The 55,342-nt window shown below is 65.9% G+C and carries 53 protein-coding genes (1 of these 53 cut by a window edge); 19 read left to right on the forward strand and 34 right to left on the reverse strand.

The window, feature by feature from the left end; all coding sequences use genetic code 11:
- The 3 genes from A8V01_RS15990 to A8V01_RS16000 all read left to right on the forward strand — a co-directional run.
- On the forward strand, window positions 1-1,151 hold a 1,151-nt coding region (locus A8V01_RS15990), incomplete at its 5' end, for an ATP-binding protein (RefSeq protein WP_245892601.1).
- An 8-nt stretch (window positions 1,152-1,159) separates the two neighbouring features.
- Window positions 1,160-2,101: an autotransporter domain-containing protein gene (locus A8V01_RS15995; protein ID WP_103096782.1), complete on the forward strand. Its 942-nt coding sequence runs from the start codon at window positions 1,160-1,162 to the stop codon at window positions 2,099-2,101.
- A gap of 116 nt (window positions 2,102-2,217) precedes the next feature.
- Window positions 2,218-3,249 carry an NAD-dependent epimerase/dehydratase family protein gene (locus A8V01_RS16000; RefSeq protein ID WP_103096879.1) on the forward strand — a complete coding sequence of 344 codons (1,032 nt, stop codon included), beginning with the start codon at window positions 2,218-2,220 and terminating at the stop codon, window positions 3,247-3,249.
- 385 nt (window positions 3,250-3,634) lie between these two features.
- On the opposite strand, the gene A8V01_RS16005 is transcribed toward A8V01_RS16000, so the two are convergent.
- The 5 genes from A8V01_RS16005 to A8V01_RS16025 form a co-directional block, all read right to left on the reverse strand.
- The gene (locus A8V01_RS16005) at window positions 3,635-4,573 is read right to left on the reverse strand and encodes an SDR family NAD(P)-dependent oxidoreductase (protein WP_103096783.1); all 939 of its coding nucleotides are present in this window, start codon (window positions 4,571-4,573) and stop codon (window positions 3,635-3,637) included.
- Window positions 4,574-4,627: 54 nt separating this feature from the next.
- Entirely contained in the window at window positions 4,628-5,854 is a 1,227-nt protein-coding gene (locus tag A8V01_RS16010; protein WP_103096784.1) for a CaiB/BaiF CoA transferase family protein, read from the reverse strand.
- A complete protein-coding gene (locus A8V01_RS16015) occupies window positions 5,851-6,864 on the reverse strand; it encodes an alpha/beta hydrolase (protein WP_245892612.1) in 1,014 nt (337 codons plus the stop codon). The genes A8V01_RS16010 and A8V01_RS16015 overlap by 4 nt, the downstream gene beginning before the upstream one ends.
- Before the next feature lie 186 nt (window positions 6,865-7,050).
- Window positions 7,051-8,193, reverse strand: a complete 1,143-nt coding sequence (locus A8V01_RS16020; RefSeq protein ID WP_103096786.1) for an FAS1-like dehydratase domain-containing protein — start codon at window positions 8,191-8,193, stop codon at window positions 7,051-7,053.
- A gap of 22 nt (window positions 8,194-8,215) precedes the next feature.
- Window positions 8,216-9,802 carry an acetate--CoA ligase gene (locus A8V01_RS16025; RefSeq protein WP_103096881.1) on the reverse strand — a complete coding sequence of 529 codons (1,587 nt, stop codon included), beginning with the start codon at window positions 9,800-9,802 and terminating at the stop codon, window positions 8,216-8,218.
- 127 nt (window positions 9,803-9,929) lie between these two features.
- Here A8V01_RS16025 and A8V01_RS16030 point away from each other — a divergent pair, with 127 nt between their 5' ends.
- Window positions 9,930-10,697: an IclR family transcriptional regulator gene (locus A8V01_RS16030; protein WP_103096787.1), complete on the forward strand. Its 768-nt coding sequence runs from the start codon at window positions 9,930-9,932 to the stop codon at window positions 10,695-10,697.
- Here A8V01_RS16030 and A8V01_RS16035 read toward each other — a convergent pair.
- Window positions 10,682-11,590 carry a LysR family transcriptional regulator gene (locus tag A8V01_RS16035; RefSeq protein WP_103096788.1) on the reverse strand — a complete coding sequence of 303 codons (909 nt, stop codon included), beginning with the start codon at window positions 11,588-11,590 and terminating at the stop codon, window positions 10,682-10,684. The genes A8V01_RS16030 and A8V01_RS16035 overlap by 16 nt on opposite strands.
- 119 nt (window positions 11,591-11,709) lie before the next feature.
- On the opposite strand from A8V01_RS16035, the gene A8V01_RS16040 reads away from it, so the two are divergent.
- Genes A8V01_RS16040 through A8V01_RS16055 form a run of 4 tightly spaced genes read left to right on the forward strand, consistent with a single transcriptional unit; the run spans window position 11,710 to window position 15,909 of the window.
- Window positions 11,710-13,311, forward strand: coding sequence for a carboxyl transferase domain-containing protein (locus A8V01_RS16040; protein WP_103096789.1), 1,602 nt, complete (start codon window positions 11,710-11,712; stop codon window positions 13,309-13,311).
- Window positions 13,311-13,622 carry a DUF3088 family protein gene (locus A8V01_RS16045; protein WP_103096790.1) on the forward strand — a complete coding sequence of 104 codons (312 nt, stop codon included), beginning with the start codon at window positions 13,311-13,313 and terminating at the stop codon, window positions 13,620-13,622. The genes A8V01_RS16040 and A8V01_RS16045 overlap by 1 nt, the downstream gene beginning before the upstream one ends.
- The gene (locus A8V01_RS16050; RefSeq protein WP_103096791.1) at window positions 13,619-15,457 is read left to right on the forward strand and encodes an acetyl/propionyl/methylcrotonyl-CoA carboxylase subunit alpha; all 1,839 of its coding nucleotides are present in this window, start codon (window positions 13,619-13,621) and stop codon (window positions 15,455-15,457) included. Before A8V01_RS16045 ends, A8V01_RS16050 begins: the two co-directional genes overlap by 4 nt.
- Window positions 15,457-15,909: a MaoC family dehydratase gene (locus tag A8V01_RS16055; RefSeq protein ID WP_103096792.1), complete on the forward strand. Its 453-nt coding sequence runs from the start codon at window positions 15,457-15,459 to the stop codon at window positions 15,907-15,909. The genes A8V01_RS16050 and A8V01_RS16055 overlap by 1 nt, the downstream gene beginning before the upstream one ends.
- 24 nt (window positions 15,910-15,933) lie before the next feature.
- Here the strand turns inward: A8V01_RS16055 and A8V01_RS16060 are convergent, their stop codons facing one another.
- From A8V01_RS16060 to A8V01_RS16070, 3 genes are read right to left on the reverse strand one after another with little or no spacing between them, the layout of a single operon-like run.
- Window positions 15,934-16,950: an LLM class flavin-dependent oxidoreductase gene (locus tag A8V01_RS16060; protein ID WP_245892603.1), complete on the reverse strand. Its 1,017-nt coding sequence runs from the start codon at window positions 16,948-16,950 to the stop codon at window positions 15,934-15,936.
- Window positions 16,947-17,450 (reverse strand): nuclear transport factor 2 family protein, encoded by a 504-nt coding sequence (locus tag A8V01_RS16065; RefSeq protein ID WP_103096793.1) that lies wholly within the window; start codon window positions 17,448-17,450, stop codon window positions 16,947-16,949. The genes A8V01_RS16060 and A8V01_RS16065 overlap by 4 nt, the downstream gene beginning before the upstream one ends.
- A gap of 4 nt (window positions 17,451-17,454) precedes the next feature.
- Window positions 17,455-18,264 (reverse strand): SDR family NAD(P)-dependent oxidoreductase, encoded by an 810-nt coding sequence (locus A8V01_RS16070; protein WP_103096885.1) that lies wholly within the window; start codon window positions 18,262-18,264, stop codon window positions 17,455-17,457.
- A gap of 74 nt (window positions 18,265-18,338) precedes the next feature.
- On the opposite strand from A8V01_RS16070, the gene A8V01_RS16075 reads away from it, so the two are divergent.
- Complete coding sequence (locus A8V01_RS16075) at window positions 18,339-18,863, forward strand: GbsR/MarR family transcriptional regulator (protein ID WP_103096794.1); 525 nt, start codon at window positions 18,339-18,341, stop codon at window positions 18,861-18,863.
- Here A8V01_RS16075 and A8V01_RS16080 read toward each other — a convergent pair.
- From A8V01_RS16080 to A8V01_RS16100, 5 genes are all read right to left on the reverse strand, one after another.
- Complete coding sequence (locus A8V01_RS16080) at window positions 18,776-22,255, reverse strand: indolepyruvate ferredoxin oxidoreductase family protein (RefSeq protein WP_103096887.1); 3,480 nt, start codon at window positions 22,253-22,255, stop codon at window positions 18,776-18,778. The two genes, A8V01_RS16075 and A8V01_RS16080, sit on opposite strands and share 88 nt — an antisense overlap.
- A 111-nt stretch (window positions 22,256-22,366) precedes the next feature.
- Window positions 22,367-23,398, reverse strand: coding sequence for a DUF2889 domain-containing protein (locus A8V01_RS16085; RefSeq protein ID WP_103096795.1), 1,032 nt, complete (start codon window positions 23,396-23,398; stop codon window positions 22,367-22,369).
- Window positions 23,399-23,431: 33 nt separating this feature from the next.
- On the reverse strand, window positions 23,432-24,457 hold the full coding sequence (locus A8V01_RS16090) for an NADP-dependent oxidoreductase (protein WP_245892605.1): 1,026 nt from the start codon (window positions 24,455-24,457) through the stop codon (window positions 23,432-23,434).
- Between the two features lie 13 nt (window positions 24,458-24,470).
- Window positions 24,471-25,286, reverse strand: coding sequence for an SDR family NAD(P)-dependent oxidoreductase (locus A8V01_RS16095; RefSeq protein WP_103096800.1), 816 nt, complete (start codon window positions 25,284-25,286; stop codon window positions 24,471-24,473).
- A 14-nt stretch (window positions 25,287-25,300) separates the two neighbouring features.
- A complete protein-coding gene (locus tag A8V01_RS16100; protein ID WP_103096803.1) occupies window positions 25,301-26,758 on the reverse strand; it encodes an aldehyde dehydrogenase family protein in 1,458 nt (485 codons plus the stop codon).
- A 210-nt stretch (window positions 26,759-26,968) separates the two neighbouring features.
- Here A8V01_RS16100 and A8V01_RS16105 point away from each other — a divergent pair, with 210 nt between their 5' ends.
- Window positions 26,969-28,420 carry an NAD-dependent succinate-semialdehyde dehydrogenase gene (locus A8V01_RS16105; RefSeq protein ID WP_103096805.1) on the forward strand — a complete coding sequence of 484 codons (1,452 nt, stop codon included), beginning with the start codon at window positions 26,969-26,971 and terminating at the stop codon, window positions 28,418-28,420.
- A 117-nt stretch (window positions 28,421-28,537) separates the two neighbouring features.
- Window positions 28,538-29,413, forward strand: a complete 876-nt coding sequence (locus A8V01_RS16110) for a fumarylacetoacetate hydrolase family protein (RefSeq protein ID WP_103096808.1) — start codon at window positions 28,538-28,540, stop codon at window positions 29,411-29,413.
- A gap of 34 nt (window positions 29,414-29,447) precedes the next feature.
- Here the strand turns inward: A8V01_RS16110 and A8V01_RS16115 are convergent, their stop codons facing one another.
- From A8V01_RS16115 to A8V01_RS16130, 4 genes are all read right to left on the reverse strand, one after another.
- The gene (locus tag A8V01_RS16115) at window positions 29,448-30,674 is read right to left on the reverse strand and encodes an NAD(P)/FAD-dependent oxidoreductase (protein ID WP_103096811.1); all 1,227 of its coding nucleotides are present in this window, start codon (window positions 30,672-30,674) and stop codon (window positions 29,448-29,450) included.
- A gap of 95 nt (window positions 30,675-30,769) precedes the next feature.
- Entirely contained in the window at window positions 30,770-31,762 is a 993-nt protein-coding gene (locus A8V01_RS16120; RefSeq protein ID WP_103096814.1) for an LLM class flavin-dependent oxidoreductase, read from the reverse strand.
- 10 nt (window positions 31,763-31,772) lie between these two features.
- Entirely contained in the window at window positions 31,773-32,654 is an 882-nt protein-coding gene (locus A8V01_RS16125; protein WP_103096817.1) for a tetratricopeptide repeat protein, read from the reverse strand.
- A 6-nt stretch (window positions 32,655-32,660) separates the two neighbouring features.
- Complete coding sequence (locus tag A8V01_RS16130; RefSeq protein WP_103096820.1) at window positions 32,661-33,437, reverse strand: alpha/beta hydrolase; 777 nt, start codon at window positions 33,435-33,437, stop codon at window positions 32,661-32,663.
- A 102-nt stretch (window positions 33,438-33,539) separates the two neighbouring features.
- On the opposite strand from A8V01_RS16130, the gene A8V01_RS16135 reads away from it, so the two are divergent.
- A complete protein-coding gene (locus A8V01_RS16135) occupies window positions 33,540-34,883 on the forward strand; it encodes a glycosyltransferase family 39 protein (protein ID WP_103096823.1) in 1,344 nt (447 codons plus the stop codon).
- A 12-nt stretch (window positions 34,884-34,895) separates the two neighbouring features.
- Here A8V01_RS16135 and A8V01_RS28660 read toward each other — a convergent pair whose 3' ends face one another.
- The 3 genes from A8V01_RS28660 to A8V01_RS16145 are packed head-to-tail and all read right to left on the reverse strand — an operon-like array spanning window position 34,896 to window position 35,694.
- A complete protein-coding gene (locus tag A8V01_RS28660) occupies window positions 34,896-35,042 on the reverse strand; it encodes a hypothetical protein (protein ID WP_170065951.1) in 147 nt (48 codons plus the stop codon).
- 50 nt (window positions 35,043-35,092) lie between these two features.
- Complete coding sequence (locus tag A8V01_RS16140; RefSeq protein ID WP_103096826.1) at window positions 35,093-35,287, reverse strand: helix-turn-helix transcriptional regulator; 195 nt, start codon at window positions 35,285-35,287, stop codon at window positions 35,093-35,095.
- Window positions 35,284-35,694: a hypothetical protein gene (locus tag A8V01_RS16145; protein WP_245892606.1), complete on the reverse strand. Its 411-nt coding sequence runs from the start codon at window positions 35,692-35,694 to the stop codon at window positions 35,284-35,286. The genes A8V01_RS16140 and A8V01_RS16145 overlap by 4 nt, the downstream gene beginning before the upstream one ends.
- 398 nt (window positions 35,695-36,092) lie before the next feature.
- Here A8V01_RS16145 and thrS point away from each other — a divergent pair, with 398 nt between their 5' ends.
- Both thrS and A8V01_RS16155 read left to right on the forward strand, forming a co-directional pair.
- Entirely contained in the window at window positions 36,093-38,102 is a 2,010-nt protein-coding gene (gene thrS, locus A8V01_RS16150; protein WP_103096889.1) for a threonine--tRNA ligase, read from the forward strand.
- The gene (locus A8V01_RS16155; RefSeq protein ID WP_103096832.1) at window positions 38,099-38,776 is read left to right on the forward strand and encodes a spermine/spermidine synthase domain-containing protein; all 678 of its coding nucleotides are present in this window, start codon (window positions 38,099-38,101) and stop codon (window positions 38,774-38,776) included. The genes thrS and A8V01_RS16155 overlap by 4 nt, the downstream gene beginning before the upstream one ends.
- A 102-nt stretch (window positions 38,777-38,878) precedes the next feature.
- Here A8V01_RS16155 and A8V01_RS16160 read toward each other — a convergent pair whose 3' ends face one another.
- The 6 genes from A8V01_RS16160 to A8V01_RS16180 all read right to left on the reverse strand — a co-directional run bounded on the left by A8V01_RS16160 (window position 38,879) and on the right by A8V01_RS16180 (window position 43,406).
- Window positions 38,879-39,136: a hypothetical protein gene (locus A8V01_RS16160; protein ID WP_103096835.1), complete on the reverse strand. Its 258-nt coding sequence runs from the start codon at window positions 39,134-39,136 to the stop codon at window positions 38,879-38,881.
- A gap of 10 nt (window positions 39,137-39,146) precedes the next feature.
- Window positions 39,147-40,034: a bestrophin family protein gene (locus tag A8V01_RS16165; RefSeq protein ID WP_103096839.1), complete on the reverse strand. Its 888-nt coding sequence runs from the start codon at window positions 40,032-40,034 to the stop codon at window positions 39,147-39,149.
- Window positions 40,031-40,273, reverse strand: coding sequence for a hypothetical protein (locus tag A8V01_RS16170; RefSeq protein WP_146037284.1), 243 nt, complete (start codon window positions 40,271-40,273; stop codon window positions 40,031-40,033). Before A8V01_RS16170 ends, A8V01_RS16165 begins: the two co-directional genes overlap by 4 nt.
- Before the next feature lie 195 nt (window positions 40,274-40,468).
- Window positions 40,469-40,594 carry a hypothetical protein gene (locus A8V01_RS29575; RefSeq protein ID WP_281256507.1) on the reverse strand — a complete coding sequence of 42 codons (126 nt, stop codon included), beginning with the start codon at window positions 40,592-40,594 and terminating at the stop codon, window positions 40,469-40,471.
- 47 nt (window positions 40,595-40,641) lie between these two features.
- Window positions 40,642-41,634, reverse strand: a complete 993-nt coding sequence (locus A8V01_RS16175) for an agmatine deiminase family protein (protein WP_103096844.1) — start codon at window positions 41,632-41,634, stop codon at window positions 40,642-40,644.
- Window positions 41,619-43,406, reverse strand: coding sequence for a M28 family metallopeptidase (locus tag A8V01_RS16180; protein ID WP_245892608.1), 1,788 nt, complete (start codon window positions 43,404-43,406; stop codon window positions 41,619-41,621). The genes A8V01_RS16175 and A8V01_RS16180 overlap by 16 nt, the downstream gene beginning before the upstream one ends.
- A 104-nt stretch (window positions 43,407-43,510) precedes the next feature.
- Between A8V01_RS16180 and A8V01_RS16185 the strand changes: the two genes are divergently transcribed.
- The 5 genes from A8V01_RS16185 to A8V01_RS16205 all read left to right on the forward strand — a co-directional run bounded on the left by A8V01_RS16185 (window position 43,511) and on the right by A8V01_RS16205 (window position 48,936).
- Window positions 43,511-46,225: a bifunctional [glutamine synthetase] adenylyltransferase/[glutamine synthetase]-adenylyl-L-tyrosine phosphorylase gene (locus tag A8V01_RS16185; protein ID WP_103096846.1), complete on the forward strand. Its 2,715-nt coding sequence runs from the start codon at window positions 43,511-43,513 to the stop codon at window positions 46,223-46,225.
- On the forward strand, window positions 46,222-46,692 hold the full coding sequence (locus A8V01_RS16190) for a peroxiredoxin (RefSeq protein ID WP_103096850.1): 471 nt from the start codon (window positions 46,222-46,224) through the stop codon (window positions 46,690-46,692). The genes A8V01_RS16185 and A8V01_RS16190 overlap by 4 nt, the downstream gene beginning before the upstream one ends.
- A gap of 29 nt (window positions 46,693-46,721) precedes the next feature.
- Window positions 46,722-47,513, forward strand: a complete 792-nt coding sequence (locus tag A8V01_RS16195; RefSeq protein WP_103096855.1) for a ferritin-like domain-containing protein — start codon at window positions 46,722-46,724, stop codon at window positions 47,511-47,513.
- A gap of 141 nt (window positions 47,514-47,654) precedes the next feature.
- Window positions 47,655-48,344, forward strand: a complete 690-nt coding sequence (locus tag A8V01_RS16200; RefSeq protein WP_103096857.1) for a M23 family metallopeptidase — start codon at window positions 47,655-47,657, stop codon at window positions 48,342-48,344.
- Between the two features lie 319 nt (window positions 48,345-48,663).
- Complete coding sequence (locus A8V01_RS16205) at window positions 48,664-48,936, forward strand: PilZ domain-containing protein (protein ID WP_103096859.1); 273 nt, start codon at window positions 48,664-48,666, stop codon at window positions 48,934-48,936.
- Window positions 48,937-48,938: 2 nt separating this feature from the next.
- Here A8V01_RS16205 and hemN read toward each other — a convergent pair whose 3' ends face one another.
- From hemN to ccoP, 7 genes are all read right to left on the reverse strand, one after another.
- Window positions 48,939-50,252 carry an oxygen-independent coproporphyrinogen III oxidase gene (gene hemN / locus A8V01_RS16210; protein ID WP_103096893.1) on the reverse strand — a complete coding sequence of 438 codons (1,314 nt, stop codon included), beginning with the start codon at window positions 50,250-50,252 and terminating at the stop codon, window positions 48,939-48,941.
- Between the two features lie 44 nt (window positions 50,253-50,296).
- Window positions 50,297-50,539 carry a hypothetical protein gene (locus tag A8V01_RS16215; protein WP_245892610.1) on the reverse strand — a complete coding sequence of 81 codons (243 nt, stop codon included), beginning with the start codon at window positions 50,537-50,539 and terminating at the stop codon, window positions 50,297-50,299.
- Entirely contained in the window at window positions 50,536-50,682 is a 147-nt protein-coding gene (ccoS, locus tag A8V01_RS16220) for a cbb3-type cytochrome oxidase assembly protein CcoS (RefSeq protein ID WP_103096861.1), read from the reverse strand. The genes A8V01_RS16215 and ccoS overlap by 4 nt, the downstream gene beginning before the upstream one ends.
- Window positions 50,679-52,874 (reverse strand): heavy metal translocating P-type ATPase, encoded by a 2,196-nt coding sequence (locus tag A8V01_RS16225; RefSeq protein WP_103096863.1) that lies wholly within the window; start codon window positions 52,872-52,874, stop codon window positions 50,679-50,681. Before A8V01_RS16225 ends, ccoS begins: the two co-directional genes overlap by 4 nt.
- Entirely contained in the window at window positions 52,871-53,344 is a 474-nt protein-coding gene (locus tag A8V01_RS16230) for a FixH family protein (RefSeq protein WP_103096865.1), read from the reverse strand. The genes A8V01_RS16225 and A8V01_RS16230 overlap by 4 nt, the downstream gene beginning before the upstream one ends.
- Complete coding sequence (gene ccoG, locus A8V01_RS16235) at window positions 53,341-54,792, reverse strand: cytochrome c oxidase accessory protein CcoG (protein ID WP_103096867.1); 1,452 nt, start codon at window positions 54,790-54,792, stop codon at window positions 53,341-53,343. The genes A8V01_RS16230 and ccoG overlap by 4 nt, the downstream gene beginning before the upstream one ends.
- A gap of 62 nt (window positions 54,793-54,854) precedes the next feature.
- Window positions 54,855-55,342, reverse strand: partial view of a cytochrome-c oxidase, cbb3-type subunit III gene (gene ccoP / locus A8V01_RS16240; protein WP_103096869.1) — the 3' portion only. 433 nt of this gene lie beyond the right edge of the window; 488 of the gene's 921 nt are visible here — the last part of the coding sequence; the start codon falls outside the window, past its right edge — the gene reads right to left on this strand; it ends in the stop codon at window positions 54,855-54,857.

Here is a 55,342-nt window from a genome sequence, read left to right on the forward strand (position 1 = left end):
CCGCCACCGCCACGCCGGCCGCCCCGGTCGCTGCGCCGCAGGTCGTGGTCGCACCGGCGGCTACGCAGACCGCGTCGGCTGAAGCGCCTGCACAAGCCGCCAGCCCGCGCGCACAGGCACCCTCGGCGGTGCAACCGATCCCGTTCCGCCGCACCGCCAATTCCCTGTTCGACTCCGGTGCTGCCCCGTTCATCGAGGGAGACTTCGTGGCCGCGGCGCGCCAGCCTGACGGTTCATGGCTGGCCGTCGCCCCCCGAGCAGAGCCATTCCCCAATGCCTGGCAAACGCGGGTGATGCTGTGGTTTGCGCTGTCACTGGCCATCGTCAGCCCGCTCGCCTGGCTGTTCGTGCGCCGGATCGTCCTGCCGCTGCGTGATTTCGCGCAGGCGGCGGAGCAACTTGGCCGCGACCCGTCGGCGACGATCCTGCCGCTTTCGGGCCCTGCAGAGATCGGCCGCGCCGCCAACGCCTTCAACCAGATGCGCCACCGCCTGCGCGCCTTCGTCGACGACCGCACCGCGATGGTAGGCGCAATCAGCCACGACCTGCGCACGCCGCTCACCCGCCTGCGGTTCCGGATCGAGGACGTTCCCGACGATCAGCGAGACGGCTTGCTCAAGGAAGTGAGCGAGATGGAAGCGATGATCAGCCAGGTCATCGCCTTCATCCGCGATGCCTCGACCCCCGGTCCGCGTCAAAGGCTGGATTTTGCCGAACTGATCGCGGGCAGCGTCGCCGACTGGCAGTTGGTTGGCGCGAAAGTTGAGATCGAGCGCAACACCCATATTCCGGTTGAAGTGGACCCGGTCGGCATCCGCCGCCTGCTTGGCAACCTTCTGGAAAACGCGGTCAAATACGGCGACAGCGCCCGTGTTCGTGTCTCACTCATGGGAAGCGAGGCGGTTGCCGAGATCGTCGATGCCGGTCCGGGCATTCCCGAAGATGAGTTCGACCGTGCTTTCGAGCCCTTCTATCGCAGCGAGACCGCGCGCAAATCAGGGTGCGCCGGCAGCGGCCTGGGCCTTGCTGTCTGCCGCTCCATCGCACGAGCACATGGGGGCGACGTCTCCTTCGCGCACGAACAGGATGGTTTCGTGGCACGCGTGACGGTGCCCGCAGCATTCGTACCCACCTTGCGCAAAGCGGCCTGAGCCGCCCCATGCGCACACGCTATCAGACCTTGGGCAAAGCCCTGGGCGCATCTTTGGCCCTGCTGCTCCTCGTCCGGCCTGCATGGGCTCAGGAAAGTGGCCGGGCAGTATCCGGTACTGCTGCTAAAAGCACGAAGGACGCCGAAACAAGCCAGCTGGCGCCGCTTCTTTGGACAGTCTCCGCCTCTGCCGGGATCAGTGCGCGCGACGATGGTCCTGACGGCAGCTGGCAGTCGCTGAGCCTCACGCGCACCGTCGGTCGCGGCTACGTGCGCGCCAGCGCCATGCGCTATCATGGCACGCTGCTGCAGGCAGACGTGGCGCTTCCGTCCAACTACTACGTCGCGACGTTGGGCGCTGGCGGCAACTTCGACAACTGGGTCGTGGACGGCTGGGCAAGCTATGGCCGCCAGGATTACGGCAGGATCAGCACATCGTTTGGAAGTCGGCCCAGTACCGGCGCCAAGGGCAGCGGTTACTACGCGATGGGCGGCGATATCGGCCACGTCCTGCCGCTGGGCCAGCGCTTTTATCTGACACCGACAGTCGCAGCCTCGTTCGCGGATGGAAAGCTGCTGCGCCCCGCACCTGACGTCCTGGGGCTGCGCGATCAGGAAACCGACGAACCGACCTGGTCGGCAAACGCCACCATGCGCATCGACTATGCCTTTGGGAAGACAGGGGAACTTTACGCCGGCCTGTCCTTCTCCCGCAACTGGACAAGCAATGGCCTTTCAGCCCTGCGAGTACGCCCCAACAACGATCCTGACGCCCAACTGCCGTTCCGGCTCGACAGCAAGCACTACGCCGACAGCTGGTTCGAAGCGGGCGCGACGGCCAACATGAAACTGTCAGACGGGCTCTATCTCGATTTGTTCGGCACGCGCAGCTTCGGAGTGAAGGCCGGCAACGTCACGTCCGCAGGCGCCACCTTGCGCCGATCATTTTGACGCAAAGGTAGCTCGCATCATAAAAAAATGCCGACCGACTAGCTTCCCGCTGTCAATTTTTCTCTAGTGCACAGATTGCAATCGGAATGAAGCGCACAGGCGGCAGGGCATATCGTATGAGCACAGCACATGTATTCGCAGCATCCGGTTCGACCGTACTCGTAACGGGTGCCGCCGGATTCATCGGCGCAGCCGTGGCAGAAGCGCTGATGGACCGGGGCCAACCCGTCATCGGTATCGACAACCTCAACGACTATTATCCGACCTCCCTCAAGCGCGCCCGGCTTGAAGGACTGGCCGCGCGGCACGGCAATCTGTTCCACTTCCAGGAACTGGACTTTTCCGACATGCCCGCGCTCGAAAAGGCGCTGGTGCCGTTCACGTTCGATTCGATCGTTCATCTGGGTGCCCAGGCGGGCGTGCGCTATTCCCTGGAGAATCCGCATGCCTACGTAGCCTCGAACCTTGCCGGCCATGTCAACATGCTGGAAATCGCCCGTGCCCGTCAGGTCGCACACATGGTCTACGCCAGCTCCAGCTCCGTCTACGGCGGCAACGCCAAACTTCCGTTTGCTGTGGAGGACCGCGCCGACCACCCCGTTTCGCTCTACGCCGCGACCAAGAAGGCGGACGAACTGATGAGCGAGACTTACGCTCATCTTTTCCGTCTGCCGCTCACCGGGCTGCGGTTCTTCACCGTTTATGGCCCCTGGGGCCGGCCCGACATGGCGATGTGGAAGTTTGCCGAACGCATCCTGAGCGGCCGCCCGATCGACGTCTACAATCACGGTGAAATGAGCCGCGATTTTACTTACATCGACGATATCGTGGGGGGTGTGCTCGCCTGCCTTGACCGGCCGCCGGCCGATGATGGAGAGGAAAAAGCCGGGGGCAGTGTAAAGCCGCACGCGCTTTACAACATCGGCAACCACAAGTCAGAGCATCTCCTGCGCCTGATCGAAGTGCTGGAGGATGCCTGCGGCCGCAAGGCACAGCGCAACCTGCTGCCGATGCAGCCGGGCGACGTCCATGCAACTTATGCCGATATCACCGCCCTTACCCGCGACACCGGATATGCGCCCAGCACCCCTATCGAGGTCGGCGTCCCCCGCTTCGTGGACTGGTTCCGCGGCTACACCGGCCTTTGACGCAAAAGCCCGGACTTCGCGCGATCTGCACCTCAACGAACTCAGCGATATCAGGATAGCCCAACAAGTGTGCGCCTGCGGCTTTGCGCATAATTGGGCCGATGGAGCTTAAATGAATGGGCAAGCAATGTAATCGCGTGTCGCACACGTCACACCGCCGCGCCGATCACCAGATCAAAGCCACACCCGCACCGATCAGGAGCCAGAGCGCTACACTTGTGCCGAGTATCGCGGGCAAATCAAAGTGCGGAACTTCAATATAGGTATTATACTTGTTGATCATGTCAGACCTGCTTATCAGCGTCGCATGTGGCAACCTCTCATGATTGAAACGGCAATCGGGCCGCGAAGTTCCTGAAATTTAATCGAAGGTTCAGCTTCGCCGCTATCTGTCGGCCGATTGCGCGACTTTCCCCCCTTCGCTGATCATCGCGAATCCGTGGCGCAAATGATCGAGTTGCCCATCGGGAACCGGCGGAAAAGCAAGCAAGTCGCCACCTTCGCGGATGGCATCGATTTGTTCGGCAACCGCTTCAAGGCTCCATTCCGGGCGATAGACGCCTGCATTCTCGGCCACCCAGGCGCGGGCAAGACGCCCGCCCATGCCAATGTACATCTCGCCCGTCGCCCTGCACTGGTCATGGCACAGGTAAGCAACCATGGGGGCGACCATTTCCGGTTCCATCGGCGGGAACCGGCTGGTGTCGATCCCTTCGGACATGCGCGTAACCGCAGCGGGGACGATCAGGTTCGAGCGCACGTTAACGTGCTGCCCCTCGATCGCGGCCGTGTTCGACAGGCCCATGAAGGCGGCCTTGCACAGCGAATATGTGACGTTGTCCGCCTTGCCGTAGAGCCCGTTGATCGAACTGGTCAGCACAATGCGCCCATATTCCTGCGCCATCATGTGCGGAAAAGCTTCGCGCACGACGTTGTATGCGCCCTTCAGATGCACATCGAGCACCGCACTGAAGTCCTCATAAGAAAGGGTCGACAGCGATCCGCGCCGAACATTTCCTGCAGAATGGATCAGGATATCGATGCGCCCGAAGGCATCCAGCGCGGTGTCGATGATCGCTTTGCCACCTTCCGGCGTAGCGACACTGTCAAGGCTGGCCACGGCCTCACCGCCGGCCGCCCGGATTTCGGCAACCAGTGACTCGGCCGGTCCTTCGGCCGTTGCATCGCCTGCCATCGACACTCCGGGATCATTGACCACAACCTTGCAGCCCCGGCTCGCCAGCAACGATGCATGGGCGCGGCCAAGGCCACGACCACCCCCGGTGATCACCGCAACGCGGCCGTCGAAACGCAGCTGTGCCATCCCCTCTTCCCTTCAACCTCTTGGCATTGCCGCCAGCTTACCCGTGCAGACCCGTCAGGCAACGATACCTGCAGCTCTAAGGACCGCGATCCGCTCGGGCGATAGATCCAGCACGTCGCCAAGGATTGCGTCGGTATGCTGGCCCAGCACCGGCGGCGCGTCAGGCACGGGCTGTTGCGCGCCGGTAAAACGGATCGGCCGGTTGACGATGGGGATCGTCCCCAGGGCGGCATGTTCGGTCTCCACCACCATGTCGCGCGCCTGCGCCTGCGGCTGTGCCAGCGCTTCGGTCACGCCCAGGATCGGCGCATGCGGCACTTCATGCTCGGTGAAGATTTCGACCAGAGCCTCGACCGTTCGGCGCGTGGTGAAGTCCGCGACGATCGCGTTGACTTCGTCGCGCGCGTCGCGCCGCTTTTCCAGCGTGTCGTAACGCGGATCCTCGCACAATTCGGGGCGGCCGATCGCGCGGCATATCCGCGCCCAGAAGCCCGCTGTCAGGCAAGCCACCACGATTGATCCTTCCTGCGCCGGAAAGATACCATAAGGCACAAGATTCGGATGCTGCGACCCGATCCGCTGCGGGTCACTGCCGGTGAAAAAGGCCAACTGTGCGATATAGCCCAGCATGCCCATCAGTCCGTCCATCAGGCTGACGTCGATATGGCGGCCAAGACCGGTCCGCTCGCGCTCGTAAAGTGCGGACAGGATGCCGATCGGCCCGTTGATGCCCCCGACGAGATCGCCAAGCGGGATACCCAGCTTGGTCGGCAGCCCGCCTGCCTCGCCGTTCATCGACAGCGCGCCGGACATCGCCTGCAGCACGATGTCGAAGCTGGGCCGATCCTTGAGCGGCCCGGTCTGTCCATAGCCGGAAATCGAACAGTAGATCAGCCGTGGATTGATCGCGTGCAGTTCATCCCATCCAAGCCCCAGCCTTTCCATTACGCCGGGCCGGTAATTCTCGACCAGAACGTCGCAGCGAGCGGCAAGGTCCTTGACCAGCGCCATCCCTTCAGGGGTCTTGAGATCGACGACGAGCGACTTCTTTCCGCGATTGACGGCCAGGTAATAGTGGCTCTCTCCATCGCGGATGGGGGGGAACGTGCGGGTTTCGTCACCCGTGCCGGGAGGCTCGATCTTGAACACTTCGGCGCCGAGGTCTGCAAGCGCAAGGCTGGCGGCAGGACCGGCAAGAACACGGGTGAAGTCGATCACGCGGACGCCGGAAAGGGGGCCGGGCCAGGCGTCCGACGACGTGCGATGCTCGCGCTGCGTCATGCGAGGTATTCCCGGAAAAACCCGATGATGGCGTCTATCGCGTCACGCCCTTCCGGCAGGCCGATCTGGTAATGGTAGCAATGGCCCATGCCCTCGCCGACGATCAGGCTGGAGCGCACGCCCGCCTTGATCAGCTGGGAATGGGTGAAAATTGCCGGGCTGAGGTCCATCGCGCGCGTGCCGGTCAAAATCAGCGCAGGCGGGAAGCGCGCCAGCACATCCAGATGCCAGCCGGGCCAGGCGCCGGGATCGCGCGCATCGCAACCCGCAAAGTAGCCTTGCGTGATATCGATGGGCGTACTGCCATCAGCCGGAGGTGGCGGAAACGAAGCATCGGTATAGCCCGCCAGATAGGCCGAATCCCCTGCGCCAAAGGGCACCGCACCTGCGCCAAGGATACCGATCGCCCCCGCCTGTGGCAGGTCATGGGCAACCAGCCAGGCCGCCGCCTGCGCGGTCAGCGCCCCGCCCGCCGATCCGCCATAGATACCGATGTGCCGCGCATCGTACTGGGCCAGCAGCGCCCTGTAGACCGCCGCGACATCCTCGACAGCTGCCGGGTGCCGGTGCTGCGGCGCCATGCGATAATCGACGCTGACGACGCGGATACGGCCAAGCGAAGCGATGGGAATCGCCTCGACCATGGCAACGCCGTCCCAGCCGACGCAGAACGCGCCGCCGTGCAGATTGATGAGCACACGCTCAGGATCGTGCCCTCCATCCGCGGGTGTGACGTCGAGCACGCCGATCCCGCCGATCTGCCGCCGCACGACGGTGACGGCGAAGTCTGCCCGCAACCGTTCGATCTGCGGAGCCATATAGGCATTGATCTGTGCACGCCGCAGGGCAATGTCGGCCTCCTGCCCCGCCGCATCGAAGGCCGGCAGGGTAGCCCGCAACCGCTGCATCGCCGCAGCTTCTTCACTGACGAGGTCGGAGACCGGCAGGGTGAAAGCCGGAACCTGAACGCTGCCATCTGGCAGAAACGCCGGCATCGCGCGGCTGGTCATATCCACGGCCTCTCCAAACTCCGCCGACGTATCGCCCTGGCGGGGGTATGTTTCGCCGAAACCTGCGTGCGACAGGCTCAGGCTGAACCATGTCGCACGCAGGTCTGGCGCACTTTTTCACATCCGATGCTTCCATCGAACCTGAATACCCAATCTACCCGCTGCGGCGGGCAAGATAAGCCCTGCTCACCCCTTGCTGGGCAATTCCGCCACGGCGGTGCCGAACGCCGAAAGTTCGCCGCGATGCGTGGTCGCCTTCTGCGCCACTTCAACGTACTTCCTGCCGTTCTCTTCGAACTTGCGGGTCACTTCACCGGTGATGACGATGGCGTCGCCGTCGGGATTGTGGCGGCGGATCTGACAGTTCGACTTGTGGAGGAAGCCATCGTCGCCGATCCAGTCGGTCATGTGGTGGGTCAGCCACGAGCAGCGTTCCGGGCCGTAGTCGTAAGCCCCCGGCGCGCCGACCTCCAGTGCGAACGCCTCGTCCCAGTGTACCCGCTCGGGGCAGTCGGGCACATTGAAGCGGTTGCGGATGCCAAGGCCGGGATGTGCCTTCTGCATCTTGTAGGCCAGCTTGTTGGCGCGGATGTAGAGGCCGCCCCAACCTTGAGCATAACAGATGAAGCCGGTGACGGTCATCGGCCCCTTCATCATCGGCGGCAGCTTGTCGCCCACGTTCACGTCCTCGAAGTAGCGGGGACGCGCGCCGCGTGCTTCTTCCTGGTCGTAGATCTCGTAGAACTCGTCGAGCTGCTCCTGCGTGAAGGGCTCCACGCGGCCGCGCGCCTCGGTGTACTTGGTGCCGCGTTCGCGGGCCTCGTCACGGTCGGTACGGAAGACCCAGCTGTCGGCACCGGCAACGTGGTCACCGTGCTGGTTGTAGAAGTCGACATGGTAGATCTGCTGGAACGATCGGCCCGCGAACTTGGTCTGATGTTCGACAAGATCCTTCAGATAGGCTTCGACCTTGATCGTGTCATTGCGCAGCACCGGCTTGTGCCAGGTCCAGTCGGCACCCGCCCACATCGCGTGAACGCCCGACAGACCACCGCAATAGCCCGAGATGATCCGGCTGGTGGTGAACAGGAACGAGGGCAGCGCGACGATCGAACCGTACTTGGTCTTCGCCGCGTATTCCGGGTCACACCACAGCGGATTGTCGTCGCCGATGCCGTGGGCGTAGTGGCGGATGGCGTCGCGGGTGGCCTCATAGTTCCACGGTTCAACGGTGTTCTCGATCTTGACGCCGATGCGCTGGCGCAAGTCGTCGAGCCCCTCCTCGGTGATCTTGGGGAACTTGTTCTTCGGTTCTGCTGTGGTGGCCATGTCTCTCACTCTCCTGAATATGTCAGCCGACCGCTTCAGCGGCCTTCGCGGCTTCACGGTCGCGCAGCATCTTGCGGTGGACCTTGCCTGCGGGGTTCTTGGGAAGTTCATCGACGAACTCGACGATGCGCGGGAATTCATGCTGGGCGAGCCGTTCGCGGGTGAAGTCCTGAAGCTCGCGAACGAAGGCGTCATCGCCCGCGCGGTTGGCGACGACGAAGGCCTTCACCACCTGCCCGCGCTTTTCGTCCGGTACGCCGATCACGCCGCATTCAAGGACGCTGTCGTGCCGCAGCATCGTGTTCTCGATCTCGACCGCGCTCATCGTCCAGCCGGCGGAGATGATGACGTCATCGGCCCGGCCGCAATGGTAGAAATAGCCGTCCGCGTCGATCTTCGCGCGGTCCTTGGTGGTCATCCACCCGCCGCCTCTCCACAGCATCAGTTCGCCGATCTCGCCGGGATCGCAGGGGGTGCCATCGGGCCGCTGGACCTCCAGCTTCTGCCCCGGCACCGCCTTGCCGAGCGAACCCGGCTTGACCGTGAAGTCATCCGCGCCGGGGTAGTTCACCAGTACCACGCCGATTTCGGTCGTGCCGTACATCGAACAGGCCGGAACCTTGAACCACTGGTCGATCCAATCCAGCGTGGCCGGATCGATCGGCTCTCCCGTGAAGGACAGCTTGTTGAAATGAAAAGCGAAGTCGGCCGCCTTTCCGCTGTTCTTCATCATCCGGTAATGCGTCGCCGCTGCCGACATGTTGGTGATGGCAAAGTCGTCCAGCGCCTTCATCAGTCGCACCGGGTCGAAGCGCCCCGCGAACGTCCCGGTCGTTACGCCCATTGCCAGCGGCGCCAGCGTACCGTGCCACAGGCCATGACCCCAGGCGGGGCTGGAAGGGCAGAAGAACTGGTCGTCGGGGCGGATGCCGGTGCCGTAGAGCGCCGCAAACATCAGCGTCACCAGTGTGCGATGCGAATGCTTCACCGCTTCAGGAAGTTCGCGCGTGGTGCCGCTGGTGTATTGGAAAACGGCCATGTCATTGGCCCGCGTCCGGGGTGTGTAACGGGTCGGAAGATCACCCAGCGAGGCAAGAAACGCATCATCCGCAACGATCACGCGCGGCTTTCCACCGACGCTTACCGACCGCGCAAGCTCCGCCTTTTCCGCATTGGTGATCAGGATCGACGGCTCGCAATCTCCCACCCGAAGCCGCAGCGCATCAGGCCCGAACAGCGTGAACAGAGGCACTGAAATGGCGCCGGTCTGCATCGCCCCGAACAGGCAGACGTAGAACGCCAGCGACGGTTCAAGCATGAACGCGATGCGTTCTCCCGGCTGCACACCCTCTGCATCCAGCCAGTGTGCGAAACGGGCAGCGCCCTGCGCGATCGTATCGAAGCTGAGCACTTCGTCGGCGCCATCGGCATGCGCGATCCGCACTGCCGGGCGGCCGGAGCCATCGGCATGTCGGGTCACGCATTCATGGGCGATGTTGAAGTAGTCCCGATCGCCGTCGAACAGATCCCACAATGCCGCGGAGGACGCATGCGCCTGCGCATCCGCATAGTTCGTATAGTCGGTCAGCCCTGAAAAAGCCTTGGCCATGAACCGCCTCATCCCTGCCTGCCCGGACGCGGCATGGAATCGCCGCCCCGGAACTGTCCTTGTGTTCAGCATCAGGTGGCACAACTGAATTGATATTGTAAATATTGAATGTTATTCTGTATATTGAATGACAGACGTTGCAGACACTGTGAAGGCCAGCAAGGCCCCGGCCATCGCGCGGGCGGCTGCCGTGCTGCGCCTGCTAGGCAAGCGCGGCGCGCCGATGGGGGTGCAGGCCATCGCACGCGAACTCGGCCTCGTGCCCAGCACCTGCCTCTATGTGCTGAGGGCACTGACCGCCGAGAATCTCGTGGCCTTCGACCCCGACACGAAGCGCTATGCCCTTGATGCGGGGGTACTGACGCTGGCGCGCGCATGGCTGCGCAAGGATCGGTTCAGCGACCTGGCCCAGCCCGCGCTGGACCGGCTGGCGCGTGATTTCGGCACGACGACGCTGGGCGTCCAGGTGTTCGACCTTGACCACATCATCGTGACGGCGATGTCGCAGTCAGGGCACAACTTCCAGCTGTCGACCCAGGTGGGCAGCCGCTTTCCCGCGCTGGTTTCCGCCACCGGCCGCTGCATCGCGGCTTTCGGCGGGCACACTCCCGAAGAGCTGAAACCCCGGTTCGATGCACTGCGCTGGGACGATCCACCCGGCTGGGATGACTGGCTGGCACAAGTTGCGCAAGCGCGCGAAAGCGGCGTGGCGGTGGACGATGGCCACTACCTTGCCGGCGTCACCGTGATCGCGGCCCCTGTCTGGAAAGGCGGTCGCCCCAGCCACGCGCTTGTTGCGATCGGCATCGGCGCGGCGCTCCGCAGCGAACTGCCGCGTTTGAAACAGGCGCTGAAAGGCGCCGCGCACACGCTCAGCGATCAGATGGACGCCTGATCGGGATCGGCCTGCCGGTAATGCCGTCTGATCAGGCCCACGAAGGGGCTATCTTTCGCTTGCGCGGCCTGCTCCTCTCCGGCGTGCAGCAGTCCGATCTCACGCGTCAGTTCGAAGTCGCGCACAGGCACGAAATGTTCCGGGCCGCTCGCAAAGCTTTCCGGCATCATGCCCACGCCCGCGCCGCTGCGGACGACAGCCAGAACGCGCTCGTCGCTGGTGGTCTTGAGCACGAAGCGCGGGCGAACGCCGCGTTCGACGAAGAAGCGGTTGATTTCGGGCAGTGCTTCGCAATGGCGACGCAGCGCCATACGATCGCGGGCAAGCTGCTCGGCCTGAACTTCGCTCTCTCCTGCCAGCGGGTGGTCGGGAGGCAGCACCATCATGTAGCGTTCCTGCGCCAGCATTTCCGGAGCAAACCGGGCGTGATGCGGGCGCACCACCGTCAGCGCGAGGTCGATCCGGCCGCGCTCCAGCCGCTCCGCAATATCCCGCTCCGACCCATCAAGGATTTCCAGCGCCTCCCCGGACCCGAGCGCGCGGTGAGTGGCAAGCCAGCCTTCGACAAGGCGGGTCGGTATCGTGTTGAGCACTCCGATGCGCAGCAGTGTGGGATCAGCAACTTCGCTCAGTTCAACCAGCGCATGCTCGTATTCGGCCGCGATCCTGCGCGCACGGACGAGGAAGCGACTGCCGGCCGGGGTAAGCGCGACGCCTCCGCCCCGCACCCGGCTGCGATCGCGGTCGAACAGGCGCGCGCCCAGTTCACGCTCAAGCTTGGCGATCCCGGCCGAGAGCGTGGGCTGAGTAACGCTCACCCGCCGCGCCGCCCGGCTGAAGTTTCCGGTCTCCGCAACGGCAAGGAAGTAGCGCAGAAGGTACTGGTCGATCATAGACACTGTCTATGACGAGGGGCGGAAACTTTCAATTTCCGCTTCCGTTGCAGGAGTCCTAGATAGATACCGCAAATCGAAGAGGCGGCCAGCGCGTCGCCCGCAAGAAAGGAAGAGGCATGAGCGCGCCGGTCCTGCAGACCAACGTGAATTGCGAAAGCCCCGAGGCAAAGGCACGCAACGCCCACAATCGGGCGCTTGCCGAAGAGTTGCGCCGCAAGGTTGCCACAGCGGCACTTGGCGGGGACACAAGGGCACGCGAACGGCACCTGAGCCGGGGCAAGCTGCTGCCGCGCGACCGTGTGGAGCGCCTGCTGGACGCCGGATCGCCCTTTCTCGAAATCGGCCAGCTTGCCGCCGACGGTCTTTACGGAAACGAAGTGCCCGGTGCCGGGATCATCGCCGGGATCGGCCGCGTATCCGGGCGGCAGTGCATGATCTTCGCCAACGATGCGACGGTGAAGGGCGGCACCTATTTCCCGCTCACCGTCAAGAAGCACATCCGCGCGCAGGAAATCGCCCAGGCGAACCGTCTGCCCTGCGTCTACCTTGTCGACAGCGGCGGCGCAAACCTGCCCAATCAGGCCGAGGTCTTCCCCGATCGCGACCACTTCGGCCGCTTCTTCTTCAATCAGGCGCAGATGAGCGCGAAAGGCATCCCGCAGATCGCCAGCGTCATGGGCAGTTGCACGGCGGGCGGTGCCTATGTTCCGGCGATGAGCGACGAGACGGTGATCGTGAAGGAACAGGGCACCATCTTCCTTGCCGGCCCGCCCTTGGTGCAGGCCGCGACCGGCGAGGTCATCAGCGCCGAAGACCTTGGCGGCGGCGACCTGCATGCGCGCAAGTCCGGCGTCACCGACCATCTGGCGCAGGATGACGAGCATGCGCTGACCATCGTGCGCGACATCGTCAGCCATCTTGGCCCGGCGCACCGTCCCGACATCGCCTTTCGCGAATCCCGGCCGCCGAAGTACGCGGCCGAGGAACTCTATTCGATCATCCCCGAGGACGTGCGCGCGCCCTACGATGTTCACGAAGTCATCGCCCGCATCGTCGACGGCAGCGAATTCCACGAATTCAAGGCGCTTTACGGCAGCACGCTGGTCTGCGGTTTCGCGCATATCCACGGGCTGCCCGTCGCCATCCTGGCCAACAACGGCGTGCTGTTTTCCGAAAGCGCGCAGAAAGGCGCGCACTTCATCGAACTGGCCTGCCAGCGCCGCATCCCGCTGCTGTTCCTTCAGAACATTTCCGGCTTCATGGTCGGCGGCAAGTACGAGGCGGAAGGCATCGCCAAGCACGGGGCCAAGCTGGTCACCGCCGTCGCCACCGCGCAAGTACCCAAGCTGACGGTGCTGATCGGCGGATCGTTCGGCGCGGGCAACTACGGCATGTGCGGGCGCGCCTATGACCCGCGCTTCCTGTTCACCTGGCCCAATGCGCGCATCTCGGTCATGGGCGGGGAGCAGGCGGCGTCGGTCCTTGCCACCGTCCACCGCGACGCCGCCACCTGGTCGCCTGAGGATGCAGAGGCGTTCAAGGCCCCGATCCGCCAGAAGTATGAGGATGAGGGCAACCCCTATTACGCTACCGCGCGGCTGTGGGACGACGGCGTGATCGATCCCGTGCAGACCCGCGACGTGCTGGGACTGGCACTGTCCGCCTGCCTCGAAGCCCCGATAGAGGAGGCGCCCCGCTTCGGGGTGTTCCGCATGTGATGACGAAGAAAGACACCCTTTTCGTGCTCGACTTCGACTGGCCCGATCCGGCCTACGAAGGCCGCCGCTTCTACTGCAAGGACTGCGTCACGGTGGAGGGCCTGCTGGCCCTGTTCCCCGAGCGCGCTACCAACATCGAAGTCGTGCGCGTCGGCTGGCCGCGCCCCCGCGCCGCCGTTGTGGCGATGCTGGGCGAGGATAACCAGAACCTGCCCGCGCTGGCCTTTGCCGAAGGTGGCTTCGTCAACGAAATCGAGCCATTGCTAACCGCCCTCCACACCCGCCACGGCTTCCCGGAGCGCCATCCATGATCACCTCACTCCTCATCGCCAATCGTGGCGAGATCGCCTGCCGGGTCATCCGCACGGCGCGGGCGATGGGCGTTCGCACCGTGGCGGTCTATTCGGACGCCGATGCCGATGCCCTGCATGTGCAGGAAGCGGACGAGGCGGTGCATATCGGCCCCTCCGCCACGCGCGAAAGCTACCTTGTCGGTGAAAAGATCCTCGCCGCCGCGAAGGCGACGGGGGCTGAGGCGATCCACCCCGGCTATGGTTTCCTGTCCGAAAACGCCGCCTTCGCACAGGCCGTGATCGACGCCGGGCTGGTCTGGGTCGGACCGAATCCATCCTCGATCACCGCGATGGGTCTCAAGGACGCGGCCAAGCAGCTGATGCAGGATGCCGGCGTGCCGGTGACGCCCGGCTACATGGGCGAGCAGCAGGACGCGGACTTCCTTGGCGCAGAGGCGGCGAAGATCGGCTATCCGGTGCTGATCAAGGCCGTGGCAGGCGGCGGCGGCAAGGGCATGCGGCTGGTGGACAGCGCCGCCGGTTTCGCCGACGCGCTCGCCTCGTGCAAGCGCGAAGCGGCATCCTCTTTCGGCAACGACCACGTGCTGATCGAAAAGTACATCGCCTCTCCCCGCCATATCGAAGTGCAGGTCTTCGGCGACAGCCACGGCAACGTCGTCCACTTGTTCGAGCGCGACTGCTCGCTCCAGCGGCGGCACCAGAAAGTTATCGAGGAGGCGCCTGCCCCCGGCATGGATGCCGCCACCCGCGAAGCGCTGTGCGCGGCGGCCGTGCGCGCCGCAAAGGCGGTGGATTACGTCGGCGCGGGCACGATCGAATTCATCGCGGACGGATCAGGCGCGCTTTCGGCGGATCGCATCTGGTTCATGGAAATGAACACCCGCCTGCAGGTTGAGCACCCGGTTACCGAGGCGATCACCGGGGTCGATCTTGTCGAATGGCAGCTGCGCGTGGCCAGCGGCGAACCGCTCCCCCTTTCGCAGCATGACCTGACGATCGACGGCTGGGCGATGGAGGCGCGGCTTTATGCCGAAGATCCCGCCAAGGGCTTCCTGCCCAGCATCGGCCGTCTGGAATTGCTGCAGTTCGGCGAGGCCGAAGGCGGCCGCATCGATACCGGCGTCTACGAAGGCGCTGAGGTTTCACCCTTCTACGACCCGATGATCGCCAAAGTCATCGCCTGGGGCGATGACCGAGATGAAGCCCGCGAACGGCTGGGCGAAATGCTGCAGGACACCGCCGTCTGGCCGGTGCGCACGAATGCATCGTTCCTTGTCAAAGCACTGCAGCATCCCGACTTCGCGGCGGGCCGGGTCGATACCGGCCTGATCGGCCGTGACGGCGAGGAGCTGGCGCAGCCCCCGGTGCCTGATGCCGATACCTTGCGCGCGGCCGCATCTTCGCTGGTCCCTGCCACTATCGCGCCGGGCCTGCGGCTCAACGCACCCCCGCGACGCACGGCATGGTTCCTGCTCGACGGTGAGCCGGTGGAAATCGAAGTGGACGGCGGCAGCGATGAGCCGTCTACCGGCGTGCTGGTGACCGAGCAGGGGCAGGCCTGGCTGCTGACCCCCTGGCGGCGCGACGGTGCCCACGGCGCGGCCGATGCCTCTGGCGCAATCCTTGCCCCGATGCCGGGCAAGGTCATCGCGGTGGATGTGGCGCAAGGGCAGACGGTGACACGCGGCCAGAAGCTGCTCACGCTTGAGGCAATGAAGATGGAACACACCCTGACCGCGCCGTTCGACGGCACGGTGGCAAGGCTGGAGGCCGCCGCCGGCCAGCAAGTGCAGGTCGATGCCCTGCTCGTCCAGATCGAGGAGGCCGCCTGATGCCCGGACGTTTCTTCGACGAATGGCAGGTCGGTGATCGCATGACGCACCAGCCCAGCCGCACTGTGACCGAAACCGACAACCTGCTGTTTTCGGCCATGACCCACAACATGCAGCCGCTGCATCTGGATGCAGAGGCTGCCAAGGCCGGCGAATTCGGCCAGATCCTGGTCAATTCAACCTTCACCTTCAGCCTTGCCGTGGGGCTGTCCATCGCGGACACCACGGTCGGCACCCTCGTCGCCAACCTGGGCTTCGACAAGGTGGTGACCCCCAAGCCTACCTTCATCGGCGATACCCTGACCTGCTCCAGCGAAGTCGTCGAGATGCGCGAAAGCAAGTCGCGGCCCGGTCAGGGCATCGTGGTGTTCCGGCACGAACTGACCAACCAGCGCGGCGAAGTGGCACTGTCCATGCTGCGCACCGTCCTGCTGCGCAAGACGGGCGCCTAGCCCCCATTCGCCAGCGCCTGTTCGCTAGCGTCCGATAGCCTCGAGCAGCGCGGGCATCGTGGCGGCCAGCAGCTTCAGGTTCTTCCACCCCTCTTCCGGCGACAAGCCGCCAAGGAGGGGCTGGAAGCCGATGTTGCCCCCTTCCACCTCGCTGACCCGATCAAGCAGCATCTGCGGCGTCCATGCCGCGAACATGCCCGCATGGCGCAGAACGGCGGGGTCGGTCAGGCCCTTGAACGGAGAACTGGACGCATCGCCCTCCGCCTCGGCCCACTTGGCGTATTCGGTAATCACGTGGACGGCGTGGGGGGCGATCGCATCCCAGCCCTCGTCCGGGTTCTCGCATAGGTGGATCGCCATTGGCATGCCCGGCCGGGGCCGGAAATAGCGGCGCGGCGCGTGGCCCAGCCGGGCGCATTCGGCCAGATAGAGGTCTACCAGATCGCCCTTCATCGGCCCGAAGCCCACCCCGAACCTTGCCGCCCGCTTGGCGGAGGCGGGCACCCCGCCGCCGACCAGCACGATGTCTTCCGGCTCCTGCACCGGCAGCGGGCGCACGAAGATGGGCCGCGCGCCGGTGCCGTCGTCATGCTCGAAGCGTTCTCCCTTCAAGGCGCGCAGGATGATCTCCAGCCCTTCGTCCATCCGCTTCGCCCTATCCTTCAGCGACTGGCGAAACATGGCGAATTCATAAGGCACATAGCCCGCGCCGAAGATCACTCCCAGCCGGCCGTCGGACATGTTGTCGAGCACCGCGATCTGCTCGGCCAGTTCCAGCGGATCGTGCAGCGGCAGGATCACCGCGCCCAGCAGGAAGCGCACGCGGCTGGTCACAGCCGCCATGCCGCCCGCCAGCACGAAGGGCTGCGGCAGGTAGCCGTCGTCGGAGCCGTGGTGCTGCATCAGCCCGATCTGATCCACGCCGATACCGTCGGCGAACGCGGCCATGTCGATCGCCGCGCGGTAAAGCTGCGGCGTCGGGCTGGCCCACTGCGGCGATCGCATGTCGAACGAAACCGATATCGTGAAATCCTTCATCATGCGTCTCCTTGCAGGGGAAAGGCCAGCGCCGCGTAGGACGGATCGCCCCGGTCGCGGCGAGCCCGGTCGTGTCGGTACATCGGCGTCACTTCACGGACACAGTCATAGTCGGTCACGGTATCGCGATGGTCGATCCGCCAGACACCGTCGCGGCGCGACCAGCGATCGCAGTAGCGCGACCAGACCTCCATCTGCATGAGCCTGCCCTCGCGCTCCATCCGCAGCGTGGCGGTGACATAGGCCTCGCTCCCCGCCCGGTCGCCCTGCACTTCGATCAGCACATTGGTGATCTGGTGCGAATGCGCGAGGAGCCCGGCGTGCGCCGCGCAGATCCAGTCGATCGCCGCGCGCCCGCCGCCACGAAAACCACGTTCGCCATAGTCGACGGTCGCGTCTTCGTGGAACACGTCATGCCCCAGCGCCACGTCGAGCCGGTCGACACTACGGCAATAGCGGTAGAGCTGCCGGGTTATCGCCCGCCTGTCGGCCAGATCGTCCATGCCGTCAGCCCCTTGCATAAGCGGCGGAGATCGCCGCGATCCGGCGGATGCGTTCGCGGCGCTGCGCGGCAGAGGATGCGGACATGACGGCCTCGTCGTCCGCCTCGCCCCAGTTGCATACCGGCCCGAAGGGCAGACGCGACAGGCCAAGGCGGGCCACGTCGTCGGCGTCAGCCAGCCCATCGGGCACCGCCATTCCGCGCGCCGCCATCAGTTCGCGATGCGCGGGCGTGTCCGTTCGGCCGAGCACGAAACTAAGCACATCGACGCCATGCGGCTCCAGCTCCGCCCAGAGCGCTTCGCATAGCACAAGGTCGAAGGCCTTGGTCGCGGCATAGACATTGATTCCGGGCAAGCCGCCGTAACAGGCACCTGAGCCCACCACCATCAGTCCGCCGCGCCCGCGTTCGCGCATCGGCCCCGCAAAGGCGTGAAGCGCGCGAGTCACCGTTCCTACGTTGCGCGCGATCAGCGCATCCCAGTTCGCCACTTCGGTATCGAGGAACATGGAGCCATTGGGGTCGGCACCTGCATTGAGGATCAGCAGGCCCACTTCGCGCCCCGCCGCCGCTTCGCACAGCCGCTCTGCCGCGTCATGGGCGGCAAGGTCGATCATGGCGGTCACGCATTCGACGCCCGCCTGCGCCCGCAATTCCTCAGCCAGCGCTTGCAGCGGCCCGCCCCGCCGCGCGACGAGGATAAGGTTGATGCCGCTGGCGGCAAGCTGGCGCGCAAAGGCCGCTCCGGTTCCTTCTGAAGCGCCTGCGATCAGCGCCCATGGCCCGTATCGCCCGGCGAACTCCGCATGTTCCATGCCGTCCTCTCCCTCAGCGGCCTTCACGCGCATTCGCGCTGGCGCCCGTGATCTAAATTCAGTAAATCCAGAATATGTCGAACATCAAGCTGTCGCAGCAGGACGAAGCCTTTCTTGACGCCATGGCGATGTTGATGGCCCCCTGGGGCTGGCCCCGGCCGGTCGGACGCATCTATGCCTACCTGCTCCTGCGCGAAGCCCCCGCCACCCTGGACGAGATCGCCGCCGACCTGGGCATGAGCAAAAGCAACGCCAGCGTGGCCGCCCGCACCCTTGAACACTGCGGCAATGCGCGGCGTCAGGGCGAACCCGGCAGCCGCCGTATCTACTATTCGGTGCCGGACGATTTCAGCGGCCCCTTCGTGGACAAGGCGCAGTTGCTTGACCGGCAGGTGCGTCTGTTCACCGCCCAGCGCGAGCGTGACATCGCCGCCCCGGTTGCCCAGCGTTTCGCGCGGATAAGCGAATTCTACACTGCCATGCGTTCAGCGATCGAAGGCGTGACAGCCGATCAGGCAGGCTCGGTTTCCCGCCCGGTCCGGGCCGGAGAGGATGCAGAGGCCAGTCGCTCCAGCAGTTCCGCCACGCGGGCACGGTAAGCCGCCACACCTGCCTCCTTCACCGGGCCGAAGCCGACCACGACGTCCGCCGCAGCGGCCAGCTCTGCGGCCAGCCCCATGGTTTCCGGCCGGGCTGCTTCGGCAACCTGCCGCATCAAGGTGCGATACTCTCCGGCAAGGGCGCGTTCCATCCGCCGCTCTGCCGTGTACCCGAACGGGTCGAGGGCCGTACCGCGCAGCCGCCTGAACCGCGCCAGCGCCGCGAAGACGGGAAATATCCACGCACCGAACGCGATCTTGCGCGGACGCCCGGTGCGTGCGTCGCGCCGCCATGCCAGCAGCGGCGGCGCAAGATGAACCCTCAGCCGCGCGCGCCCGTCGAACGCAGCCCCCAGCCCGGCGCGAAACGCGGGATCGGCGTAAAGGCGCGCCACTTCGTATTCATCCTTGTATGCCATCAACCGGGCAAGACTGCGGGCAACGGCAACAAGGAAGCCGTCACGCTCATCGATCCCCCGTGCTTTGAGCGTACCTTCGATTTCAGCCAGAAAAGCCCGATAGTGCCCCGCATAGGCAGCATCCTGATAGGCCGTGAGAAGCAGCGCCCGGTGATCGATCACTTCGCGACAGGCGCGCGGCAACGCAGGTTCGGGCGGCAGCAGTTCCCCGTCATCCTCGCCCGCCGCCGCCAGTCGCCCCAGCGCCAGCGCGGCAAGGTTAGCGCGCACGGCAACGCCGTTCAGCTCCACCGCACGCGTCAGCGCATCCAGCGAGACCGGCAAGGCCCCGTGCTGCGCGGCGAAGCCCAGCATCATCAGGTTGGTGAAGATGGTGTCGCCAAGCACCCCGCCCGCAAGCCCGCCCGCCCGCAGCGAGGCGATCCGTGAACGTTCCACCCGCCGGGCCACGGCATCGAGAAAGCGGCTGGCGGTAATGTCGAGATCGCGGTTGCGCTGGAACTCTCCGGTCGGCACCACGTCCTCGTTCGCCAGTACGCGCGTGTCGGCGCGGGCCAGCGCGAGTATTTCCGGGCTGGATGCGACGACAAGGTCGCAGGCGATCAGCACATCCGCCTGCCCTGCACCCAGCCGCGCCGAAGGGATATCCGCAGCATCGCGCCCGATCCGCACGTGGCTGGTCACTGCACCGCCCTTTTGCGCCATGCCCGTCTGGTCCAGAACTTTGGCGGCCCTGCCTTCCAGATGCGCCGCCATGGCAAGGATCGCGCCGACCGTCAGCACGCCGGTCCCGCCGATGCCGGCCACGGCAAGTGCAACCGGGCCGCCGTCAAGCCCGCGCACGGACGGCACCGGCAGCGCGGCAGCGCGCGCCATCAGCGCGGCATGATCCACCTTGCGTCTGGCCGGAACCGCGCCCGATACCTCGACGAAGCTGGGGCAGAAGCCCTTGATGCAGGAATAGTCCTTGTTGCAGGTGGACTGGTCGATCGCCCGCTTGCGGCCAAGCGCAGTCTCTACCGGCACCACCGACAGGCAGTTGGACTGCACCGAACAGTCACCGCAGCCCTCGCAGACCGCCGGGTTGATCCAGAGCCGCCGGTCAGGGTCGGGGAACGCGCCCTTCTTGCGGCGGCGACGCTTCTCGTTCGCGCATGTCTGTTCATAGACGATGGCGGAGGTGCCCGGCCTTTCGCGCAAGTCCCGCTGCACGCCATCCAGATGATCGCGATGCAGCACGCGCACGCCGCGCGGCAGGTTTGATGCAGCAAAGCGTGCGGGATCCTCGCTCACCAGCACGACCGGATCGACCCCCTCCACCACCAGTTCGCGCACGATCTGCTCTGGCGTCAGCGCGCCTTCGGCGGGCTGTCCGCCGGTCATGGCGACCGCATCGTTGTAGAGTATCTTGAAAGTGACCCGGCTTTGCGCCGCCACCGCCGCGCGGATCGTCAGCAGCCCGGAATGCGTGTAAGTCCCGTCACCCAGGTTCTGGAACATGTGCGGCGTATCGACGAAATGCTGCGCCCCGACCCACGGCATGCCTTCCTGCCCCATCGACACGGTCTGCATCGTGCGCCGTTCCGGCATGTAGTGGGCCAGACCATGGCACCCCGTCGCCCCCATCGCCGCGCTGCCATCGGGCACCAGAGTCGATGTGTTGTGCGGGCATCCGGAGCAGAAATAGGCCGGCCGGATCGCCGTGCGCTGCAGTCTGACGGCACTGTCCTCCACAGCGCGCAAGGCGGTGTCACGCCTGCGGACCTGCTCGTCGGCAAGGCCCAGAGCCGCCAGCCGGGATACCAGCGCGCGGCGCACGGTGGCAGGATCGAGCACGCCGGTCTCGCGCAGCAGCGGCGTACCGTCAGGCGCCGTCTTTCCGCTCAGCGCAGGGGCTTCGGAACGGCCGTAGAAGGCGCGGGCCAGCTGGTCCTCGATGACGGGGCGCTTCTCCTCCACCACCATGACTTCGGCGCTGCCCTGGCAGGCATCGCGCACGAAATCGGCGGAGAGCGGCCAGACAAGCCCCAGCTTCACCACCCGCAGCCCCATCGCCCGGCATCGCGCCGCATCCAGTCCAAGGTCGGTCAGCGCCTGGCACAGATCGAGCCACGCCTTGCCCGCGCTCACCACTGTCAGGCGCGGGGTGGGGGTATCGTGGCTTACCCGGTCCAGCCGGTTTAGCGTCGCGAAGCGCCCCGCCATGGGCAGGCGTCGCTCGATCACCGCCGCCTCCTGTTCCAGCGCCGACATGCCCGGCCGCAAGCCGATCGGCAGGCCCGTTGAGGCCGCGTCACCGTCAGGCATGGCGATCGCAAAGGAGTGCCCCGGCAGCGTCACCGTGGTGGTCAGGTCCAGCGTGTCGGTCACCGCCTTTACCCCCACATACAGCCCGCTCGCCCGCGACAGCGCCCAGCCGAGCTGGCCCATCGCAAGGATCTCGTCCGTCGTGGCGGGATAAAGCACCGGGACCATCGCGGTCATCAGCACATGTTCGGACTGGTGTGCCGTCAGCGAGGACTTGGCCGCATGGTCATCGCCGCACAGCAGCAGCGCACCGCCACGCGAGTGCGTTCCCTCAAGGTTCGCCGCCCTGATCGCTTCCCCCGCCCGCTCGACGCCGACGCCCTTGGCATACCACAGCGCGAAAACCCCATCGACACGGGCCCGGCCATACCAGTCCAGCTGCTGTGTTCCGCGCAGGGACGTCGCCGCCAGTTCCTCGTTCAGCCCCGGCTCGAAGCGGATGTCATGCTCGGCCAGCAAGCCTTCTGCGGCCCACAGCTGCGCATCAAGGGTGGTGATGGGCGAGCCGCGATAGCCGGTGACATAACCCGCCGTGCGCATCCCCGCCGCGCGGTCACGCCGGGCCTGCTCGAACAGCAGCCGCACCACGCCCTGAAGCGCCGAGAGCACGACCTGCCCTTCGCTCTGCGTATACTTGTCTTCGAGGGTGACGACCGTTCTGGTCACGCGCGCTCCCGGCTTGCCTTGAAGCACCGGGCTTTCCAGACGGCCGGATCAGGCGCAAGCAAGCGCGCGCGCCACCGCCGTCCCGGTCAAGCAGGGTTGCGCATGCGGCGCTCAGCGGTGTGCCGACGCCTCTATCCGCGCTGCAAGGGCGGGCACGTCGGCCAACGCGCGCAGGGCATCGTTCAGGTGCGTGCACCCATCCGGCCCGCGCAGCTGGGCCAGCACATCGCCGCGAATCTCGGCAAGGTTGCGGCCGATCAGGCGCCGGGTATTGGCGATGGCGCCGGGGCATTCCGGAAACGGCAGAATGCGCGCCTCCGGCTCCAGCGACAGCACTTCAAGCGTGGCGGCATCAACGCGCGCAGCAAGGCGATATTCGTGGATCGCAACGCGGCTGCCGTCGCGCCGCATCGCGCTGTCCTGGAAAGCGGAATCGATCGAGATCACGCCTGCTTCCTCGTCCCGCGTCACATCGATCCGGCGGGCGCGGCGAAAGCCGGGGCCGTCATGGTCGGCCAGCCTATGCCAGCCCAGCGGATCTGCGGGGTTGCGCAAGTCTCCTGCATCCGCATTGGCGACCTTTTCCGGATCGACGTCGCCCGTTACCCCGCTGTTGCCTTCCTGCAATCCCCAGCACACGTCGACACGCTGCGCCATCATCTGCGTGTGCCGTTCTTCTCCCAGCTTCTCGCGCAGCCGGTCCGCCCAGTCCGGGTGCCACTGCGACCAAGCGAAAGAACTGACCAGCGCGGTGCCAGACAGGTCATCCAGCACGATGTAAAGCGGATGCGCGGCGGCGACCATATCGGGCATGACGTCACGCAGCAGACCGCGCAAGTGACCACCTGCACGCGCGCCGACAAGACGGGCGATCGCATCGCACGCAGGATCGGCGGTGATCGCGGTGATCGTCTTGTCCTCGGTCATGCGGGCATCGAACCGGGCATCGGCAAGGACAAGGCCGTCTTCACCCGCCAGCGGCGTCCACAAGTCCCGCGCTGCGCCGATGAAGCGCCGCTGACCATCGAGTCCATCGGGCCACGACACATCGATACTGGTCGTGCGCCGGACCGATCCCGCCGCGCGAACCGGGGCAGGATTGGCCGTGCTGCGCGGCGGCGGCGGAAGGGTGGTCGTGGTCATGGCAACCAAGGCTGCACCCTCGCGCCCGGCCGATCAACCCCGGTGGGCGACGCGTACCAGCAGCTTGCCGACATGCTCATGGCCCGAAAACACGCTGGAGAAGGCGGCGGGCGCGGCCTCTATGCCATCCACGATGGACTCGGCAAAACGAATGCGCCCCTGCTTCATCCACCCGGCGATATCCTCCAGCCCCTTCTGGCCCGCCAGCATCCCGGCAAAGCCCCTGATCTCCAGCCCCTTGTTCATGATCAGACGGTAGAAGCCGGGAAGCCGGTCAGGCCCCGGTCCTTCCATTCCGACGCCGTAATAGGCGATGAACCCGCACATCGGCATGCGCGCCCCGCGCTTGAGCAGGGGCAATACGGTCATCGTCACATCGCCGCCCACGTTGTCGAGATAGACGTCCGCCCCTTCGGGCAGCGCCGCACGAAGCTGGGCCGCAAAGTCCGGCGCCTTGTAGTCCGCCACCGCATCGAAGCCGAGGTCAAGCAGCGCCGCGCACTTGGCCAGGCCACCCGCGATGCCGACCGCGCGGCCGCCCAGCACCTTGACGATCTGCCCCGCGATCGATCCCACCGCACCCGCTGCGGCGGAAATCACCACCGTTTCGCCCGCCGTGACGCGGCCGACGTTGACGATCCCCTCGTAAGCGGTCTGCCCCGGCCCGCCCAGCGCGCCCAGTGCGGTGGAGACCGGGGCCAGCGTTGTGTCCAGCTTGCGCGGAGGGCCGCGATAGTCGCTCTGGTCAGGGGCAAGCACGGCATATTCCTGCCAGCCTGAACGCCCCTCAACCACATCGCCGGCCGCGTAATCGGGATGGTTGGACGTCACGACCTCGCTCACCACGGGGCCGATCATCGGCTGGCCAAGCTCCGCCCGGCCGCCGCCGGTCAGCACCGTCTCGTCCACCGAAAAGCGCAGCAGCGGGTCGACCGCCAGATAGAGCGTCTTGAGCAGGATCTCGCCATCGCCGGGCTGCGGGATGGGAACCTCCTCGACCCGGAAATCGCCGGGCTGCGGATTGCCTTGCGCATAGGCGGCCAGCACAACCTGTTTCATCGTCTGCGCCATTTCAGCCACCGGTCTTGCGCCCGGCGGAAAGGCCGCCGTCCACCGGCAGGTTGACGCCGGTGATGTTCCCCGCAAGGTCGGAGGCCAGGAACAGCGCCGCCGATGCGGTGTCGCGCGGGTCGATCGCCTTGCCCAGCGGATGCGCCTTGCCCATCCCTTCGAGGATGCGATCGCGATGCTCGCTGTCGGGGTTCATCCCCGCATAGTGCGTGAGCATGCCCGCCGGACAAACGGCATTGACGCGGATGCCCCTGTCCGCAACCTCGATCGCCAGTGCGCGGGTAAGCTGCACCACCGCGCCCTTGGTGGCGCCGTACAGCACGCCGCCATAGCCCATCAGCCCTGCAACCGAAGCAGTGGATACGATCACGCCGCCCCGGCCCAGCCCCGCCTCACCTTGCCTGTCGAACTGCCGGATGGCCGCCTGACAGCCATAGACGACGCCGTTGATGTTGACGTCCTCCACCCGCTTCATTTCCTCGGGATCGCATTCGACCAGCGATCGCAGCCCCTTTCCCGGCACCGGGCTGATGGTGATGCCCGCGTTGTTGTAGACCACGTCCAGCCGCCCGAAGCTTTCCACCGCCTGAGCCACCGCGGCATCTACGCTGGTCGGATCGGCAACGTTGCAGGCTACCGCCACCGCCTCTCCGCCCGCCGCACGTGCAAGCGAGGCAGTTTCCTGAGCGCTGGCGCCGTCGATATCGGCCGCGATCACTTTCGCGCCATGTTCGCAAAACAGCAGCACTGCCGCGCGCCCCACGCCCGAGCCCGCGCCGGTGATGAGGGCGACCTTGCCCTGAACCAGTCCTTGCATTGCCTTCTCTCCCCTCACCCGCCCAGGTTGAACGTGGTCATCATCTGGAACTCGCGCAGGCCCTCGACCCCGCGTTCGCGGCCAAGGCCGCTCATCTTGATGCCGCCGCCGCTGGCGTAGCTGGACATGATCGCACCGTTGACGTTCACCGCGCCGCTGCGGATTTTCAGCCCCACTTCCAGCGCCTTGACCTTGTCCGCCCCGTGGACCCAGCCCGACAGGCCGAAGCGGCTGTCGTTCGCCATCTCAACCGCATGGTCGAGATCGCGGTAGCCGATCACACCCACTACCGGCCCGAAGATCTCCTCCTGCGCGGCCGGGTTGGCGTTGTCGGGCAGGTCGAGCACGGTCGGCTCCCAGTAGAACCCCTTGTCGAAGCCCTCGGGCCGCTTGCCGCCGCACACTACGCGCCCGCCGGCCTCGACCGCCGCCTGCGTGAAATGCGCGCAGCGATCGCGCTGGCCCGCGCTGATCACCGGGCCAAGCTGCGTCGCCGGATCGGCCGCCGGGCCGATCTTCACGCCCGCCAGCAGCTTCGCCATGCCTTCGAGCACTTCGGCCTTGCTCTCCTGCGGAACGAAGACCCGCGTGCCCAGTACGCAGCCCTGCCCAGCGTGCGAGGTGCAGACCGAAAAGGCCGCTGACGGCGCCCGCGCCACCGCATCGGGCAGGTAGATCTGCGCGGACTTTCCTCCCAGTTCCAGCACCAGCCGCTTGAGCGTGGGCGCCGCCTGCTCGGCCACTTTCGCCCCCACCGCGCATGAGCCGGTGAAGGAAACCATGTCGACGCGCAGATCGGTGGTCATGGCAAGGCCGCCCGCCAGACCGGGCTCGACGATCACGTTCATGACACCGGGCGGAAGGCCCGCTTCCTCGGCCGCTTCGGCGAAAATCATGGATGAGATGGGGGTCAGCGGATTGGGCCGCAGGATCACGGAATTGCCCGCCATCAGCGCGGGCACGACCTTCCAGAACGCGGTGTAGAACGGCACGTTGTACGCCGATATCGCAGAGACAACGCCCAGCGGCGACCAGCGCTTGAGGCTTTGCACCACGAAATGCGGATTGACCCGTTCGTGGATCGGCAGGGGGTTCTCCTCCTGCTCGGGCAGACGCAGGAACAGATCGATGATCTCGTCCGTCATCCGTAGCGGGGCGTGGACCTGTGCGCCCATGACGGTGGAGGAAACCGGGCACCCGGCTTCGTTCACCGCGCAATCCTTGAGGAAAACGGCGCGTTTGCGCAGGGCTTCGCCAAAGCGGGTCATCGCCGCTGCGCGCGCCTTCATGCTCAGGCCCGACCATGCACCACCATCGAACGCCTGCCGCGCTGCACCGATCGCCGCATCCGCCTGCGCGGCCGAAACGCCGACGACTTCGGCCACGATCGTTTCGTCGGAAGGGTTCTGGACCTCGAACCGCTCGCCCTCGCCACGCACGAAGGTGCCGCCGACATACCCTGCGTATTCCAAGCCCGCTCTCCCGAATATATTCGCATTTGCGAATTATTGTTCGTTAGTGAGACTAGCCGACACGTGGAGATGCGTCAATCTTGCCACCTCGCGCTTGTCGCAGGGCGCGGCCGTGCCTTGTAACCGCTAGGGCTCATCCCTAGACCATGCCGGAACCCGCGAGCGTCCGTCCGAGACACTCCACCGGCAGAACACGAGGAACCGCACGAAATGGCCTATACCGATTTCCTGAAGCAGCAGTGCTACATCGACGGCGCCTGGATCGATGCGGATTCCGGGGCCTCGTTCGAAGTCACCGACCCCGGCACCGGCAAGGTTCTGGGCACCGTGCCGAAGATGGGAGCAGACGAAACCGCCCGCGCGATCGACGCTGCCGAAGCCGCGCTTCCCGCCTGGCGCGCCAAGACTGCGGGTGAACGCGCCAAGCTCATGCGCAAGCTGTTCGAACTGATGATCCAGCACCAGGACGATCTGGGCGAACTGCTCAGCCGCGAACAGGGCAAGCCGCTGGCCGAAGGCCGGGGCGAGATCGCCTATGGCGCCAGCTTCATCGAATGGTTCGCTGAAGAGGGCAAGCGCGCCTATGGCGACACCATCCCCGGCCACGCCGCCGACCGCCGGATCGTGGTGATCAAGCAGGGCGTCGGCGTCGTCGCCGCGATTACGCCGTGGAACTTCCCCAATGCGATGATCACGCGCAAGCTTGGCCCGGCACTGGCGGCAGGCTGCACCATCGTCATCAAGCCGGCATCGGCAACGCCCTATTCCGCCCTTGCCATCGCCCAGCTTTGCGAGATGGCGGGCATTCCCAAGGGCGTCGTCAACGTCGTCACCGGCAGCGCGGGCCAGATCGGCTCGGCCCTTACCGCCAGCCCCAAGGTCGCCAAGCTGACCTTCACCGGCTCCACCGAGATCGGCCGTGATCTGCTGCGCGAATGTGCCGAGACGATCAAGAAGTGCTCGATGGAACTGGGCGGCAACGCGCCGTTCCTGGTGTTCGACGATGCCGATGTCGATGCCGCGATCGAAGGGGCGATGATCTCCAAGTTCCGCAATGGCGGCCAGACCTGCGTATGCACCAACCGGTTCTACGTGCAGGACGGCGTCTATGACGAATTCGTCGAAAAGCTGGCCGCGCGCGTCAGCACGATGAAGGTCGGCTATGGCCTGGACGAAGGCGTGCAGGTCGGCCCGCTGATCGACGAGAAGGCGGTCGAGAAGGTGGAAGAGCACCTCAAGGACGCGGTCGACGGCGGCGCGAAGGTGCTGGCGGGCGGCCAGCGGAACCCGCTCGGCGGCAGCTTCTTCAACCCCACCGTGGTTGCAGGTGTGAAGCCCGACATGAAGCTCGCGCGTGAGGAAACCTTCGGCCCGCTGGCAGGCGTGATCCGCTTTACCGATGAAGCCGACGCGATCCGCATGGCCAACGACACCGAGTTCGGCCTTGCCAGCTACTTCTACGCCAGCGACCTGTCGCGCGTGTGGCGCGTGGCCGAAGCGCTGGAAGCAGGCATGGTTGGCATCAACACCGGCCTCATTTCCACCGAAGTCGCGCCGTTCGGCGGCGTCAAGCAGTCGGGCCTCGGCCGCGAAGGTTCGCATTACGGCCTCGATGACTACATGGAAGTGAAGTACCTGTGCATGGGTATCAAGCCCGCCTGATCAGGCGGCCCTGAACATTGCCCGGACGCTCGGGCAGGCACGGCGGACAGCCGGTGCTTGCCCGAGGGCTGCCTTCCTCGCTAGCGCCCTTTTCCGGTAACGCGGAAAAGGGATGCCATGAAGATCTGCCGATACCAGACCCATGCCGATGGCCCGGTGCTTGTCGGCGTGGTACGCGGGGATCTTGTCCATGACGTCACCGCCGTTGCACAGGCGCTGCCTGCCCTGCGCTGGCCGTTCCCGCCCGGCGACCAGTTCATCGCCCACCTTGAAGGGATGCGCCCGCAGATGGACGCGCTGGCCGATGAAAGCGCAGGCGTCCCGCTGTCACGCGTGCTGCTGAAGAGCCCTGTCGCCAACCCCGGCAAGTTCGTCTGCGGCGCGGGGAATTTCGAGGAAGTGCTGGCTGCCGGTGGTCATCCGCGCCGCCTCGGCCTGCTGTTCAAGATGACCAGCGCCGCCGCAGGCCCTGCCGACGGGGTTATCCTGCGCTGGCCCGAACGCACGACGTTCCACGAAATGGAGATCGCCATCGTCATCGGCAAGGCGGGCACCGATATCCCCGCCGCGCAGGCCATGGATCATGTCGCAGGCTATTGCATCGGCCTCGACATGACGATGCAGGGCAGCGAATTTCCCAGCTTCGGCAAAAGCTTCGATACATATGGCATGATGGGCCCATGGCTTACCACGCGCGACGAGATCGCAGACCCCGATGCGCTGGACTTTCGCCTGACCGTCAATGGCAAGGACCGCCAGGTGGACAATACCCGCCGCCTCGTGCTGGGCATCGCCGATCTTGTCGAACATGCCGCTTCGGTGATGACGCTGCATCCCGGCGACGTGATCTTCTCCGGCACCCCGCCGCGCTCGGTCGGGCCGGTGGTGCCGGGTGACACCATGCATGCGTGGATGCAGGGGCTGGGCGAAATGACCGTCGCGGTTACGGGCGGCTCCGGCCGCAAGACACCGCTGGACGGCATGGAGCCCTGAATTCCTCCCCGAGCTTTCTCGGGGAGGAATGGGTTCAGACCAGTTCCTTGAGCGGCACGCCCGCGTCGGCCAGCTGCTCCACGTCCGGCGTGGCGCCGGCTTCCACCAGCTTGCGGCCCTGCACGTAGTCCTTGACCATGTTGACGCAATCGAGCGCCAGCACCTTGCCGTCCTTGAGATAGACCACCGAGAACGACCGGGCCGCAACGTCGCCGCGGATCACGGTCCTGTCGAACCCCAGGTTGATCCCGGCCGTCTGCAGTTTCAGGTCATACTGGTTCGACCAGAACCACGGGAACGCCTTGTAGGGCCTGGCGTCTCCGCAGATGCCCTTGGCCACGCAGGTCGCCATGTCGTTGGCGTTCTGCACCGATTCCACGCGCATCACCGTGCCGCCCGCATAGTCGCAGGCGAAGGCCGCGCAGTCGCCGATCGCATAGATATCGGGCAGCGAGGTGCGGCAGAACTCGTCCACGTCCACCCCGTTCGCGCCGCTCGCGCCCGCCATGATCAGCGGGCCGACTGCGGGGACGATGCCGATGCCCACGATCACCGCCTCGGCCGGGATCACCTCGCCGTCGGCCAGCTTCACGCCGGTGACGCGGTGCCCGTCGCCCTCAAGGCAATCGACCGCGACGCCGGTGCGCAGATCGACGCCGTGATCGCGGTGTTCCTGCTGGTAGAATTCGGAAAGTTCCTCTCCGGCAACGCGCGCAAGCACGCGCGGCAGGGCTTCGAGCAGAACCACATTGAGGCCCATCTTCGAAAGCACCGCCGCCGCTTCCAGCCCGATATAGCCGCCGCCGATGACGACGATGTTCTTCGTCCCCGCATCGACTTCGGCCATCAGCGTATCGCAGTCTTCGCGCGTGCGGACCGCGTGAACGCCCGCAAGCTCCGCCCCGCCGCAGGACAGCCGACGCGGATCGCCGCCCGTCGCCCAGACCAGCTTGCCGTAGCCGAAGGTGGTCCCGTTCGACAGCGTCAGTTCCTTCGCCGCCGGGTCAACCTTCGTCACCTCGGTGGAAAGCCTGAAGGTCACGTCCTTTTCGGCCCAGAACGTCGGCGGGCGGATGTAGAGCCGGTCGAAGGTCTTTTCGCGCGCGAAGTATTCCTTCGACAGCGGCGGGCGCTCGTAAGGATGCTCCGGCTCGCGCCCGATGACGGTGATGGTCCCTTCGAACCCGTTCTGGCGCAGCGCAAGCGCACACTGCGCCCCGCCATGACCCGCACCCACGATGACGACGTCTGATTGTTCCATGGAGCGTTGAGTTCCGCAATTTAACCGCGCGGTCAATGCCTCGCTGCGAAATCTAGTTACCCTGACAGGGTGTTATCGCAGTGCCGGACTAATGTTCAGCCCACCGGCGCCTTCAGCGCATCCATGGTCAGTTCCAGCGACCGGATTTGCGCTTCGGGGTCGTAAGTGGCGATGCTGACGATCAGTTCGTCCGCCTGCGTGCGCGCGATGAAATCCTCGATCCCCTGCCGCACCGTTGCCGGGCTGCCAACCGCACTGACCGAGCGGACCTGCTCCAGCATCGCGCGCGCTGCGCCGGGCAGGCCGGCACGGTAATCGCGCACCGGCGGCTTCAACCGTCCCGGATTGCCCGAACGCAGCGCCACGAAGCTCTGGTCGGTGGAGGAGGACAGATAAACCGCCTCTTCGTCCGTATCGGCGGCGACAACGTTGATCGCGGCCATGAAGTGCGGCTTCGACAGGGTTTCGGATGGCTCGAACCGCTCACGATAGACCCTTGCCGCATCGTCCAGCGCAGCAGGCGCGAAGTGCGAGGCGAAGGCATAGGGCAGGCCCAGCATCGCCGCCAGCTGCGCGCCGAACAGGCTGGAACCGAGAATCCACATCTGCACGTCCGCGCCGGATGCCTGCGGCGATGGCACGCCGCCTGCCGCCTGCCCGCCGAAACGCGCCTGCAGTTCCACCACGTCGTTAGGGAAGCGTTCCGACGCGGCGTGAATGTCCTTGCGCAGCGCATGGGCGAGCCGTCCGTCAGCACCGGGCGCGCGGCCAAGTCCAAGATCGACACGGCCGGGGAACAGCGCCGCCAGCGTGCCGAACTGCTCGGAGATCACGTAAGGCGTATGATTGGGCAGCATGATCCCGCCCGCACCGATGCGGATCGTGCGGGTGGCGTTACCGAGATGTGCCAGCACAACCGAGGTCGCCCCGCCCGCGATCCCGTCCATCCCGTGATGCTCGGCCACCCAGTACCGCTTGTACCCGGCGCGTTCGGCCGCCTGTGCGGTGCGGACCGAGATATCGAGGGCCTGGGAAACGGTGCCGCCTTCGCGGACGGTGACAAGATCGAGGACGGAAAGCGGAACCATGGGGGAAACCTTATTTTGCCGGATCAGGAGATCCGAGCTGGGAGAGGTACTGCTTCGCGGTCACTGCCGCGTCGCTGGAAGGGGATGCCGCAACCACCGAATCCCAGCTGCGCCGCGCCGCGCCCTCGTTATGCGAAAGCATGGCGATGACGCCCGCCTCCAGCCCGATTTCAGGGTCCTGCGGGGCAAGACTGGCGGCCTTTTCGATCTGGACCTGCGCCTGCGCCAGCTTGTCCTGACGGCGCGACAGGGTGGCCGAAAGCAGCCACGCCTGCGCATTGTCCGGCTGGGCGGCGCGCGCTTCGGCAAGGGCATTGGCGGCCTCGTCCGGCTGCTTTACGGCAACCAGCGCGCGGGCGCGGTCGAGCGCGATCGAGGCCGTAAGTTCCGCATCGCCGACGATCTTGGCGTCGGTTGCCGCCGGGGCCAGCAGCGATAGCGCCTGCCCCGCCTGACCGGAAGCCAGCGCGGCGTTGCCCGCCATCGCACCAAGACGGGCACGGCTGGCATGATCGGCCACGTCAGCCGCATCGCGGGCATTGGTGAAGGCCGTGCGCGCTTCGTCCCAGCGGTCAAGATCGCTGAGCGCCACGCCAAGGCACAGGCCCGCGCGGACCCTTTCGCGCCCGATCGCATCGGCCAGCGCGCCGCGGGCCAGTTCTGCGGATTTTTCCGGGTTCGCTTCGACCGCGCTCATGCAACCCGCGCTGCCACGAGCGCTGGGAAGCGCGACGTTCTGGGCTTCGCGGGCACGACGGTCGCGATCCTGCTTGTCCTTCTTCTCGATGATTTCGAGCGGCAACTGCGAGACATAGGGGCTGGCCGCGCTCGGCAGGGTGGATGCCGGGCCGACCTGGGCCATCAGCGGAAGAAGGAGAAGCAGCGAGGACATGGGGGATCAGGACTCCGGGGTGCCCTCTGCGCGCGGCGCTGCCAACGGAAGCACCAGCTCTGCGACGGTGCGCAGCAGCAGGCGAATGTCGGCATCGCGCGAGAGGCGATGATCGCCGTCCTTGATCAGCGTGACCTGCACGTCGGCTGAACGCAGTTTCTCCGCCAGCCTCATGGACACTTCACAAGGCACGTCGGGATCACGCTGGCCGTGGAGCAGGCGCACCGGGCAATCGATGGCGATCTCGGCGTCCAGCATCAGGTTGGCCTGCCCGTCCGCCCAGAAACCGGGGTGCGTGGGGGTGGGTTCGGGGCCGTAGGGATTATCCTCGAAGATCGTCTCGCCATCGGCCAGCATGGCCTTGTCCATCTGCGGGATGCCCCATTCGGTGAAGTCCGGCGCGGGGGCGATGCCGATGAGGCCCGCCAGCCTCTCGCCCAGCGCAAGGCCCGCCATCAGCATCAGCCAGCCGCCCATCGACGAACCGACCAGCACGATCTTCTCGTCCGTCTCCAGCGCGGCGACGAGGGCGAGCACTTCCTGCTTCCAGCGGGTGAGCGTGCCATCCGCGAACTGCCCCGGCGATTCGCCGCAGCCGGAATAGTCGAACAACAGGCAGGGCAGCCCGCTGGCCCGCGCCATGTCAAACAGCGCGGCCGCCTTGGAACCCGCCATGTCGGACATGTAGCCCGGAAGGAAGACGATCACCGGACCCGTGCCGGGCGTGAAGCGGTAGGCGATCGAACGCCCGTCGGAAAGATCGAGATAACTGGTCGAGGTCATGGTGCCCTTAGTGGGAACCACTTGGCCCAAGGGCAAGACAAAGACTTGCTTCCACGGGTGTAATGCGATCTTAAACCCCCTTCGCTAACCGATCAGGCCGATATGAGCGCCAAGGTCATCCACTTTCCCACCCGTCCGTCCCGGCTTTCGCTGCGGCTTGAATGGTTCGCCACCGATCGCTCGGTTTTGCTGGGCATCTGGGCGCTGTATTTCGCCCTGCGCGCCGCCGTGCTGCTGATCGACGTTGCCCCCACTTCGGATGCCGAGTGGTACTATACCCGCGCGGCAAGTCTGGCGGTGGGGCGGGGCTACCTGGACAATGCGGGAGCGCCGACGGCGTTCTGGCCTGCGGGCTGGCCGATCGCGCTGAGCCTTGTATTCTCGCAGTTTGGCGTGTCGCAAGTGGCACTGGGCCTGTTCAACCTTGCCAGCGCCATGCTGATCGGCGCGCTGACGCTGGTGCTGGGACGGCGGCTGTTCGGCTCGGAAGGTGCAGCGCGTGCAGGGCTGCTGCTGCTGGCGGTCTATCCCAACGCCATCGGCTATGTCCCGCTGGCGCTGACCGAAGTGTTCTACACCGCGCTGCTGATGGCCGGGTGCTGGGTGATCGTGACTCGCACCAGTCGCTGGCACCTTGTCAGCGCGGGCCTTCTGTTCGGCGTCGCGACGCTGGTGAAGGCGCAGACGCTGGTGGTCGTGCCGCTGCTTTTCGCGATCGAGTGGCTGCGGATGGGGCAAATGTGGAAGCGCCTGCCGGGCCTCGTTTCAGAGGGGCTTCTAGTGCTGGCGCTTGCCGCGTTGACCGTAGCACCGTGGACGATCCGCAATGAAATGCAACTGGGCCACTGGGTCGCGGTGTCCACCAATGGCGGCTACACCCTGCTTACCGGCAACCACGACACCGCGACCGGAGACTACACGCCCGACGCGCCCGTGGTTAAGGAACTGATGGCCCGCACCGGCCTTGACGAAGTGCAGCGCGATGCCGAAGCGCGGCGGCTGGGGATGGAATGGATCACGTCCCATCCCGACCGTTTCGTGAAACTGGCGCCGAAGAAGTTCCTGCGCCTCTGGCTGCCCGATGGTGAGGCTGAATGGGCCTATCAGGGCGGCGCCGCCGGCTACCCCCGGTTCGAACTGGCCTACCGGGCGGTGCGCGTGCTCAATCAGGGGTTCTACGTCACGCTGATGGTGGCCTTTGCCGCAGCCTTTTTCGTGATGATCGCAAGGCGCCGACGCGATGGGCAGCGCTGGATCGGCTGGTGGCTGCTGCCTTACGGGATCGCGCTATACCCGACGCTGATCTGTCTGGTGTTCTCGGGCCAGTCGCGGTTTCACTACCCGGTGATGCCGTGGGTCTGCATGACGGCGGGCTGGCTGGCCATGACCGCGCTGGGCAAGCTGGGTGATCGCGGCAGCACGGCCCACACCCACACCCTGCACTGAAGCCTGCGTGGATCAGTAAAGCGCCGGAGCGAAGACCCGCAGCACCAGCTTTCCGTCCGCGCGGATGGTGCCAAGGCTGGTTTCCTCTTGCGCCTGCGCCGGTTCTTCCGAAGAGCTGAACAGGCCAAGCGACACCGCCATGGCCACGGCGATCGCCACGGCTACGCCGATCCTTGCACCCCGCCTGCGCCTGACTGGCCCGGACGCCATCACTCACCCCTTTGGAATATGTCCTCGATCGCCATACCAAAGACATCGGCTATGCGAAAGGCCAGCGGCAGCGACGGATCGTAGCGCCCGGTTTCGATCGCATTGACGCTCTGACGTGAGACTTCGAGCCGTTCGGCCAGATCCTGCTGGCTCCAGCCGCGTTCGGCGCGCAGAACCTTCAGGCGGTTCTTCACGCGCAGTTCCCGGATGCACCCTGCGTGATGCGGTTGACCAGCATGCCGACGAACAGGCCCATCGCCCACAGCGGAAACACAAGGAATACAGGCAGCCTGGGCAGGTCGGTATAGATTTCAAGCAGACCCCAGACACTGCAAACGGCAAGCGTCACGCCCGTCGCGACAAGAAACTTGCGGACTTCCAGCACCCGCAGGTATTCGTCATCCAGTTCGATGAGCAGGCGCGCCATCGCCCAGATCCAGCCCAGAACTGCAAGCCCCGGCAGCAAGGCCAGCGCGATGGCCGTCGCATTGGCCTGATCACGGTCCGGCACCAGCCACGATGCCAGCATGATGGCCCCCACGTACAGCAGGCTCAGCGGCATCATGCGGCGGGTATAGCGCCGATAGGCAGGGTTTTTCACGGACGTTCCACAAGACATGACAAGGTTCCTTGTTCATTTGTAAAGTTACCTTGTCTTTGTCGGTGTAGAAAGTCAAGCCAGCTTTACAAATAGACAAGCACCCTGCTCACCGGATTGCGCTCATGCCCGCGAATCGCTACATCGCGGCCATGCTTTCGCGTCTCACAACGACCACTACCGTCACTACCCGGCCCATCCGGGCACGGTTGGTCGCGGCCTGAGAACGCGTACCGCCGTCGCCCGGATTTCGGGCGGGACCGGCGTCTCTCTCCCGAAATAGAGCCATTTCAGCCGACGCCGCACCTTCACCCGGAGGCGCGCCTGTGCCATGGCGCCCCAAAGCTTTTCCGCCCACATGCTCTGGTATGGCATGGGGCAAACGAGAGATGAGTTCGTCCATGTCCGAAATGTTCAAGATCAGCCTGCCCGACGGTTCCATCCGCGAGATGCCCGAAGGCTCGACCCCGGCAGACGTCGCCGCCGCCATCGGTCCGGGCCTTGCGAAAGCCGCCCTTGCCGCGAAGATCGACGGTGAGCTGGTCGACCTGACCCGCCCCTTCACCGGCGACGCGGCGCTCGCGCTCGTCACCAGCCGCGACGAGGCCGAAGCGCTGGATCTTGCCCGGCATGACTTCGCGCACGTGCTGGCCGAAGCGGTCCAGGCGCTGTTTCCGGGCACGCAGATCACCTTCGGCCCTTCGACCGACGATGGCTTCTACTACGATTTCGCGCCGCCGGTGATCGATGGAAAGGCCCGCCCGTTCACTGACGAAGACCTGCCCGCGATCGAAGCGGAGATGCGCCGGATCATCGGCGCCGACAAGCCCCTGCGCCGCGAAGTGTGGAGCCGCGAACAGCTGATCAGCCGCTGGAAGCAGCAGGGTGAAAGCTTCAAGGCCGAATGGGCAGCCGAACTGCCCGGCGACGAACCGCTGACGGTCTACTGGTCTGGCGACGACTGGCTCGACATGTGCCGTGGCCCGCACCTGCCCTCCACCGGCAAGCTGGACCCGGCGGCCTTCAAGCTGACGCGCGTATCGGGTGCCTACTGGCGCGGCGACCAGAAGAACGCGATGCTCAGCCGCATCTACGGCACCGGCTGGCTCAACAAGAAGCAGCTGGCAGAGCACCTGACCCGGCTTGAAGAAGCCGCCAAGCGCGATCACCGCAAGCTGGGCAACGAGATGGACCTGTTCCACCTCCAGCACGAAGCGCACGGCTCGGTGTTCTGGCACCCCAAGGGCTACGTGATCTATCGCGCGCTGGAAGACTACATGCGCCGCGCGATCAGCAAGGCGGACTGCAAGGAAGTGAAGACCCCGCAGGTCATGGACGCGCGCCAGTGGGAGCAGTCCGGCCACTGGGGCAAGTACCGCGAAAACATGTTCGTCATCCCCGACGAAGTGCCCAACACCGAAGATGACGGCCCGATCATCTCGGACGACGCGCAGTGGATGGCCTTGAAGCCGATGAACTGCCCCGCGCACGTCCTGATCTTCAAGCAGGGCATCAAGTCCTACCGCGACCTCCCCTTACGCATCGTCGAGAACGGCTGCTGCCACCGCAACGAGCCGCACGGCGCGCTCCACGGCCTGATGCGCGTGCGCCAGTTCACGCAGGACGACGGCCACATCTTCTGCCGCGAAGACCAGATCGTGGGCGAAGTGCAGGCGTTCTGCGAAATGGCGGACCGGGTCTACAAGGACTTCGGATTTACTTACGCGATCAAACTGGCGCTGCGCCCGGACAACCGTATCGGCACCGACGAGCAGTGGGACAAGGCCGAAGCCGAACTGCGCGACGCCGTGGTCCGTGCGGGACTTGCCACCGAGGAATACGGCTGGGAGGAACTGCCGGGCGAAGGCGCGTTCTATGCGCCCAAGCTGGAATGGCACCTGACCGACGCGATCGGCCGCACCTGGCAGGTCGGCACGATTCAGTCCGACCGCATGCTGCCCGAACGCCTTGACGCCCACTACATCGGCGAAGATGGCGAAAAGCACCGCCCGGTCATGCTGCACCGCGCGATCTTCGGTTCCTATGAACGCTTCATCGGCATCCTGATCGAACACTTCGCGGGCAAGCTGCCGGTGTGGCTGGCCCCGGTTCAGGCCGTGGTCGCCACCATCGTGTCCGACGCCGACGGCTATGCCGCTGATGTCGCCGCGAAGCTGAAGGCGGCAGGCGTGCGCGTGGAAACCGATCTTCGCAACGAGAAGATCAACTACAAGGTGCGCGAACACTCGCTCAAGAAGGTTCCCCACCTCCTCGTCGTCGGCAAGCGCGAGGCGGAGGAAGGCACCGTCGCCGTGCGCACGCTGGGCGCCGAACACCAGAAGGTCATGTCGCTGGACGAAGCCATCGCGCTTCTCACCAATGAAGCTCTGGCGCCGGACCTCAAGGCATGATCCAGCGCGAACTCATCGACACCGCATGGATCCCGGACGGCGAGAAGCTTGAGCTGTTCCGGCACGACAAGGACTTCATGATCGTCATCGGCCACAACGAGCTGATGAGCACGCGCAAGTGGGGCTCGGAAGAGGCCCTTGCGACGATGGCCTACGATCGGATCAAGGGCTCTGCCAAGCGCCCCCATATCCTGATCGGCGGCTATGGCATGGGCTTTACCCTGCGCGCCGCGCTGCGGGTGCTGCCCGCCGATGCGAAGATCACCGTCGTCGAACTGGTGCCCGAGATCATCCAGTGGGCCCGCGGCCCGATGGCGCACCTGACCGGCGATTGCCTGGAAGACCCCCGCGTCAACCTGGTGATGGGCGACGTTGCGCAGGCCATCGTCGATGGCCACGGCGATTACGATGCGATCCTGCTCGACGTCGACAACGGCCCCGACGGTCTGGTCCGCGAAGACAACAACGTCATCTATTCCAAGGTTGGACTGCGTGAGGCTTACGGGGCGCTGACCCCGGACGGCGTGCTGGCGATCTGGTCGGCAGGTGCCGACCCTTCGTTCACCCGCCGCATCGAACGGGCAAGGTTCGCGGTGGACGAAGTAAAGGTCCATGCCCGCAGCAACGGCAAGGGGCCGAAGCACGTCATCTGGTTTGCGTCGAAGAGTGAATAAATAAGGGAAGCTGGGGCCATCACCCCAGACCCCTTACTGTCGGCGTGGCGCGTGCAGCAGCCTCAGCGCTAAATTGCGCCGCAGGCCATCAACAGCTCTGGCTCACAATGAGCGCGTGGCGCCCCTGCACGAACCTAGCTCGGCGGTAATGGGGATTGCAGGGGGGCTCTGTTCCCCTGCCTTCTTCTTCCTGCCCTTCGAAACCGCCACGATCACCGCGCTGCCAAGCAATATCCCGGTGACCATGGCCCCAACGGCAAGAAGCCCGAGCGGACTGTAATCCGTTCGGGCTTCTGCGCTGAAGACCTTGCCGAAGCGCACTGTGGCGCTGGTGACCTGTCTATCCTTGGTGAGCTTCATGCCCTGACGATTACCACAGTACCCCGTGCTTGTCAGGCGCGACCGGGCCGGGGGCTTCTTCGCCGATGCACTGCAGCAGATCGATCTCGATCGTGCGGCACATGGCGTTGAGCGGGAGGTCGTGGACGTCGTTCGCGAACGGATCGACAAGGTCGTCGCCGATGGCCAGAACCGCAAGGAACATAAGCCCCGCGATCGTCGAACCCAGCGGAGTCGCGAACTGCAGCGTCTCGACCAGGCCGATCGGCAGCAACACACAGAACAGGTGCGTGAACACTTCGGGGATGAAGCGGTACTGGAAGGGCAGCGGCGTGTTCTTCAGCCGCTCCATCCCGCCCTGCGAGTTGGCGATATCGACAAGAACCGCTTCCATCTGCGCCTGCTGGATCGTGTCGATCCAGCCATTGCGCCGCGCCTCGTCGATGCGGCGGCCGGTGCCGTCAAGAATGCCGTTGGCCACGTTGACGCGCTGGAGCGCCAGATCCTTTTCGTGCTTGGGCAGAAGGCGCAGGACTTCTTCGTCCTGCGGCAGCTTGCGCAACTGGCAGCGCAGTGCGTTCACATAGGCGATCTGGCGGTAGACGATCTGCCGCTTGAGATCGGAAGCCTCCGGATCGGGCATGAAGTTGCGGGTCGCGCGCGCAATGTTGCGGCTGGCGTTGATCATCAGGCCCCAAAGGCCGCGCCCTTCCCACCAGCGCTGGTAGGCGGAATTGCTGCGAAAGCCGAGGAACAGCGCCAGCGCCGAACCGAACAGCGTGATCGGCAGTTCCGGCGCCTTGAAGGGCAGGATGTAATACGTGATCGTCACGACCACGTCCCACACGAACAGAAGGGCCAGCGGCCTCCAGATTTCCTGGAAGACGCGGCGGGAACTGGGAATCTTGGCTACGATCATTGGGTCTTGGCAGGCTCCGCATTCACCGGCTGGGCCGCTGCCGGGCCAACCTTGGGTGCGCCTTCGGTCGAACGGGCCATGGCGATCGAGGTTCCGGTAGCAGGCCGGATCGAGAACCAGTCTACACGGTCCACGGCGACGAGAAAGGCCAGAACGCCGCAGCCAAACAGGAAAAGCAGGCCGTTGCCGATGAACGATTCGCGCAGGCGGGCGCGGTCGGCGTCAGTCATGTTGCGCATTGTCATCTCCATCAAACGGTGAGCCCCAAGAGTGGGCATCCGTGATTTCGATTGCATCATCACAATGCGACAAAACTTTGCTGCGACGCAATATGCAGGTGTGCGGTGCAACAGACGAGACAGGATGCAGCCACGATCCGTTACGAAGCGTTGAATTTCCTTGGAAAGATTGCTGCCCGATGAACGGCACGCGACTCAGAACGGCAACGCGTCTCGCGCCAGAATCAGCGCCAGCGCGCATCCGCCGACAATCAGCGGGCGCAGCCATTCGAACCCGGCGACGGGACGATGGGACTGCGCGAGAGCGACGATACGAGCCATGCGCGCGGCTATGCGCGCGCACTGGTTTCCAAAGCGTTAAGACAACATCAGACGGACGGCATCTGCTGGCTTGAGCAATGGAACGATCCCCCGCCCGCCAGCACCGCATCGGCCATGATTCCCACAGTGTCGCGGTCCGGGAACAGCGCAGCGATCGCGGCAACGCCCTCTTCGTCATGCGCGGTGCCGTAGATCGGCACGACCACCAGCTTCGAGGTGATCGCAAAGTTCATGTAGCTGGCCGGCTCGACCCGGCCTTCTGTCTCCACCCGGCCCGGCGAGGGCACTTCGGCAACCTTGACCCCCATCGCTTCGGCCCGCGCCTTCGCGTCGGCATAGATCGCGGCATTGGGATCGTCGGCGCCGGTGGCACGGGGAACCGCCAGCAGATTGGGAGCAACAAAGCGGGCAAGGTTATCGACATGGCCGTCGGTGTGATCGTTGATCAGGCCATCACCCAGCCACAGCACCCGGTCATAGCCCAGATCGCGCGTCAACCGCATCTCCAGGTCGGCGCGGGTCAGGTGGGGGTTGCGGTTGGGATTGAGGAAGACCTGCTCGGTCACGGCCACCAGCCCGGTACCATCCCCGTCGATCGCGCCGCCTTCGAGGATCCAGTCGGCCATTTCGACGTCGAGCCCGGCATCGCGCGCCAGTTCCTCGCCGATCTCCTGATCGCCGTCCATCAGGTACTTGCCGCCCCAGCCGTTGAAGCCGAAGCGCATGCCCTTGCGGTTGCCGTGCGCGTCCATGGTGACGAGCGGCCCGGTATCGCGCAGCCACACGTCACCATAGCGGCGGGTTTCCAGCGTGACCTTGTCCGACACCAGTTCGCTGGCGCGGGCGCGGTTGGCCTCGTCGCGCACGATCAGGCGCACGTCCTGCCCGCTTTGCGCCACGGCGCTGGCGAAGGCCGCCATCTGCTCCTGCGCGCGTTCAAGGAAGCCCGGCCATTCGACCGGATCGTGCGGAAAACCGATCCACAGCCAATCCTGCGCGGCCCACTCGGGAGGAAGTACGAAAGTCACTTGGTATTGCATCCCTTGGTTGCAGCAGCGCAGTCCTTGTCGCGGATCGCGCGGAATTCGTCGCCTGCGCGCCAGTTCGGCCACATCGTCCCGTCGGCCAGCGTACGGCCAAGGTCGTAGAACAGTTCCACGTCCTGGCTGATCCCGCTCCAGTCCCAGTTTTCCGAATATTCGTCGGCCGGGGCGTGATAGCGGTTGTCGGTATAGTCCTGCGCGGCCTTCTCGCCCGCCGCCGTCCCGCCGCTGAGCAGATCGCTGCTGCGTTCGACGTTGAACATCGGCACGCCGCGCTTGGCGAGACTGAAGTGGTCTGAACGGTAATAGCCGCCGCGTTCGGGGTGGTCTTCCGGCACGTCGGTCAGCCCGCGAGCCTGCAGCGCCCTGAGATAAAGGTCGCCAAGTTCCGACTTGTCCCCGCCGGTCTGGGTGTAGGACTTCGCGCGGCCCGCAGGCAGCAGCGCGTCCATGTTCACCCCGCCGACGGTGTGATCCAGCGGGTAGATCGGGTTGGCGCCGTAGAATTCCGAGCCGAGCAGCCCCGATTCCTCCAGCGTCAGCGCCACGAAGACCTGGCTGCGTTCGGCAGGCCCGGCCTCGGCGTTCATCTTCGCGATGGCGGTCAGCGCGGCGACGCCATCGGCATTGTCGACCGCGCCGTTGCAGATATCGTCCTTGGGGTTGCCGGCCTGCGCCGAGCAATGGCCAAGGTGATCCCAGTGCGCCGAATAGAGCACCACCTCATCCGGCCGCGACTTGCCCGGCAGCACGCCGACCACGTTGTTGGAGGTGGACCGGCGGATCGCGTTGTCAAAGCCAAGGCTGACCTTGAGGCCAAGCGGCACCGCCCTGAACCCCTTGGCCTGAGCCGCCTTCGTCAGCGCCGCCAGATCCCTGCCGCCCGTTTTCGTTCCCGCCGCCCTGAGGATCGCTTCGGCTACGGACTTCTGTATCCAGCCGTTGGCGACCGTCTGGTCCATGCCGTCGTTGGGCGACTGAACCATGTACTGCGCGCCGGTCCAGCTGGAATTGACGACGTTCCAGCCATAAGCGGCCGGGAACGTGTCATGCACGATCAGCGCAGCGGTTGCGCCCTGCCGCGCGGCTTCCTCGAACTTGTAGGTCCAGCGCCCGTAGTAAGTCATCCGGCGGCCCTTGAAGAGCCCCTGTTCGCCCTCCATCGCATAGTCCGGGTCGTTGACGAGGATCACCGCCGTCTTGCCCTTCATGTCGATGCCGGCATAGTCGTTCCAGCCGAGTTCGGGCGCGTTGATGCCGTAGCCGACGAAGACCAGCTCGCTGTCCTGCACCTGCGACCTGGGCGTCACACGATAGCTGGTGGCAACGTAATCGTCGCCCGGCATGAACGACAGTGAAGCGCCCGCGCCCGAGATCGTGAGCGGGGTGTAATCGCTTGCGGTGATCTCCACGGTCGGCACCGGCTGCAGCCACTGGCCCTTGTTGCCCGGCTGCAGGCCCGCAGCCTTGAACTGCGACACGATGTAGTCGAGCACTTTGGGCTCGATCGCGGTACTGGGCGCGCGACCTTCGAAATCGTCGGCCGAAAGGCGCTTGGTCACGGCCTTGAGGATATCCACCGGCACATCGGGCTGCGCGCCAGCATCGGCGGGCGGCGGCAGCGCGGTGCCCTTGGGGAAAGGCGGCCCTTCATCCCTCCCTTCATCCCTCCCTGCATCCCTCCCTGAATCCCGCGCCGAAACCGGGCCGGATGCGGCCAGCGCGACGCCAAGCGCGGCCAGCGCGACGAAAGGCAGGAAAGGCTTCATTGGGGGATCTCCACGCGAACGCGCGCACAGGTGCCAGACGGCGCGGATGGGGGCAAGGGTCGGCGATCTTGCCCAAACCGCATGCCACGGGCAGAACGCGAGGCATGAGTGCCGACTGGACCAGCGCGATCGACCGCGCCCGCGCCCACGCGCCGTTCCTTGCGAACGCGCTCGACCGCCTGCCCGCTGTGACGGAACTGCTCACGGCCGGGGACGGCAAGGGCGCGCTGGCGCTTGCCTGCAAGGCCGGGGAAGGCGTCCATGACACTGCCTCTGCCCTGCGCCGCGAAAAGCAGGCGCTCGCCCTTGCCCTCGCCATCGGCGACCTTGCGGGTGCATTCCCGTTGCTGGAGGTAACCGGCGCGCTCTCTTCCTTTGCCGACCGCGCGCTCGATGCGGCCATTCTCGCCGGAATCCGCCGCCGCGTGCCGGACTATGACCCGGCACAGCCCAGAGGCTTCTTCGCCCTCGCCCTTGGCAAGCATGGCGCCGGAGAGCTGAACTACAGTTCCGACATCGACCCGATCCTGCTGTTCGACCCTGCCCTGCTTCCCCGCCGGGAACGCGACGAACCCGGAGAAGCCGCGCAGCGCGTCGCCCGCGCCGTGGTCGAAATCCTCTCGCGCATGGACCACGAAGGCTACGTCTTCCGCGTAGACCTGCGCCTTCGTCCGGCGTCCGAGGTCAGCCCGCTGGCGATCCCGGTGGCGGGCGCGCTGAGCCACTACGAATCCTCCGCCCTGACCTGGGAGCGCGCGGCCTTCATCCGCGCCCGCTCCTGCGCCGGGGATATCGCGGCGGGCGAAGCGTTCCTTGCCGCGATCCGGCCCTTCGTCTGGCGCCGCAGCCTCGATTTCGGGGCAATTGCAGAGATCGGTCGCCTGACCGCACAGATCCGCGCCAGCACGCGCGGCAGCCCGCAAGTCGGCCCCGGCTTCGACCTCAAGAAGGGGCGCGGCGGCATCCGCGAGATCGAATTCTACGCGCAGACGCATCAGCTGATCCACGGCGGCCGCCACCCAGGCCTGCGCCTGCGCGGCACCCGCGCCACGCTTGACGCGCTGGCCGATGCGGGGCTGGTCCCGGCCGGTGAAGCGCGCCTGCTGGGCGACCACTACGATCGCCTGCGCACGATAGAGCATCGCCTGCAGATGCAGCACGACCAGCAAACGCACAGTCTGCCCAGGACCGCAGAAGGCATCGAGGCGGTGGCCCGGCTGGACGGCATGGCAAGCGGACAGGCCCTGCTCGACGAGTTGACCTCCATCACCGAGGCGGTCGGCGAACGCTACGACACGCTGATCATGGCCAATACCCCGACCGGGGCGGTCGCGGTGCCGGAGCAGGCAACCATGCCGGAAGATCTGGAAGCGCTGGGCTTTGCCGATCCCGCCGCCGTCGCACAGCGCATCGAAGGCTGGCTGGGCGGCAAGGTACGCGCGCTGCGTTCGGAAGCGGCGCGCACCGCCTTCGCGGCGATCGGCCCCGACCTGCTCGCCGCGCTGGCCGCCGCGCCGGAACCCGACCGGGCGCTGGCCCGGTGGGAGGAATTGCTGGGCAACCTGCCCAGCGCGATCAACCTGTTCAATCTGCTGCAGGCCCGCCCCGCGCTGATCGAGATGCTGGCCCGCATCCTTGGCCTTGCCCCGCCGCTGGCCGATGCCCTGGCCCGGCGCGCGGACCTGCTGGACCCGCTGATCGATGCCAGCGCCTTCGACCTGCCGGGCAGCGTTGTCGAACTGGTTGGGGAACTCAGCCGGTTCGAGGCCGGCGACGATTACGAGCGCAAGCTGGACGCCGTGCGCCGCAAGGTGGGCGAAATGCGCTTCAAGCTGGGCGTGCAACTGATCGAGGGCGTCAATGATCCGATCGCGGTAGGACACGCCCTCGCCCGCATTGCCGAGGCCGCGCTGGTGGTGCTGACCGACGCTGCAGTGGAGGAGTTTCGCACCGCGCACGGACGGGTCGCGGACGGCGAAATGCTGATCCTGGGGCTTGGCCGGATGGGCGGCGGAGTATTGACCCATGCCTCCGATCTTGACCTTGTATACTTGTTCAGCGGCGATTTCCGGCGCGAATCCGACGGCCGCCGCCCATTGGGCGCGACGCATTACTACAACCGCCTGTCGCAACGCGCGATCTCGGCGCTTTCGGTGGCGACCGCGCAGGGCGCGCTGTTCGAAGTGGATACCCGCCTGCGCCCCTCGGGCGAACAGGGACCGCCCGCCGCCAGCCTCGAAAGCTTCGAGACGTACCAGCGCGAACAGGCATGGACGTGGGAGCACATGGCCCTGTGCCGCGCCCGTCCGCTCTACGGTTCGGGCGCGGGACGCGATGCTCTGGCCGGGATCGTCCATGCCGTGCTCACCGCCCCGCGCGATGTGGCGAAGCTGCGCGCCGACGTGCTGGAAATGCGAGAGAAAATGGCCCGCCACAAGCCGCGCGGCGGCCCGCTTGACGTCAAGCTGATGCGCGGCGGGCTGGTCGATCTGGAATTCATCGTCCACTTCATCCAGCTGCGCGAATGCGGGCCGGGCCTGCTGCCGGACCTGGGCGATGCGGTACGAGCGCTGGCCGCCGACGGACTTGTCGACCCGGCGCTGATCGAGGCGCATGACGCGCTGACCCGGCTGCTCGTCGCCGGCCGGCTGCTGGCGCCGGATTCGCAGACGCCCGGCCCCGCAGCACGCTTGGCACTCGTGCGCGCATGCGGCTATGGGGACTGGGAAGCGCTCGAAACGGGCCTCGCAACGGCGCGCCGTCACATCGCGGACGCCTGGCGCGCGGCCTTCGACGAAACCCTGGAGACTGACGCATGACCCGCCCCCACATCGGCGACCCGTTCCCCGACATCGCCCTGGAGACGCCCGATGGCGGCAGCGTGAAGGCATCGGACTTTGCCGGGCGCAAGCTGGTGGTGTTCTTCTACCCCAAGGATTCGACGCCCGGCTGCACCACCGAAAACATCGACTTTTCAGCACTGAAAGGTGAATTCGAGGCGGCCGATACCGCGCTGCTCGGCGTCAGCAAGGACTCCGCGAAGAAGCACCAGAACTTCATCGCCAAGCATGACCTGAAAGCCCCGCTCGCCACCGACGCGGAGGAAAACGGGCTGTCCGACGCGCTTGGTATCTGGACCGAAAAGCAGAACTACGGCCGCACTTACATGGGCATGGTGCGCACCACCTACCTGATCGGCCCGGACGGCAAAATCGCGCAAGTGTGGGACAAGGTAAAGGTCAAGGACCACGCCGCCAAAGTGCTGGAAGCCGCCCGGGCCCTGTGACGAAAGGGCCCTGTGACGAAAGCGCCTTGATGCAACCCACGATTGCCGCCGCGATCCGGGGCGCGCTCATGGAGCGCGACGTCCGAACCAAGGTGATGACGACACGCAAGGTCGCGCGCGACTGGCAGCGGGGCAAGCTTGCGTTCGCCTTCGATGTGGAAATGCCGGAAACGCCCGGCCGGCCGGATGCGCCCGAACTGCTGATGCCCGGCCGGATGCCCAAGCGCCGCAAGGGCGGATCGGAGCGCGGCCGCATCGCCCTGTGGCACGCGCTGGCGCATATCGAATTCGTCGCCATCGATCTTGCGCTCGACATGGCGGGGCGCTTCGGCGCTGCGATGGGCCGACAATTCGTGTCGGACTTCCTCAAGGTCGCGGCGGACGAGGCGATGCATTTTGCATTGCTGGACAGACACCTGCGCACATCCGGAAGCCATTACGGCGCGCTTCCCGCCCATGACGGGTTGTGGAGCGCCGCCCATGAAACCCGGCATGACGTGGCTGCCCGTCTGGCCGTCGTGCCGATGGTGCTGGAGGCGCGCGGGCTCGACGTCACACCGATGACGATCGACCGTGTGCGCGCTGCCGGCGACGAGCGCGGTGCGCAAATCCTGGAACGCATCCTTGACGACGAAATCGCGCATGTTCGATTCGGCGCAAATCATTTCGCCGACTGCGCCGAACGGATGGGCGAGCAGGCCGGCGAACTGTGGAAATCCTTGGTTTCCCGCTACTTTCACGGTCAGGTAAAACCACCGTTCAACGACTCGGCGCGCCTTGCTGCCGGTTTGTCGCGCGATCTGTATACAGCGCTTGCCTGAACGGATTCTGACGGCATAACCCAAATTCGCGAGACGGCGGGGGGTTCCGACCATCTCCATACTCCTTGGCGCGTCCGGTTCGGGTGCGCTCAAAATAACGTCGCGTCCTTTGGTCGACGGCGGATAAGCAAGGTATTGCGAGTGGTCGTAACGAAGTTTTTCGCCAAGTTCCGCGCAGTGACCGGCGTCGTCGTCGCAGCGGGACTTTCCATTGCAGCCCATCCTGCAATGGCCAACAGCAGTGCTGCGGCAGCGGATATTTCCGCTACCCTGCGCACCAGCCAGTCCGCGAACCAGTCGGTCACCGGCGGTGAAGACGAACAGTTCAGCCAGCTGTTCAGCTCGTGGCAGAACTTCGAGGAAACCGGCCTTGCCGCGGCCAAGCCCAAGGCTGTCGTCGGCGGCATCGCCTCGGTTTCGATCCCTTCGCGCAACCCGCTTGCCCAGGAACGCATGACCAGCAGCTTCGGCATGCGTGACCATCCCATTCTCGGCGGCCGCCGCGCTCACAAGGGCGTCGACCTTGCCGCCCCCACCGGCACCCCGGTCTACGCGACGGCAGACGGCAAGGTCAGCCGCGCTTCGTGGTTCAGCGGCTACGGCCTGTTCGTCTCGCTGGAGCACGGCGGCGACATGCAGACCCGCTATGGCCACATGTCGCGCCTCAACGTCGCTGACGGCCAGATCGTCCACAAGGGCGACATCATCGGTTACGTCGGCTCCACCGGCAACTCGACCGGGCCGCACCTCCACTACGAAGTGCGCGTCGACGGCGAAGCCGTGAACCCGATCCCCTACATGCAGCAGCCGAGCCTCGCTTCGGCCAAGTAAGCAGACGATTTTCCCGTTTGAGAGGAGGAAGAGGCGGCTCGCAAGGCCGCCTTTTCTTTTGCCTGCATTCCGCTTCCTCCCCCCTCGTGGCCTGCCATGAAAACGCCAAAAAAAAAGGGCGGCCCGTCACGAGGGTGGGCCGCCCCTTGAAGTTGGGGAGAAGCGGTTACCGCACCGGGGGTTCCGCCAGGAGCGGAAGGGGTGGTGCGGTGGACCGGCAAAGCTGTCTTCGCACTTGCGGCAGTGCCTCACATTGATCGCGGACAATTCAGGCAAATCGGCTGAATTTCTTCACTGCAGCGCCGTTCTTCATCGGGCAATGAACACATTCCGCTTCCGGCCCACCCCGATCCTGCGCGAGCGCCGGCGCAGGCGCTGCACCCGCTTTGCGCTCACCGATTCGCTCGGCCGCAGGATTCCCGTGATCGTGCGTGACATATCCTCACGCGGGCTGAGCGCGGCGGCCAGCGGTCAGGCGCCGCGCATCAACGAAGTGGTGCGCGCCACGCTTGACGACGGCCGCGAAGTGTGGGGGCTGGTCCGCTGGCGCGACGGCAACCTGTTCGGCGTCGAGTTCGACACCCGGACCTGAATTCAGACCGCCGAACTGAACCGCCGCAGCGAATCCTTGCGATAAGGATCGAACCGCGCCGCGATGGAGCGCGCATAGGGCAGGCCGCCGGGGTTGATGACCAGATCTGCGCCGTCCATCTCGCACAGCCCTGCATCAAGGTAGGGGCGCAGCAGCGGTCCAGCTTCACGCCAAAGGTCCGACGCGATGGTTGCCCGGCCCCGGCATAGCAGCGCCTCGATCACCGCACCGCGCCGCTGGTCGTCGGCACTGCGCACGATACCGCGCGTCGCGGTCAGGCGATCCTGCGACAGCATCATGCGATAGCGCCCGGTGTTCTTCTCGTTCTGCACGAGGAGGTCCGGGAAACCGCCGATGGCCGACGCCCCCAGGCCCAGCAGGACCGGAGCTTGATCTTCCGTAAAGCCCTGGAAGTTGCGCCTCAGGTGCCCGGTCAGCGTCGCCTGCGCCAGCGCGTCGCCCGGCAGCGCGAAATGATCGAAGCCCACCGCGACATAGCCCTTGTCGAGCAGATAGGCGTATCCGAACGCAGCCATGGCGAAGCGCGCGGCGGCATCCGGAAGGTCACTTGCATCGATCTTGCGCTGGCGGGGGATCAGGTGCGGGACATGGGCATAGCCGAACAGCGCGATGCGGTCCGCGCCCATCGCGACGGTCTGCTCCAGCGAGCTTTCGAGATGCGCCATGGTCTGCCCCGGCAGCCCGTACATCAGGTCGAAGTTCACGGACCTGACGCCTGCGCCGCGCAGCATGGCCATCGAATTCTCGATCATCCGGGTCGGCTGGATGCGGCCGATCGCCTGCTGCAACTGCGGGGCGAACGTCTGCACGCCAAGGCTGGCCCGCTCGATCCCGACAGAGGCCAGCACCGCGGCCCACTCCGGCCCCAGCGTGCGCGGATCGAGTTCGATGGAGGTTACGGGCCGAGACGTGTCGAACTGCAGCGTCAGCGCATCCACCAGCCGCACGAAGTCGATCGGCGAGATGCCGTTGGGACTGCCGCCGCCGAAGGCCACGCGCGTCACCTGCGCACTCAGCGGCAGGCGTTCGGCAACCAGCACGATCTCGCGGTGAAGCGCGTCGAGGTAGCTGGCTACCCTGTCTCGCCGGTTGGCGACGCTGGTGTTGCAGCCGCAATACCAGCAGATCTTCTCGCAGAACGGGATATGGACGTAGAGCGACACCTCGCCCCCGGTCCGTTCCAGTGCGGCTTCGTAGTCGTCCGCGCCTATGCCCTCGCCAAACTCCGCAGCGGTGGGGAAGCTGGTGTAGCGCGGTACGGGAATCGCGAGAAGGTCGGGGTGATAGGTCCACATGCCCGCAGCTTCCCCCGATCCGTGCCCACCGTCATTGCGATCGATCAAGGCGCGCGGGGGAAACGCTTGCGCTTGGAATCGGTGTGGCAGCCCTTGGCGCAGCACGGCCCCTGCGACGGCCCCGGAGGCTGTCCAGGCGGTGCATCGCGCGTGGGCAAGGGCACGGTCACCGCGCCGCCCCCGCACAGGGGCACGGCGACACTGCGCGCCTCTGCAGACAGGGGGCCGACCATCGCCGGCACCAGAGCGAGGGCGCCGAACACGGCCAGCAGGCGGCGCGGCGTCACAGCGGGTCCTCGTCGATCAGGATGCGGTTGGCAGCGCCGTCCATGTCCTCGTACTGGCCCGAGCGCATCGTCCAGAAGAACGTGCCCAGCCCGAACAGGCCCATCGCCAGCGACAGCGGGATCATGAAACCAAGGATCGTCATTTCCCGTCCTTCCCGCCATCAGCCCCGGCCGCGCGCGCAAGGCGCAGCGAATTGCCCACCACCAGCAACGAACTGCCCGACATCGCCAGCGCCGCCACCAGCGGGGTCACGTGACCCATGATCGCCAGTGGAACGGCCAGCACGTTGTACAGGACTGCCATCGTGAAATTCTGACGTACCACACGCATGGTCGCCCGCGCCACCTTCACGGCGATGGCAACGGGCATCAGCCGCTCTCCCACGAAGACCGCATCGGCGGCCTGCTGCGACACGTCGCTGGCGCCGCCGGGGGCAAGGCTGACATGCGCGCCTGCAAGCGCGGGGCCATCGTTCAGACCATCGCCCACCATCAACACCTTATGCCCGATGGCGGCGCGGCGTTCGAGCAGCGCCAGCTTGTCTCCCGGCCGCATCGCGGCAGTGGCGAAAAGGCCCAGCTGCCGGGCCACCCCGGCGACCGCCTCCGCTCGATCACCCGATGCGATGGCAGCAGGCAGCCCCTGCCCTTTGAGCGCCGCCAGCGTTTCGGCCACATCGGGCCGCAGGCTGTCGGCAAAGGCGATACGCGTGCGGGTGCCGTCAACAAGAAGGTCCACCGCAAGGTCGACCGCCAGCGTGTCCGCCCTGCCGCCAGCATGAACGTCCGGGCGCAGCAGGGCGACTTCGGCCCCGTCGCAGCGCCCGACCATGCCAGAGCCCGCCGCCTCTCGTACCAGTTCGACGGTGGCGGGCTCCACGCCTTCGGCGCGCAGCGCATGGGCAAGGCCCCGGCTGAGCGGATGACGGCTTGCCTGCGCCAGTCCCAGCGCGATGGCGCGGCTGCGCGGGCCAAGCATGGCAAGGGTGATGGGGCGCGGTTCGCCCACCGTCAGCGTGCCGGTCTTGTCGAGCAGCACTTCGTCCGCCTCGGCCAGCCTTTCCAGCGCGGAGCCATCCTTGATCAGCAGCCCACGGCGCATCAGCGCGCCCGCCGCAACCACTTGCGCCGCCGGAACCGCCAGCCCCAGCGCGCAGGGGCAGGTGATGATCAATACGGCCGTGGCGATCGTCAGCGCCTTGTAGACCCCCGCCCCCGCCAGCATCCAGCCGCAGAAGCTGAGGAACGCCAGCGTATGGACGGCGGGTGCATAGAGCCGGGCCGCGCGATCGGCCACGCGCACGTAGCGCGAGCGCGACTGGCCCGCCTCGTCCATCAGCCGCGCGATGTCGGCGATGGCGGTGTCCTGCGCGGCGGCAGTCACGCGCACCCGCACCGGGTTGCCAAGGTTGATGGTGCCGGCATGGACAAGGTCGCCCGCTGCGGCGGGGCGCGGATCGCTTTCGCCGGTCAGCATCGAGGTATCGATGGTGGTGCGCCCGTCGACGACTTCGCCGTCCGCCGCCAGCGATTCGCCCGCGGCGACCAGCATCGTCATGCCGGGGCGCAGCTTGTCCGCCTCGACGTAGCGGGTGGCACCGCCTTCGCCGACGACTTGCGCGCCCCGGCCCATGCGACCCAGCAGCGCGGCGATGCCCGAACGCGCCCGCCCCCGCATCATCGCATCCAGCGTGCGGCCCGCCAGCAGGAAGAACAACAGCATCACCGCGCCGTCGAAATAGGCGTGTTCACCGCCGGTCAGTGTCTCGTAAAGGCTCATGCCCGTCGCCAGGATCACGCCGATGGAGATCGGCACGTCCATGTTGGTGCGCCGGTACTTCAGCGCCATCCACGCCGAGGCGAAGAACGGACGCCCCGAATAGAGCACCACCGGGATGCCGATAAGCGCGCTGATCCAGTGGAACATGCCGCGCGTCACCGCATCGGTGCCCGACCATACGGAGACCGAGAACAGCATGATGTTCATCATGCCGAAGCCCGCCACCGCCAGCGCACGGATCAGCCGCTTCGTTTCCGCATCGTCGCGGGCAAGCGGGTTGTCGGCGGCGCGCTCCGCCTCGAAGCCCAGCTTGCGCAGTTCGTCGATCAGCGTGTCTGCATCGAGCGTATCGGCATGGCTGACGGCGACGCGCTTGGCGGAAAGGTTCACCCGCGCGGCCGCCACGCCGGGGACAAGCGCAAGACCGCGCTCGATCTTGCCGATGCACCCGGCGCAGCGGATGCCGGGGACGGTGAAGCGGCTGTCGATGGTCGGCACGGTTTCGGCCGGGGAAGCCTTGGCGGGGACGACGGGTGGCAGCGTGATCGCGTTCATGCCCCGATCTCCCGTTCGGTGCGCCACTGGCGGCCATCCGCCTCGGCATCGAAGCGCAGGGTCCAGCGGCCTGCGGGCAGCGGCCCATCGCTTATCCAGTGCCCGCCTTCATGGCGGAAGGTCAGCGCGGTGTCAGGCAGACGGCCAAGCGGATGGCGGGCCACGGCGGTAAGGCGGGTGTGGACGGCAGGGGCTTCGGCCGGGCCGACCTGCAGGTCCACCATCACGCGCCCACCTGCCCCGCGCCGCGCATCCAGCGTCCAACCCAGCGCCTTCTCCTTCGCGGCCTCGTCCAGCCAGCGATTGAAGTCCTGGCTGGCGACGTAGGAGTTCTCCACCACGATGCCGCCGAAGGTGGTGCTGGCAAGCGTCGCCATCGTCACGTTGACGGCTACCACCACGCCGAACCCGGCGACGAGGATCGCGGTCATGTGTCTGCCATTGAAGGGCCTGCGGGTCTGCACGGTCATTGTGTCGCCTCCTGCGGCGTATCGAAGGTCGTTTCGGATTTCGCTGTCTCGCGCGCGTTGCCTTCGGCCGTGATGCGGAAGGCGAAGTCCTGCCCGGCGGTGGCTGCGGGAGCCACGACGTAGACGCGCAAGGGCTGCGTCGCATCGGCCGGAACCTTGCGGGTCAGCGTGCGCGCGGCGTCGGTGCGGGCGCTGTCGTCGGTCCACATCTTCGCGCCGGACAGCCCCTCGATGGCGATCTCCATGGTGCGCGGGCGGCTTTCCATGTTGCGCAGGCGCAAGGTGTAGGCGTTGCGCACCGAACCGTCGCTCATGAGGATGTACGGCGGATTGCGATCCTTGGCCACCGTCAGCCCGGTGTGGACGCGGGTGCCAAGCGCGAACAGCAGCGCAAGGCCGATCCCCGCCCAGACCACAAGGTAGGCGATCGTGCGTGGCCGCCATATCAGCCGCAGATGGCGCGTGGGCGGCTGTCCGGCCTTCTCGCGCTCTGCATCTTCCAGCGTGGCGTAGTCGATCAGTCCGCGCGGGCGACCGATATCCTTCATCACCCGGTCGCAGGCATCGATGCACAGGGCGCAGGTGATGCAGCCGACCTGCGGACCCTGGCGGATGTCGATGCCGGTCGGGCAGACCGCGACGCACTGGTTGCAGTCGATGCAGTCTCCAAAGGCGCCCGGTGCCTTCTGCGATTTCTTGAGACTGGCGCGCGGTTCGCCGCGAAAGTCCTTATACGTGACGGTCAGCGACTTTTCGTCCGTCATCGCGGTCTGGATGCGCGGCCAGGGGCACATGTAGACGCAGACCTGTTCGCGCATGAAGCCGCCAAGGACGAACGTGGTCGCGGTCAGCGTGGCCACGGTGGCATAAGCGACAGGGTCTGCGGTGCCGTTCCAGAACTGCGCCCACAAGGTCGGCGCATCGGCGAAGTAGTAGATCCATGCGCCCCCGGTGGCGAGGCTGATGGCAAGGTAGATGGCCCACTTGACCAGCCGCCGGACGATCTTGGCCGGCCCCCACGGCGCCTTGTAAAGCCGCATCCGGGCGTTGCGATCGCCGTCGATCAGGCGGTCGACGTGCTGGAACAGGTCGGTCCAGACGGTCTGCGGACAGGCGTAGCCGCACCACGCCCGCCCCACCGCGCTGGTGACGAGAAACAGCCCGATCCCCGCCATGATCAGCAGGCCGGCCACGAAATAGAACTCGTGCGGCCAGATCTCTATGCCGAACATGTAGAAGCGGCGGTGCGCCAGATCGATCAGCACTGCCTGATCCGGGGCATAGGCGCCGCGATCCCAGCGCAGCCAAGGGGTTACCCAGTAGACTGCAAGGCACAGGGCCATGATCGCCCACTTGATGCGACGGAACTTGCCGTCGATGCGGCGATTGAAGACCGGCTCTCGTTTTGCGTAGAGCGACATCTGGGTCATGTCGGGGGGCTTGTTCATGGATCCCGTTCCAGTTCCGCCGTCATCCCCGCATCCACAGGAATGACGGCGCGCTTTCGTCCTCAGGGTTCAGGTTGCGGTTCGGGTTGCGGTGCAGGCGGGGGCGCCTGCTCACCCCCGCCGAGCGAGTGGACATAGGCCGCCAGCATCTTGATCGTCACCGGATCGAGGCGCCCCGCCCATGCGGGCATGACGCCCATGTGCGGCTTGCTGATCTGGGCGACGACATCGTCCTTCGTGCCGCCGTCCAGCCAGATGGCATCGGTCAGGTTCGGCGCGCCGAACTGACGGCTGCCCTTGCCTGCCGGACCGTGGCAAACGGCGCAGTTGTCCGCGAACAGCTTTGCGCCCTCGGCATTGGGCCGCGCCTTGCCGGACAGCGACAGCACGTGCCCGGCCACCGCATCGATCTGCGCCGCCGTCAGCAGACCGTCGGTGCCGAAGCTGGGCATGATCGACTGGCGCGTAGCCTCGTCGCCGGGCTGGCGGATGCCGTGAAGCAGCGTCGTCTCGATCGTCCTGAGGTCGCCGCCCCACAGCCAGTCGTCGT

This window comes from Novosphingobium guangzhouense, from assembly GCF_002896965.1.
Classification (GTDB): domain Bacteria; phylum Pseudomonadota; class Alphaproteobacteria; order Sphingomonadales; family Sphingomonadaceae; genus Novosphingobium; species Novosphingobium guangzhouense.

Excerpts from the sequence above, each read along its gene's own strand:
- A8V01_RS15995 (WP_103096782.1), top strand. The coding sequence starts at position 1,160 with ATGCGCACACGCTATCAGACCTTGGGCAAAGCCCTGGGCGCATCTTTG.
- A8V01_RS16000 (WP_103096879.1), top strand. The coding sequence starts at position 2,218 with ATGAGCACAGCACATGTATTCGCAGCATCCGGTTCGACCGTACTCGTA.
- A8V01_RS16005 (WP_103096783.1), bottom strand. The coding sequence starts at position 4,573 with ATGGCACAGCTGCGTTTCGACGGCCGCGTTGCGGTGATCACCGGGGGT.
- A8V01_RS16010 (WP_103096784.1), bottom strand. The coding sequence starts at position 5,854 with ATGACGCAGCGCGAGCATCGCACGTCGTCGGACGCCTGGCCCGGCCCC.
- A8V01_RS16015 (WP_245892612.1), bottom strand. The coding sequence starts at position 6,864 with ATGACCAGCCGCGCGATGCCGGCGTTTCTGCCAGATGGCAGCGTTCAG.
- A8V01_RS16020 (WP_103096786.1), bottom strand. The coding sequence starts at position 8,193 with ATGGCCACCACAGCAGAACCGAAGAACAAGTTCCCCAAGATCACCGAG.
- A8V01_RS16025 (WP_103096881.1), bottom strand. The coding sequence starts at position 9,802 with ATGGCCAAGGCTTTTTCAGGGCTGACCGACTATACGAACTATGCGGAT.
- A8V01_RS16030 (WP_103096787.1), top strand. The coding sequence starts at position 9,930 with ATGACAGACGTTGCAGACACTGTGAAGGCCAGCAAGGCCCCGGCCATC.
- A8V01_RS16035 (WP_103096788.1), bottom strand. The coding sequence starts at position 11,590 with ATGATCGACCAGTACCTTCTGCGCTACTTCCTTGCCGTTGCGGAGACC.
- A8V01_RS16040 (WP_103096789.1), top strand. The coding sequence starts at position 11,710 with ATGAGCGCGCCGGTCCTGCAGACCAACGTGAATTGCGAAAGCCCCGAG.
- A8V01_RS16045 (WP_103096790.1), top strand. The coding sequence starts at position 13,311 with ATGACGAAGAAAGACACCCTTTTCGTGCTCGACTTCGACTGGCCCGAT.
- A8V01_RS16050 (WP_103096791.1), top strand. The coding sequence starts at position 13,619 with ATGATCACCTCACTCCTCATCGCCAATCGTGGCGAGATCGCCTGCCGG.
- A8V01_RS16055 (WP_103096792.1), top strand. The coding sequence starts at position 15,457 with ATGCCCGGACGTTTCTTCGACGAATGGCAGGTCGGTGATCGCATGACG.
- A8V01_RS16060 (WP_245892603.1), bottom strand. The coding sequence starts at position 16,950 with ATGATGAAGGATTTCACGATATCGGTTTCGTTCGACATGCGATCGCCG.
- A8V01_RS16065 (WP_103096793.1), bottom strand. The coding sequence starts at position 17,450 with ATGGACGATCTGGCCGACAGGCGGGCGATAACCCGGCAGCTCTACCGC.
- A8V01_RS16070 (WP_103096885.1), bottom strand. The coding sequence starts at position 18,264 with ATGGAACATGCGGAGTTCGCCGGGCGATACGGGCCATGGGCGCTGATC.
- A8V01_RS16075 (WP_103096794.1), top strand. The coding sequence starts at position 18,339 with ATGTCGAACATCAAGCTGTCGCAGCAGGACGAAGCCTTTCTTGACGCC.
- A8V01_RS16085 (WP_103096795.1), bottom strand. The coding sequence starts at position 23,398 with ATGACCACGACCACCCTTCCGCCGCCGCCGCGCAGCACGGCCAATCCT.
- A8V01_RS16090 (WP_245892605.1), bottom strand. The coding sequence starts at position 24,457 with ATGAAACAGGTTGTGCTGGCCGCCTATGCGCAAGGCAATCCGCAGCCC.
- A8V01_RS16095 (WP_103096800.1), bottom strand. The coding sequence starts at position 25,286 with ATGCAAGGACTGGTTCAGGGCAAGGTCGCCCTCATCACCGGCGCGGGC.
- A8V01_RS16105 (WP_103096805.1), top strand. The coding sequence starts at position 26,969 with ATGGCCTATACCGATTTCCTGAAGCAGCAGTGCTACATCGACGGCGCC.
- A8V01_RS16110 (WP_103096808.1), top strand. The coding sequence starts at position 28,538 with ATGAAGATCTGCCGATACCAGACCCATGCCGATGGCCCGGTGCTTGTC.
- A8V01_RS16115 (WP_103096811.1), bottom strand. The coding sequence starts at position 30,674 with ATGGAACAATCAGACGTCGTCATCGTGGGTGCGGGTCATGGCGGGGCG.
- A8V01_RS16120 (WP_103096814.1), bottom strand. The coding sequence starts at position 31,762 with ATGGTTCCGCTTTCCGTCCTCGATCTTGTCACCGTCCGCGAAGGCGGC.
- A8V01_RS16125 (WP_103096817.1), bottom strand. The coding sequence starts at position 32,654 with ATGTCCTCGCTGCTTCTCCTTCTTCCGCTGATGGCCCAGGTCGGCCCG.
- A8V01_RS16130 (WP_103096820.1), bottom strand. The coding sequence starts at position 33,437 with ATGACCTCGACCAGTTATCTCGATCTTTCCGACGGGCGTTCGATCGCC.
- A8V01_RS16135 (WP_103096823.1), top strand. The coding sequence starts at position 33,540 with ATGAGCGCCAAGGTCATCCACTTTCCCACCCGTCCGTCCCGGCTTTCG.
- thrS (WP_103096889.1), top strand. The coding sequence starts at position 36,093 with ATGTCCGAAATGTTCAAGATCAGCCTGCCCGACGGTTCCATCCGCGAG.
- A8V01_RS16155 (WP_103096832.1), top strand. The coding sequence starts at position 38,099 with ATGATCCAGCGCGAACTCATCGACACCGCATGGATCCCGGACGGCGAG.
- A8V01_RS16160 (WP_103096835.1), bottom strand. The coding sequence starts at position 39,136 with ATGAAGCTCACCAAGGATAGACAGGTCACCAGCGCCACAGTGCGCTTC.
- A8V01_RS16165 (WP_103096839.1), bottom strand. The coding sequence starts at position 40,034 with ATGATCGTAGCCAAGATTCCCAGTTCCCGCCGCGTCTTCCAGGAAATC.
- A8V01_RS16170 (WP_146037284.1), bottom strand. The coding sequence starts at position 40,273 with ATGCGCAACATGACTGACGCCGACCGCGCCCGCCTGCGCGAATCGTTC.
- A8V01_RS29575 (WP_281256507.1), bottom strand. The coding sequence starts at position 40,594 with ATGGCTCGTATCGTCGCTCTCGCGCAGTCCCATCGTCCCGTCGCCGGG.
- A8V01_RS16175 (WP_103096844.1), bottom strand. The coding sequence starts at position 41,634 with ATGCAATACCAAGTGACTTTCGTACTTCCTCCCGAGTGGGCCGCGCAG.
- A8V01_RS16180 (WP_245892608.1), bottom strand. The coding sequence starts at position 43,406 with ATGAAGCCTTTCCTGCCTTTCGTCGCGCTGGCCGCGCTTGGCGTCGCG.
- A8V01_RS16185 (WP_103096846.1), top strand. The coding sequence starts at position 43,511 with ATGAGTGCCGACTGGACCAGCGCGATCGACCGCGCCCGCGCCCACGCG.
- A8V01_RS16190 (WP_103096850.1), top strand. The coding sequence starts at position 46,222 with ATGACCCGCCCCCACATCGGCGACCCGTTCCCCGACATCGCCCTGGAG.
- A8V01_RS16195 (WP_103096855.1), top strand. The coding sequence starts at position 46,722 with ATGCAACCCACGATTGCCGCCGCGATCCGGGGCGCGCTCATGGAGCGC.
- A8V01_RS16205 (WP_103096859.1), top strand. The coding sequence starts at position 48,664 with ATGAACACATTCCGCTTCCGGCCCACCCCGATCCTGCGCGAGCGCCGG.
- hemN (WP_103096893.1), bottom strand. The coding sequence starts at position 50,252 with ATGTGGACCTATCACCCCGACCTTCTCGCGATTCCCGTACCGCGCTAC.
- ccoS (WP_103096861.1), bottom strand. The coding sequence starts at position 50,682 with ATGACGATCCTTGGTTTCATGATCCCGCTGTCGCTGGCGATGGGCCTG.
- A8V01_RS16225 (WP_103096863.1), bottom strand. The coding sequence starts at position 52,874 with ATGAACGCGATCACGCTGCCACCCGTCGTCCCCGCCAAGGCTTCCCCG.
- A8V01_RS16230 (WP_103096865.1), bottom strand. The coding sequence starts at position 53,344 with ATGACCGTGCAGACCCGCAGGCCCTTCAATGGCAGACACATGACCGCG.
- ccoG (WP_103096867.1), bottom strand. The coding sequence starts at position 54,792 with ATGAACAAGCCCCCCGACATGACCCAGATGTCGCTCTACGCAAAACGA.